Annotated in this window: 54 protein-coding genes (2 of these 54 cut by a window edge); 25 read left to right on the top strand and 29 right to left on the bottom strand. The window is 60.4% G+C overall.

Translation table 11 applies throughout. The features are described 5' to 3' along the window. Positions 1-547, bottom strand: the 5' portion of a protein-coding gene (locus H097_RS03800) for a hypothetical protein (RefSeq protein WP_032857461.1). The gene continues 533 nt to the left of window position 1, outside the view; the window shows 547 of its 1,080 coding nt (coding positions 1-547); its start codon is at positions 545-547; its stop codon lies beyond the left edge, outside the window. Between the two features lie 159 nt (positions 548-706). Between H097_RS03800 and H097_RS03795 the strand changes: the two genes are divergently transcribed. From H097_RS03795 to H097_RS03765, 7 genes are all read left to right on the top strand, one after another. Continuing rightward, on the top strand, positions 707-1,015 hold the full coding sequence (locus H097_RS03795; RefSeq protein ID WP_032857459.1) for a PepSY domain-containing protein: 309 nt from the start codon (positions 707-709) through the stop codon (positions 1,013-1,015). Then, positions 1,015-1,329 carry a PepSY domain-containing protein gene (locus tag H097_RS03790; protein ID WP_032857456.1) on the top strand — a complete coding sequence of 105 codons (315 nt, stop codon included), beginning with the start codon at positions 1,015-1,017 and terminating at the stop codon, positions 1,327-1,329. Before H097_RS03795 ends, H097_RS03790 begins: the two co-directional genes overlap by 1 nt. Then, positions 1,329-1,997, top strand: coding sequence for a response regulator transcription factor (locus tag H097_RS03785; protein ID WP_032857454.1), 669 nt, complete (start codon positions 1,329-1,331; stop codon positions 1,995-1,997). The genes H097_RS03790 and H097_RS03785 overlap by 1 nt, the downstream gene beginning before the upstream one ends. Continuing rightward, entirely contained in the window at positions 1,994-3,313 is a 1,320-nt protein-coding gene (locus H097_RS03780; RefSeq protein ID WP_032857451.1) for a sensor histidine kinase, read from the top strand. The genes H097_RS03785 and H097_RS03780 overlap by 4 nt, the downstream gene beginning before the upstream one ends. A gap of 207 nt (positions 3,314-3,520) precedes the next feature. Further along, entirely contained in the window at positions 3,521-4,474 is a 954-nt protein-coding gene (locus tag H097_RS03775) for a TAXI family TRAP transporter solute-binding subunit (protein WP_032857449.1), read from the top strand. A 129-nt stretch (positions 4,475-4,603) separates the two neighbouring features. Then, positions 4,604-6,631, top strand: coding sequence for a TRAP transporter permease (locus H097_RS03770; protein ID WP_032857447.1), 2,028 nt, complete (start codon positions 4,604-4,606; stop codon positions 6,629-6,631). Continuing rightward, on the top strand, positions 6,628-7,029 hold the full coding sequence (locus tag H097_RS03765; protein WP_032857444.1) for a DUF1850 domain-containing protein: 402 nt from the start codon (positions 6,628-6,630) through the stop codon (positions 7,027-7,029). Before H097_RS03770 ends, H097_RS03765 begins: the two co-directional genes overlap by 4 nt. Positions 7,030-7,036: 7 nt before the next feature. Here the strand turns inward: H097_RS03765 and H097_RS03760 are convergent, their stop codons facing one another. After that, positions 7,037-9,184 (bottom strand): methyl-accepting chemotaxis protein, encoded by a 2,148-nt coding sequence (locus H097_RS03760; protein ID WP_032857442.1) that lies wholly within the window; start codon positions 9,182-9,184, stop codon positions 7,037-7,039. A 344-nt stretch (positions 9,185-9,528) separates the two neighbouring features. On the opposite strand from H097_RS03760, the gene H097_RS03755 reads away from it, so the two are divergent. Both H097_RS03755 and H097_RS03750 read left to right on the top strand, forming a co-directional pair. After that, positions 9,529-10,848 (top strand): Na+/H+ antiporter NhaC family protein, encoded by a 1,320-nt coding sequence (locus H097_RS03755; RefSeq protein ID WP_162237631.1) that lies wholly within the window; start codon positions 9,529-9,531, stop codon positions 10,846-10,848. A 164-nt stretch (positions 10,849-11,012) separates the two neighbouring features. Further along, complete coding sequence (locus H097_RS03750) at positions 11,013-12,692, top strand: methyl-accepting chemotaxis protein (RefSeq protein ID WP_032857436.1); 1,680 nt, start codon at positions 11,013-11,015, stop codon at positions 12,690-12,692. 93 nt (positions 12,693-12,785) lie between these two features. Here H097_RS03750 and yegQ read toward each other — a convergent pair whose 3' ends face one another. Continuing rightward, the gene (gene yegQ, locus H097_RS03745) at positions 12,786-14,105 is read right to left on the bottom strand and encodes a tRNA 5-hydroxyuridine modification protein YegQ (protein WP_032857434.1); all 1,320 of its coding nucleotides are present in this window, start codon (positions 14,103-14,105) and stop codon (positions 12,786-12,788) included. A gap of 162 nt (positions 14,106-14,267) precedes the next feature. On the opposite strand from yegQ, the gene H097_RS03740 reads away from it, so the two are divergent. After that, complete coding sequence (locus tag H097_RS03740; RefSeq protein ID WP_032857433.1) at positions 14,268-15,329, top strand: AI-2E family transporter; 1,062 nt, start codon at positions 14,268-14,270, stop codon at positions 15,327-15,329. Here H097_RS03740 and H097_RS28385 read toward each other — a convergent pair. The 3 genes from H097_RS28385 to H097_RS03725 form a co-directional block, all read right to left on the bottom strand. Then, positions 15,326-15,493 carry a hypothetical protein gene (locus H097_RS28385; protein ID WP_032857432.1) on the bottom strand — a complete coding sequence of 56 codons (168 nt, stop codon included), beginning with the start codon at positions 15,491-15,493 and terminating at the stop codon, positions 15,326-15,328. The genes H097_RS03740 and H097_RS28385 overlap by 4 nt on opposite strands. A 109-nt stretch (positions 15,494-15,602) precedes the next feature. Beyond that, the gene (locus H097_RS03730) at positions 15,603-15,797 is read right to left on the bottom strand and encodes a hypothetical protein (protein ID WP_032857430.1); all 195 of its coding nucleotides are present in this window, start codon (positions 15,795-15,797) and stop codon (positions 15,603-15,605) included. Positions 15,798-16,026: 229 nt separating this feature from the next. Further along, on the bottom strand, positions 16,027-16,374 hold the full coding sequence (locus H097_RS03725) for a hypothetical protein (RefSeq protein WP_032857429.1): 348 nt from the start codon (positions 16,372-16,374) through the stop codon (positions 16,027-16,029). Between the two features lie 166 nt (positions 16,375-16,540). Between H097_RS03725 and H097_RS03720 the strand changes: the two genes are divergently transcribed. Further along, positions 16,541-17,359, top strand: a complete 819-nt coding sequence (locus tag H097_RS03720; RefSeq protein ID WP_032857428.1) for a shikimate 5-dehydrogenase — start codon at positions 16,541-16,543, stop codon at positions 17,357-17,359. Between the two features lie 118 nt (positions 17,360-17,477). Here the strand turns inward: H097_RS03720 and H097_RS03715 are convergent, their stop codons facing one another. Beyond that, the gene (locus tag H097_RS03715) at positions 17,478-18,125 is read right to left on the bottom strand and encodes a DUF480 domain-containing protein (RefSeq protein WP_032857427.1); all 648 of its coding nucleotides are present in this window, start codon (positions 18,123-18,125) and stop codon (positions 17,478-17,480) included. Positions 18,126-18,239: 114 nt separating this feature from the next. Here H097_RS03715 and H097_RS03710 point away from each other — a divergent pair, with 114 nt between their 5' ends. Beyond that, positions 18,240-18,749 carry a DUF1993 domain-containing protein gene (locus H097_RS03710; RefSeq protein ID WP_032857425.1) on the top strand — a complete coding sequence of 170 codons (510 nt, stop codon included), beginning with the start codon at positions 18,240-18,242 and terminating at the stop codon, positions 18,747-18,749. A gap of 150 nt (positions 18,750-18,899) precedes the next feature. Here the strand turns inward: H097_RS03710 and sstT are convergent, their stop codons facing one another. Further along, positions 18,900-20,123, bottom strand: coding sequence for a serine/threonine transporter SstT (gene sstT, locus H097_RS03705; protein ID WP_032857422.1), 1,224 nt, complete (start codon positions 20,121-20,123; stop codon positions 18,900-18,902). Positions 20,124-20,334: 211 nt separating this feature from the next. Here sstT and H097_RS03700 point away from each other — a divergent pair, with 211 nt between their 5' ends. After that, entirely contained in the window at positions 20,335-21,489 is a 1,155-nt protein-coding gene (locus H097_RS03700) for an MFS transporter (protein WP_032857421.1), read from the top strand. Here H097_RS03700 and nhaR read toward each other — a convergent pair. Then, positions 21,486-22,391 carry a transcriptional activator NhaR gene (gene nhaR, locus H097_RS03695; RefSeq protein WP_032857418.1) on the bottom strand — a complete coding sequence of 302 codons (906 nt, stop codon included), beginning with the start codon at positions 22,389-22,391 and terminating at the stop codon, positions 21,486-21,488. The genes H097_RS03700 and nhaR overlap by 4 nt on opposite strands. A 134-nt stretch (positions 22,392-22,525) precedes the next feature. On the opposite strand from nhaR, the gene H097_RS03690 reads away from it, so the two are divergent. The 4 genes from H097_RS03690 to mnmH all read left to right on the top strand — a co-directional run bounded on the left by H097_RS03690 (position 22,526) and on the right by mnmH (position 25,784). Further along, a complete protein-coding gene (locus H097_RS03690) occupies positions 22,526-22,777 on the top strand; it encodes a hypothetical protein (RefSeq protein ID WP_032857417.1) in 252 nt (83 codons plus the stop codon). Between the two features lie 28 nt (positions 22,778-22,805). Beyond that, positions 22,806-23,555 (top strand): TerC family protein, encoded by a 750-nt coding sequence (locus H097_RS03685; RefSeq protein ID WP_032857415.1) that lies wholly within the window; start codon positions 22,806-22,808, stop codon positions 23,553-23,555. Positions 23,556-23,649: 94 nt separating this feature from the next. Then, complete coding sequence (gene selD, locus H097_RS03680; protein WP_032857414.1) at positions 23,650-24,684, top strand: selenide, water dikinase SelD; 1,035 nt, start codon at positions 23,650-23,652, stop codon at positions 24,682-24,684. Further along, entirely contained in the window at positions 24,684-25,784 is a 1,101-nt protein-coding gene (mnmH, locus tag H097_RS03675) for a tRNA 2-selenouridine(34) synthase MnmH (protein WP_032857413.1), read from the top strand. Before selD ends, mnmH begins: the two co-directional genes overlap by 1 nt. A 67-nt stretch (positions 25,785-25,851) precedes the next feature. Here mnmH and lpxH read toward each other — a convergent pair whose 3' ends face one another. Next, positions 25,852-26,601 carry a UDP-2,3-diacylglucosamine diphosphatase gene (lpxH, locus tag H097_RS03670; RefSeq protein WP_032857411.1) on the bottom strand — a complete coding sequence of 250 codons (750 nt, stop codon included), beginning with the start codon at positions 26,599-26,601 and terminating at the stop codon, positions 25,852-25,854. Then, positions 26,598-27,101, bottom strand: a complete 504-nt coding sequence (locus tag H097_RS03665) for a peptidylprolyl isomerase (protein WP_032857410.1) — start codon at positions 27,099-27,101, stop codon at positions 26,598-26,600. Before H097_RS03665 ends, lpxH begins: the two co-directional genes overlap by 4 nt. Positions 27,102-27,349: 248 nt before the next feature. Here H097_RS03665 and H097_RS03660 point away from each other — a divergent pair, with 248 nt between their 5' ends. Both H097_RS03660 and cysS read left to right on the top strand, forming a co-directional pair. Continuing rightward, complete coding sequence (locus tag H097_RS03660) at positions 27,350-29,050, top strand: glutamine--tRNA ligase/YqeY domain fusion protein (RefSeq protein ID WP_032857408.1); 1,701 nt, start codon at positions 27,350-27,352, stop codon at positions 29,048-29,050. A 21-nt stretch (positions 29,051-29,071) separates the two neighbouring features. Next, entirely contained in the window at positions 29,072-30,454 is a 1,383-nt protein-coding gene (cysS, locus tag H097_RS03655; RefSeq protein WP_032857406.1) for a cysteine--tRNA ligase, read from the top strand. A 133-nt stretch (positions 30,455-30,587) separates the two neighbouring features. On the opposite strand, the gene H097_RS27490 is transcribed toward cysS, so the two are convergent. Both H097_RS27490 and H097_RS03650 read right to left on the bottom strand, forming a co-directional pair. After that, a complete protein-coding gene (locus H097_RS27490; RefSeq protein WP_082445517.1) occupies positions 30,588-30,947 on the bottom strand; it encodes a hypothetical protein in 360 nt (119 codons plus the stop codon). Between the two features lie 322 nt (positions 30,948-31,269). Next, positions 31,270-33,081: a sigma-54-dependent Fis family transcriptional regulator gene (locus H097_RS03650; RefSeq protein WP_032857404.1), complete on the bottom strand. Its 1,812-nt coding sequence runs from the start codon at positions 33,079-33,081 to the stop codon at positions 31,270-31,272. Positions 33,082-33,449: 368 nt separating this feature from the next. Between H097_RS03650 and H097_RS03645 the strand changes: the two genes are divergently transcribed. From H097_RS03645 to H097_RS03620, 6 genes are all read left to right on the top strand, one after another. Then, a complete protein-coding gene (locus H097_RS03645) occupies positions 33,450-34,544 on the top strand; it encodes an ABC transporter ATP-binding protein (protein WP_032857401.1) in 1,095 nt (364 codons plus the stop codon). Further along, complete coding sequence (locus H097_RS03640; RefSeq protein WP_032857399.1) at positions 34,544-35,641, top strand: ABC transporter ATP-binding protein; 1,098 nt, start codon at positions 34,544-34,546, stop codon at positions 35,639-35,641. The genes H097_RS03645 and H097_RS03640 overlap by 1 nt, the downstream gene beginning before the upstream one ends. Beyond that, entirely contained in the window at positions 35,638-36,504 is an 867-nt protein-coding gene (locus H097_RS03635; protein WP_032857398.1) for a sugar ABC transporter permease, read from the top strand. Before H097_RS03640 ends, H097_RS03635 begins: the two co-directional genes overlap by 4 nt. Positions 36,505-36,514: 10 nt before the next feature. Continuing rightward, positions 36,515-37,315 (top strand): carbohydrate ABC transporter permease, encoded by an 801-nt coding sequence (locus H097_RS03630; protein WP_032857395.1) that lies wholly within the window; start codon positions 36,515-36,517, stop codon positions 37,313-37,315. Between the two features lie 10 nt (positions 37,316-37,325). After that, complete coding sequence (locus H097_RS03625) at positions 37,326-37,598, top strand: DUF2160 domain-containing protein (RefSeq protein WP_029293327.1); 273 nt, start codon at positions 37,326-37,328, stop codon at positions 37,596-37,598. 166 nt (positions 37,599-37,764) lie between these two features. Further along, positions 37,765-39,507 (top strand): ABC transporter substrate-binding protein, encoded by a 1,743-nt coding sequence (locus H097_RS03620; RefSeq protein ID WP_032857394.1) that lies wholly within the window; start codon positions 37,765-37,767, stop codon positions 39,505-39,507. 86 nt (positions 39,508-39,593) lie between these two features. On the opposite strand, the gene H097_RS03615 is transcribed toward H097_RS03620, so the two are convergent. The 16 genes from H097_RS03615 to aceA form a co-directional block, all read right to left on the bottom strand. Next, a complete protein-coding gene (locus H097_RS03615; protein ID WP_032857393.1) occupies positions 39,594-39,908 on the bottom strand; it encodes a transcriptional regulator in 315 nt (104 codons plus the stop codon). Beyond that, positions 39,905-40,249, bottom strand: a complete 345-nt coding sequence (locus H097_RS03610; protein ID WP_032857392.1) for a toxin — start codon at positions 40,247-40,249, stop codon at positions 39,905-39,907. Before H097_RS03610 ends, H097_RS03615 begins: the two co-directional genes overlap by 4 nt. Before the next feature lie 238 nt (positions 40,250-40,487). Then, positions 40,488-41,951, bottom strand: coding sequence for an NADH-quinone oxidoreductase subunit NuoN (gene nuoN, locus H097_RS03605; RefSeq protein WP_029293335.1), 1,464 nt, complete (start codon positions 41,949-41,951; stop codon positions 40,488-40,490). 7 nt (positions 41,952-41,958) lie between these two features. After that, positions 41,959-43,491, bottom strand: a complete 1,533-nt coding sequence (gene nuoM, locus H097_RS03600; protein WP_029293337.1) for an NADH-quinone oxidoreductase subunit M — start codon at positions 43,489-43,491, stop codon at positions 41,959-41,961. Between the two features lie 39 nt (positions 43,492-43,530). After that, the gene (gene nuoL / locus H097_RS03595) at positions 43,531-45,384 is read right to left on the bottom strand and encodes an NADH-quinone oxidoreductase subunit L (protein WP_032857391.1); all 1,854 of its coding nucleotides are present in this window, start codon (positions 45,382-45,384) and stop codon (positions 43,531-43,533) included. Next, on the bottom strand, positions 45,381-45,689 hold the full coding sequence (gene nuoK, locus H097_RS03590; protein WP_003174727.1) for an NADH-quinone oxidoreductase subunit NuoK: 309 nt from the start codon (positions 45,687-45,689) through the stop codon (positions 45,381-45,383). Before nuoK ends, nuoL begins: the two co-directional genes overlap by 4 nt. Positions 45,690-45,691: 2 nt before the next feature. Further along, positions 45,692-46,195, bottom strand: coding sequence for an NADH-quinone oxidoreductase subunit J (nuoJ, locus tag H097_RS03585; RefSeq protein ID WP_017476146.1), 504 nt, complete (start codon positions 46,193-46,195; stop codon positions 45,692-45,694). Between the two features lie 9 nt (positions 46,196-46,204). Continuing rightward, positions 46,205-46,753, bottom strand: a complete 549-nt coding sequence (gene nuoI, locus H097_RS03580) for an NADH-quinone oxidoreductase subunit NuoI (RefSeq protein WP_003174725.1) — start codon at positions 46,751-46,753, stop codon at positions 46,205-46,207. A gap of 11 nt (positions 46,754-46,764) precedes the next feature. Then, on the bottom strand, positions 46,765-47,772 hold the full coding sequence (gene nuoH, locus H097_RS03575; RefSeq protein WP_017737147.1) for an NADH-quinone oxidoreductase subunit NuoH: 1,008 nt from the start codon (positions 47,770-47,772) through the stop codon (positions 46,765-46,767). Further along, complete coding sequence (gene nuoG / locus H097_RS03570) at positions 47,769-50,483, bottom strand: NADH-quinone oxidoreductase subunit NuoG (protein ID WP_032857387.1); 2,715 nt, start codon at positions 50,481-50,483, stop codon at positions 47,769-47,771. The genes nuoH and nuoG overlap by 4 nt, the downstream gene beginning before the upstream one ends. A 135-nt stretch (positions 50,484-50,618) precedes the next feature. Beyond that, positions 50,619-51,974: an NADH-quinone oxidoreductase subunit NuoF gene (gene nuoF / locus H097_RS03565; protein WP_032857385.1), complete on the bottom strand. Its 1,356-nt coding sequence runs from the start codon at positions 51,972-51,974 to the stop codon at positions 50,619-50,621. Further along, positions 51,971-52,468, bottom strand: coding sequence for an NADH-quinone oxidoreductase subunit NuoE (gene nuoE / locus H097_RS03560; protein ID WP_029293358.1), 498 nt, complete (start codon positions 52,466-52,468; stop codon positions 51,971-51,973). The genes nuoF and nuoE overlap by 4 nt, the downstream gene beginning before the upstream one ends. A 2-nt stretch (positions 52,469-52,470) precedes the next feature. Further along, positions 52,471-54,255 carry an NADH-quinone oxidoreductase subunit C/D gene (gene nuoC, locus H097_RS03555; protein WP_032857382.1) on the bottom strand — a complete coding sequence of 595 codons (1,785 nt, stop codon included), beginning with the start codon at positions 54,253-54,255 and terminating at the stop codon, positions 52,471-52,473. 72 nt (positions 54,256-54,327) lie between these two features. Next, positions 54,328-55,002: an NADH-quinone oxidoreductase subunit B gene (locus H097_RS03550; RefSeq protein WP_012724951.1), complete on the bottom strand. Its 675-nt coding sequence runs from the start codon at positions 55,000-55,002 to the stop codon at positions 54,328-54,330. 10 nt (positions 55,003-55,012) lie between these two features. Then, the gene (locus H097_RS03545) at positions 55,013-55,426 is read right to left on the bottom strand and encodes an NADH-quinone oxidoreductase subunit A (protein ID WP_003219575.1); all 414 of its coding nucleotides are present in this window, start codon (positions 55,424-55,426) and stop codon (positions 55,013-55,015) included. Between the two features lie 578 nt (positions 55,427-56,004). Further along, positions 56,005-56,746, bottom strand: the 3' portion of a protein-coding gene (gene aceA, locus H097_RS03540; protein ID WP_007946425.1) for an isocitrate lyase. The gene runs 584 nt beyond the window's last position; the window shows 742 of its 1,326 coding nt (coding positions 585-1,326); the start codon falls outside the window, past its right edge; its stop codon occupies positions 56,005-56,007.

Below are 56,746 nucleotides of genomic sequence, written 5' to 3'. Positions count from 1 at the left end.
GTCGCTCAAAATGCCGGGACAGTCGCGCACGGCCGCGCAGGTTGTCGGCGATCACCGAGGACAGTCCCAGGCCCAGGCGGCCACGGTGGTCGTCGGCCAGCAGGCCATGGCTTTTGACGACAACGATGTTCAGGCGATAGTGCGGGTTGGCCAGAAGCATCGCATCGCGGCCGGCCAGCAGGTCATCGAGCATGCGCTGGCAGCTCTGGCTGACCTCGGCCATGGTCACGCCCTTGGCAAAGCGTTGCTCGTTGTACAGGCGACCGAGATCGAGCAGACCCTGCACCGGGTCGGGCAGGCAGGCGCTGGCAAAGCGCCAGGAACCGATGGACGCACCAATCAGCGAGCGCTCGCGGGGCGCGCGCGCCAGCCAGTCACCGAACAGCGCCAAGTCCAGGCCCTGGATCCCCAATGCCTTGGGGCCACCGGCCGCGCCGGGCAGGATGCCCACGTCTTGAGGTTTGAGGCCTTGCTCGCGAATGCGTGAAAAGGCGCGCTGGCCAGCCTTGATCGTCAGGGCTGGGAACTTGATGTGGATGGCCGTCATACCGATCTCTGTGCAGGCGAGCGGGGCAGTATAGGAAATCTTCCCCAGGGCCTGGCAAGGGGTTGTGGGATAATTGCCATGATGGCAATTCAGTTTCAGTTAAGTTGCGATCCGTACTGTGGGGGCCGTAGGCAAAACATCCTGAAATGGAGAATCATCATGAAAATCCTCACGGCAACTATTGCCGCCAGTATCATCGCCCTCACCACCGGCCTGGCTCAGGCGCGGGACCTGGGGCCGGATGAAGCGCTGAAATTGCGTGACGCTGGTACCATCCAGTCTTTCGAGAAGCTCAATGCCGCTGCCCTGGCCAAACATCCTGGCGGCACCGTGCATGAGACCGAGCTGGAACAGGAGTACGGCAAGTATATTTACCAGGTTGACCTGCGCGATGCCCAAGGTGTGGAGTGGGATGTGGAATTGGACGCGGTCACCGGGCAAGTCCTCAAGGATCATCAGGATACGTAATGAAGGTAAATCTACGCACCGGCAGTCGACTGGCGCTGGTGCTCCTGGCCTTTTGCTCGGTGGTGGCTGCCCGGGACCTCAATCAGGACGAAGCCCTGGCGCTGCGCCAGCAAGGGGTGATCCTGCCCCTTGAACAACTGTTGCAGCAGGCCATGGCGCGGCATGCCGGCTCCCGGTTGCTGGAGGCCGAGCTTGAGAGTAAACACGGTAGTTACGTCTATGAAGTGGAGCTGGTGACCACCGACGGCGTGGTTCGGGAAATCAAACTGGACGCGACCACCGGCGTACTGCTTAAAGACGAGGAAGATGACTGATGCGCCTGCTTCTGGTGGAAGACCACGTGCCCCTGGCCGATGAGTTGATGGCCGGGCTCAAAACCCAGGGCTATGCGGTGGATTGGCTGGCGGACGGTCGCGATGCGGTGTATCAGGGGCGCAGCGAGCCTTACGACCTGATCATCCTTGACCTCGGCCTGCCCGGGTTGCCGGGGCTTGAGGTGCTGAGCCAATGGCGCGCCGCTGCCCTGGCGACCCCGGTATTGATCCTCACCGCCCGCGACTCCTGGGCCGAGCGCATCGAAGGGCTCAAGGCCGGGGCCGACGATTACTTGAGCAAGCCGTTTCACCCCGAGGAGTTGCACCTGCGCATCCAGGCCCTGTTGCGCCGTTCCCATGGCCAGGCCAACCAGCCGACGCTACAGGCGGCCGGCCTGCACCTGGATGAAGGCCGCCAGTGCGTGATACGCGACGGTGCCGAGGTGCAACTGACCGCTGCCGAGTTTCGCCTGCTGCGCTACTTCATGCTGCATCCCGAGCAGATCCTGTCGAAAAGCCATTTGGCCGAACATTTGTATGACGGTGAAACCGAACGTGACTCCAACGTCCTCGAAGTCCATGTCAACCACCTGCGGCGCAAGCTCGGCCGTAGCGTAATTGAAACCCGGCGCGGCCAGGGTTATCGCTTTGGCGCCAGCCCCACGTGAGGTCGATCCAGCGGCGGCTGAGCCTGGGGCTGATCAGCGTGATGGTGATCGTCGGCCTGGTGCTGGCGCAAACCAGCCTGTGGCTGTTCGAAATGGGCCTGCAGCGCTACCTGGAGGCTGGCCTGCGCAACGACAGCGAAAACCTGCTGGTGGCCCTGGTGCGCGGCCCAGGTGGTGTGCAACTGGATGAGCAACGCTTGTCGCCGGCCTATCAACGGCCGTTCTCCGGGCATTATTTTCGTATCGACTTCAGTGACAACCACTGGCGCTCCCGCTCACTGTGGGACCAGGAGCTGCCGCAACTGCCCCAGGCTGGCTTGAAGGGTAATCTGCAGTTGGGGCCCGAAGGCCAGCAATTATTGATATTGCGCTCGGACTACAAACGGTTTGGCCAGGCGATTTCGATCAGCGTGGCCCAGGACTACACACCTGTCAGGGAAAGTTTTCGCCTGATGCGCCAAGTTGGCCTGGTCCTCGGGTTGGCGGCGTTACTGCTGATCCTGGTTCTGCAGCGTGTCACTGTGCGCCGGGCGCTGCGGCCACTGGAAACCGCCCGCGAGCAGATTGCGCAGTTGCAGCAAGGCCAGCGCTCTCAACTGGATACCCAGGTGCCAGTGGAGCTGGAACCGCTGGTGGCGCAGATCAATCACCTGTTGGCCCATACCGAAGACAGCCTCAAGCGCTCACGCAATGCCTTGGGCAACCTCGGCCATGCCCTGAAAACCCCATTGGCGGTGTTACTGAGCGTGGCGTCCAGCGAGCAGCTCAAGGACCGGCCACAGTTGGCCAAGCTGCTTCGTGAACAATTGACGCAAGTGCAGCAGCGGCTCAACCGTGAACTCAACCGCGCGCGTCTGGCCGGTGAAACCCTGCCTGGTGCATTGTTCGACTGCGACAGTGAACTGCCGGGCCTGCTGGCGACCCTGAATATGATCCACGGCGAGCACCTGGACTTGAGCTACCACGTGCGCCCTGGCCTGCAATTGCCGTGGGACCGCGAAGACTTGCTGGAGCTGCTGGGCAATCTGCTGGACAACGCCTGTAAATGGGCGGATGCCGAAGTGCGCCTGAGCATTGAGCAGACTGCGCACAATTACCAATTGATCGTCGAGGATGACGGCCCGGGCATTCCCGAGAGTCAGCGTGACCAGGTTTTCAGCCGTGGTACCCGCCTGGACGAACAAACCCATGGCCACGGCCTGGGGTTGGGCATCGTGCGCGATATCGTCGAGGTGTGGGGGGGCGCGTTGCAGTTGCACGAGAGTGAACTGGGCGGCCTCAAGGTGCTGATCGAGTTGCCTCGACGCCCAACCTGATTGGCCGAAAGGCCATCAATGTGGGGAGCCGATTTGCAACAAGACTTTTCTTGCGGCGCCTGGGCGGGACAATTTCGCATATAACAACGACCTGGCTAGCCGTGCCAAGTAAGTTTCCCAGGCTTGCAGGCACGGCATCTGCCATTGCGCTCGTCAGTCAGATACTCGGCTGCTCGGCACCTAATAAGAAAGATAAAAGGTGAATCCATGCGAATGACCAAACGCTTCAGTCTGTTTGCTGCTGCCGCAGCCCTTGCCGCCAGTTCCTCGGCGCTCGCCGCCCCGACCTTTATCAACGTACTGACCGGTGGCACCAGTGGTGTGTATTACCCGATTGGCGTGGCCTTGTCGCAGTTATACAGCAACGGTATCGAGGGCTCGAAGACCTCGGTACAGGCCACCAAGGCGTCGGTGGAAAACCTCAACCTGCTGCAAGCCGGTCGCGGTGAGCTGGCCTTTGCCCTCGGCGACTCGGTAGCCGATGCCTGGAATGGCGTGGAAGACGCCGGCTTCAAGACGCCACTGAAAAAGCTGCGGGCGATTGCCGGTACCTATCCGAACTACATCCAGGTTGTCGCCAGCAAGGAGTCGGGCATCACCACCCTGGCCGACCTGAAAAACAAGCGCATTTCCGTCGGCGCGCCGAAGTCCGGTACCGAACTGAATGCCCGCGCCATCTTCAAGGCCGCCGGCCTGAGCTACGAAGACATGGGCAAGGTCGAGTTCCTGCCGTACGCCGAATCGGTCGAGCTGATCAAGAACCGTCAGTTGGACGCCACTTTGCAGTCTTCGGGCCTGGGCATGGCGGCGATCCGCGACCTGGCCGCGACTATGCCGATCACCTTCGTGGCCATTCCGGCGGATGTCACTGCGAAGATCGATAACGCGGCTTACCAGGCGGCCTCGATCCCGGCGGGCACCTACGACGGCCAGGACAGCGATGTTCCGACCGTGGCCATCACCAACCTGCTGGTCAGCCATGATGGCGTGTCCGATGACGTCGCCTACCAGATGACCAAACTCATGTTCAACAACCTCGACCGCCTGGGTAACGCTCACTCGGCCGCCAAGGACATCAAGCTCGAAGGCGCGGCCAAGGGCCTGCCGATCCCGCTGCACCCTGGCGCCGAGCGGTTCTACAAGGAAGCGGGCGCGCTGTAAGTGACGGGACAGTAGGGCGCTTTGCCCGCGTCAACCGCTCCGGCCATGTGCTGGCTCTGCGAACAAAACCGGCGCCCACCGCGCGCGGGTCTTGTTCGCACATCGACGTTGTAACCAGGGAGTGACCCCATGAGCGAGCAGGACCAAGGCCTCGCCGCCAATCCCGGCAGTTGGCCGAGAGCGCTGTTCTATGTCGCGCTACTGTTTTCCATCTTCCAGATCATCACTGCAGCCTTTCACCCGGTATCCAGCCAGATTCTGCGTGCCGTGCATGTGGGCTTTCTGCTGCTGGTGGTGTTTTTGTGTTTTCCGGCACGTGGCAAGGAGCAGCCCTGGCAGCCAATGGCCTGGCTACTGGGCCTTGCGGGGATGGCGACGGCGTTCTACCAGTGGTATTTCGAGGCCGACCTGATTCAACGCTCCGGCGACCTGACCCGTAGCGACATGGTCGCAGGCCTGGTGCTGATCGTGCTGGTATTCGAAGCCGCGCGACGGGTGATGGGCATTGCCTTGCCGCTGATCTGTGCGCTGTTTCTGGCCTATGGCCTGTTCGGCCAGTACCTGCCGGGCGAGTTGATGCACCGTGGCTATGCCATTGACCAGATCGTCAACCAACTGGCCTTTGGCACCGAAGGGCTGTACGGCACTCCGACCTACGTATCGGCCACGTATATCTTCCTGTTCATCCTGTTCGGCGCGTTTCTCGAACAGGCAGGGATGATCAGGCTGTTCACCGACTTCGCCATGGGCCTGTTCGGCCACAAGCTCGGTGGCCCGGCCAAGGTTTCGGTGGTGTCCTCCGCGCTGATGGGCACGATCACCGGTTCAGGTGTGGCCAACGTGGTCACCACCGGCCAGTTCACCATCCCGTTGATGAAGCGTTTCGGCTATAAGTCGGCGTTTGCCGGTGGCGTGGAGGCGACCGCGTCGATGGGCAGCCAGATCATGCCGCCGATCATGGGCGCTGTGGCCTTTATCATGGCCGAGACGATCAACGTGCCGTTTTTCGAGGTGGCCAAGGCCGCGCTGATTCCGGCCCTGTTGTACTTCGGCTCGGTATTCTGGATGGTTCACCTGGAAGCCAAGCGCTCCAACCTGTGTGGCTTGCCCAAGGATGAGTGCCCGAACCCCTGGGCGGCGGTGAAGCAGCGCTGGTACCTGCTGATTCCGCTGTTTGTGCTGATCTACCTGCTGTTCTCCGGGCGCACCCCGTTGTTCTCCGGCATGGTCGGCCTGGCCCTCACGTCCATTGTGATTCTTGGCTCGGCGATCATCCTGCGGGTGTCGTCCACGGCCATGCGCTTTGTCTTCTGGATCGTCCTGGGCGTGCTGTGCGCGGGCTTCTTCCGGCTGGGTATCGGCATGGTATTCGGGGTAGTGGCGCTGTTGGTGGCGGTGTGCTGGTTCATCAAGGGCGGCCGCGACACCCTGACAATCTGCCTGCATGCTCTGGTTGAAGGCGCACGCCATGCAGTACCGGTGGGGATCGCCTGCGCGCTGGTGGGGGTGATCATCGGGGTGGTGTCGCTGACCGGGGTGGCCTCGACCTTTGCCGGCTACATCCTCGCCATCGGCCAGGACAATCTGTTCCTCTCGCTGGTGCTCACCATGCTGACCTGCCTGGTGCTGGGCATGGGCATACCGACGATTCCCAACTACATCATCACCAGCTCGATTGCCGCCCCGGCACTGTTGGACCTGGGCGTGCCGCTGATTGTGTCGCATATGTTCGTGTTCTATTTCGGCATCATGGCCGACCTCACGCCGCCGGTGGCGCTGGCCTGTTTCGCGGCGGCACCGATTGCCCGGGAGAGCGGCCTGAAGATCAGCTTCTGGGCGGTGCGCATCGCCGTTGCCGGGTTTGTCGTGCCGTTTATGGCGGTGTACGAACCGGCACTGATGCTGCAGGGCGATAGCCTGCTGGCCACTTTTTATGTGGTGGCCAAGGCGTTACTGGCCATTGGCATCTGGGGCGCTGCGTTTACCGGTTACTTGCAGGCCAGGCTGAGCGGGTGGGAGCGCTTGCTGGGCTTTGCCGCCGGCGCCAGCCTGATTCTGGCAACGCCGTTAAGCGATGAAATCGGCTTTGCCCTGGCGGCATTGTTGATCGCGCAGCACTGCTGGCGTGCCCATCGTGCCCAGGCGGCGACGGTGTGATCGGCCTGTGTCTGGGCTTGGCGGGCACGGTGTGGGCACAGGTGCCCACGCCGGCCTTCACCCTGGCCTGGACGCATACGATTGAGCAAGTACGCTGGGAGGAGGATTACCGCGTGAGGCCCGAGGGGCTGGTGTTGGGCGAGGCGCGGGTCAAGGGTTCCGGGGCCGGTATGGAAATTCCGCACGGCGCCGAACTGCGCGAGGGCAGTTGGCATTACCAGCGTCAACTGCCCCCGCTGCAACCCCTGCGCCTGGGGCGAACACCCGAAGCCGGGGATTATCAACTGTGTTTCAACCAGCGTTGCCAGTCGATGAGCACCTGGCTCGGCCCGCCACAGGCGCGCCAGCCGGCGGTGGAGCTCTGGAGTTGTGAGCTGGCGCCGTACAGCGCCAGTTAAATCACCCTCAAACCCGGAACTGGTCCATCAAGCCTTGCTGTTGATTGGCCAGGCTGTTGAGCGTCTGGCTGACCCGCGCTGATTCATTGGCCTGGCCCGACAGCGACTCGGTCACGTCGCGAATGGTCGCCACGTTGCTGTTGATCTCCTCGGCCACCGCGCTTTGCTGCTCGGCGGCGCTGGCGATCTGCAGGTTCATGTCGCTGATCACCGTCACCGCATCGCCGATCTGGCGCAATGCCGTAACGGCCTGGCCCACCTGCTCGACACTGCCCTGGGCCTGGCGATGGCTGTTGTTCATGGAACCCACCACTTCCCGGGTGCCGCTCTGCAACTGCTCGATCACCTGGCGGGTTTCCTCCACCGACTCCTGGGTGCGTCGGGCGAGGTTGCGCACCTCATCCGCCACCACCGCAAAGCCACGGCCAGCCTCACCGGCGCGGGCCGCCTCAATGGCGGCGTTGAGCGCCAGCAAGTTGGTCTGCTCGGCAATCGCGCGGATCACTTCCAGGACGGAACCGATCTGTTCGCTATTGGCTGCCAGGCCTTCGACCTGGGTCATGGCCGTGCTCATATCTGCCGCCAGGGCGCCGATGCTGGCGGTGGTGCGGTCGATCACGGTCAGGCCTTCGCGGGTGGCCTGGTCGGCATCGCGGGCGGCCTGTGCGGCCTGTGCGGCGCTGCGGGCCACATCCTGGGCGGTGGCGCTCATTTCGTGGGAGGCGGTGGCTACCTGGTCGACCTGGCGGTATTGCTGGTCCATGCCGGCGCTGGTCTGGCTGGCAATGGCCGCTGATTGGTCGGCGGTGCTGCGCGCGTCCTGCACCGAACGTTTAACCTCGGCAATGATCGGTTGCAGTTTGTCGAGGAAGCGGTTGAACCAACTCGCCAGTTCACCGAGTTCGTCGCGCTTGTCGTAGGCCAGGCGTCGGGTCAGGTCGCCTTCGCCGCTGGCGATATCTTCCAGCATATGGGCCACACCGAGGATTGGCCGGGTGACGCTGCGGGCCATCAGCCACACCAGCAACAGGCCGACAATTGCGGCCAGCAAACCCAGGCCCAGTTCCAGCAGGGTGCCTTTGGTGTTGTCGGCATCCAGTTCGGCCTTGAGCGCTTCGGCGGGGCCGATCAGGACTTTTTCCGGGACATCCAGCAACACACCCCACGACTTGCCGTCGGGAATCGGCTGAAACGGTGCCAGCACCTTGAGCTGATGATCGGTGCGCAGGCTAAAGGTCTGGGTGCTGTTGGCCATGGCGCTGATCAATTGCGCACCGCTGGTGGTGTCGACGCTGTCCAGGCGCTGGCTGAGCTTGCTTGCATCCGGGCTGTAGCCAGCGAGCAAACCCACCGGGCTGATGATGCTGACACGGGTCTGGCCGTCATAGAGCTTGCGGCTGGCGTTCTGGCTGACGGCCTGCAAGCTGTTGAGGTTGATGTCCACCGACAGCGAGGCGATGACTTTGCCATTGACCGTGAGCGGGAACACGATGCTGGTCAGCAATACGTTTTGCCCGTCGATCACATAGAAGTACGGCTCGATCACACACGGTTTGAGCGTGGTACGCGGGCAGGTGAACCACGTGTTGGCCTTTTCGCCGCTGGGGCCGATGCTGGTGTCGGACATGTCGCTTTCCGGCAGCGCCATCGAAGTCAGTGTGCCGGGTGTCGGCTGTGACCAGTACAGGGCGAAGCGGCCTTTTTCGTTGCTGCCCAGCTCCTGTTGACCGGCGAACAGCTCATCCTTGCCATCCAGGGCATTGGCTTCGAAGACCAGGGACAGGCCCAGCAGGTCCGGGTTGGCTTGCAGGGCGGCCTTGACCTGGCGGGTCAGGTCTTCACGCAGGTCGAAGGCATCGAGGAAGCGTTTCTCGGCCTGTTCGCGCAAAAACAGCACCTGGCGCGAAAAGCCATGGCCGTACTGGTAGGCATCCATAAACTGCTGGCGAATGCCCAGGGCCTGGACTTCACCTTGGGCTTCGATGCGCGATTGGGCCGCGACGTTGAGCATCTCGGTGCTGGAGGCCTGGACGCGTTGCGAGCTCTGGTCCATCCGGTACAGCGAAAGGCCCACCAGCAGGGTCACGATGCCCAGCAGACAAAGGCCGGCGAGGAGGGTGATTTTCCATTGAATGGACAGCTGCCTGAGCGACATGGAGATCCTTAACCTTTCGTTACGACAGAGATGATCCGTTGTATCGGCCGCACGGTTTTTTTCTTTATTCATACGCTCAATTGAATTCTGTCTGCGACGTCGCGCTTTGACATGGCGCGCCTGCTGCTGCAAAGTGCGCGCCCTCTAATAAAACTCCTTTTCTGCTGGCGTCCACACTGCCGTTACCCCGGCGGGCGAGGCCCTGGCGTGTGTTTTTGGTAGGCGCGAGCTTGCTCGCGAAGATCGTGAACGATCATGCTGGTTTGCCGGTTGATCGCGGCGTTCTTGGGTTATTCGCGAGCAAGCTCGCTCCTGCATTACGTTTCTGTCTTGAGGTAACCATGATTAACGCAGTAATCGCCGCGGTCGGTACCATGCTGGTGCTCAGCCTGTCCCGCGTGCATGTGGTCATCGCGATCATCGTCGGCGCCCTGGTCGGCGGCTTGACCGGCGGTCTTGGGATCGACGCGACGCTCAGCGCATTCAACAGCGGTCTGGGCGGCGGTGCCACGGTGGCGCTGTCCTACGCATTGCTCGGCGCTTTCGCCGTGGCGATTGCCAAGTCCGGCCTGGCCCATGCCCTGGCGGACAAGGCCCTGCTGCTGGTGGGGCGCCAGGAGGCGAGCGGCGGCAATCACGTCAAATGGCTGCTGATCTGCCTGCTGGGGGCGGTGGCGATTGCCTCGCAGAACATCCTGCCGATCCATATCGCCTTTATCCCACTGCTGGTGCCGCCGCTGCTGTATGTGCTGACCAAGTTGCAGATTGACCGGCGCCTGATCGCCTGCGTCATGACCTTTGGCCTGATCACCCCGTACATGTTCCTGCCGGTAGGGTTTGGCAATATTTTCCTCAACCAGATCCTGCTGGCCAATGTCGCCAAGAGCGGCGTGGATATCAGCCAGGTCAACGTCACCCACGCCATGGGCATCCCGGCGTTGGGCATGGTGTTCGGCCTGTTGGTCGCGGTGTTTATCAGCTACCGCAAAAAGCGCGTCTACGACCTGGAGAAGATCGAACGGGTCGAACAAGTAGCGGTGCAATACAACCCGCTGACTCTGTTGGTGGCCGGGGTGGCCATTGCCTCGGCGTTTATCATCCAGTTGTGGCTGGACTCGATGATCGTCGGTGCCCTGGCCGGTTTCCTGATCTTCTCGGTATCGGGCATCGTGCGCTGGCGCGACACTGATGATCTGTTCACCGAAGGCATGAAGATGATGGCGATGATCGGCTTCATCATGATCGCCGCCTCGGGGTTTGCCGAAGTGCTCAAGGCCACCGGCCAGGTGCAGACCCTGGTGGAATCCTCCGCCGCCTTCATCGGCCACAGCCGTGGCGTGGGTGCGCTGTTGATGTTGCTGGTGGGCTTGCTGGTGACCATGGGCATTGGCTCGTCGTTCTCCACGGTGCCGATCCTCGCAGCGATTTTTGTGCCGTTGTGTGTGCAACTGGGCTTCAGCCCGCTGGCCATTGTGTGCATCGTCGGTACCGCCGGGGCCCTCGGTGACGCCGGTTCGCCAGCTTCGGACTCGACCCTGGGGCCGACCTCGGGTTTGAATATCGACGGCCAGCATCACCACATCTGGGACACCGTGGTCCCGACGTTCCTGCACTACAACCTGCCGTTGCTGGTGTTCGGCTGGTTTGCCGCTATGACTCTCTGACGTCTCCTTGTAGGAGCGAGCTTGCTCGCGAAGGACTCAAGGGCACCGCGTCCATCCGGGATGCCCGTGTGATTGTCGACGATTTTCGCGAGCAAGCTCGCTCCTACAGTTTTCTCTCACAGGGCCGTTAACCTCTTAACATTGCCCGAGAAGAGAGAAGATCCATGCGTCTGAGTCTGAAGGCCAAAGTCCTGTCCCTCGCCGTCCTGCCGGTGTTGTTGTTTGCCGTGGTCATCAGCCTGACCACGGTGTGGATCCTCAAGGAGCAGGCGCGCACCGAGGTGGCCGAAACCCGCCAGCGCCTGCTCAACAACGCCAAGGCCACCCTGCAAAGTTATGTAGAAGTGGCGATGACCACTATCAAACCGCTGTACGACGCCGCCACCCCTGGTGATACGCAGGCGCGGGCGCAAGTGGTCAAGCTGTTATCCAACACGACCTACGGCAAGGACGGCTACTTCTTCGGCTACGACTCGGAAACCATCCGCCTGTTCAAGGGCAATAGCCCGGACGGTGTAGGCAAAAGCTTCAAGGATAATCGCGACCCCAACGGCGTCTACGTCAACCGCGACCTGGTGAAGGTCGGCAAGGACGGCACCCATTACCTGCAATACAGTTCCACGCAACCGGGGCAAACCGAACTGGTGCCCAAGCTCGGCTACACCGAATACCTGCCCAAGTGGGACATGGTGATTGGTACGTCGGTCAACCTGGACGGTATCGATGCCCTGGTCAGCGAGGTCGAGGCCAAGGTCAACGAACGTATGGAAGGGGTGCTGTTGAGCATCATCGGGATCGCCGTGGTCCTGCTGTTGCTGATCGCTGCGGTGGGCATGGTGCTGGCCAATACCATCCTGCGGCCGTTGCACCTGATGAAGGCCAACCTCGATGACATCGCTGCCGGCGAAGGTGATTTGACCCGGCGCCTGGCGATCACCAGCCAGGATGAGCTGGGCGAGCTGGCAGGTTCGTTCAACCGGTTTGTCGACAAGATCCATGGTCTGGTGCGCCAGATCACCGACATGACGTCGCAACTGACCGGCCTGGTCAGCCAGGTGTCCGAGCAAGCCCAGCGTTCGGAACAGGCCATGGAGCGTCAGCGCCAGGAGACCGATCAGGTGGCGACGGCGATCAATGAAATGTCCTCTGCGGCCCATGAAGTGGCCCGCAGCGCCCAGGGCGCCGCGGTGGCGGCGCAACAGACTGACGTAGAAGGCCAGAGCGCCAAGCGCGTGGTGGATGGCAGCATTGCGCAGATTCATGCGTTGGTGAGTGACATCCGCAGCAGTGGCGTATCCCTCGATAGCCTGCAACAGGACGTGTCATCGATTGTCAGCGTGCTCGGGGTGATCCGTTCGATTGCCGAGCAGACCAACCTGCTGGCCCTCAACGCGGCCATTGAAGCGGCGCGTGCCGGTGAAGCCGGGCGTGGGTTTGCGGTGGTGGCCGATGAGGTGCGTGCGCTGGCCAGCCGCACCCAGCAAAGTACCCAGGAAATCCAGGGCATGATCGACCGCCTGCAAAAGGGTACCGAGGCCGCCGTGGAGTCCATGCGCCGTTCCAGCGATGCCGGTGAGGGCACCTCGGCCCAGGCCAACGAAGCCGGGGCGTCCCTCGATACCATGGCGCAACTGATCGGCACCATCAACACGATGAACGCGCAGATTGCCAGTGCCGCCGAAGAACAAACCGCCGTGGCCGAAGAGATCAACCGCAGCGTGCATCAGATTGCCGTAGCGGTGGACAGCGTGGCGGATGAGACCCAGCAGGGCGCACAGACCTCCCGCAGCTTGGCGGACCTGGGGCAGCGGTTGGGGCAGTTGGTGGGGCAGTTCAGGATCTGACTTGGGAATTGCGGTGCTTGTTCTGGCCTCTTCGTGAGCAAGCCCACATTTTGAATGTATTCGCAGTTCAGAATGTGGGCTTGCTAACAGTCGCTACACATCCCGCATCAACAACCCAAACCCGATATCCATTTCCAGCGGCACCGGCACATACACCGTATGCCCATCCCCCGGCGCCACCTCGATGGCTTCACCCTTGGCGTTGTGCATCAGCCCCAGGTCAAAATGGAAGTTCCCCGCCGGGGTCATCAATTCCAGATGATTGCCCACGGCAAAGCGGTTCTTCACCTTGACCTCGGCCAACTCCCCGCGCCGCTCGCCGGTCAATTCGCCGACAAACTGCTGGCGTTCGGAGACTGAGCTGCCGTTCTGGTAGTTCTGGTATTCGTCATGCACATGGCGGCGCAGGAAGCCTTCGGTGTAGCCGCGCTGGGCCAGGGATTCAAGATTGGTCATCAAGCCACGGTCGAACGCACGACCGGCCACCGCGTCATCGATGGCCTGGCGGTACACCTGGGTGGTGCGCGCCACATAGAAGTGGGATTTGGTGCGGCCTTCGATCTTCAGTGAATGCACGCCCATCTGTGTCAGGCGTTCGACATGCTGCACTGCCCGCAAGTCCTTGGCGTTCATGATGTAGGTGCCGTGCTCGTCCTCGAAGGCCGGCATCTGTTCGTCCGGGCGATTGGCTTCCTGAAGCAGGAACACCTGGTCGGTGGGCGCGCCGAGGCCCAGGGTCGGCTCGGGCTGATACTGCTGGACGATATCGCCCACGGTGTTTTCCTCGGCCGGTGTGGCCTGGTATTTCCAGCGGCAAGCGTTGGTGCAGGTGCCCTGGTTGGCGTCGCGCTTGTTCATATAGCCGGACAACAGGCAGCGCCCGGAGTAGGCCATGCACAGCGCGCCATGCACAAACACTTCCAGCTCCATGGCTGGTACCTGTTGGCGGATCTCGGCGATTTCTTCCAGGGACAGTTCCCGCGACAGGATGATCCGGCAGAGGCCTTGCTGTTGCCAGAACTCGACACTGGCCCAGTTCACCGTGTTGGCTTGCACCGATAGATGGATCGGCATCTGCGGGAAGTGCCGGCGCACGAGCATGATCAAGCCTGGGTCGGACATGATCAGCGCGTCCGGGCCCATGGCGATCACCGGTTCCAGGTCCTTGAGGAAGGTTTTTAGCTTGGCATTGTGCGGCGCGATATTGACCACCACATAAAAGCGCTTGCCCCGCGATTGCGCCTCGGCGATGCCCAGGGCCAGGTTGGCGTGGTCGAACTCGTTATTGCGCACCCGCAAGCTGTAGCGCGGTTGGCCGGCGTAGACCGCATCGGCACCGTAGGCAAAGGCGTAGCGCATGTTTTTCAGGGTGCCGGCAGGGGCGAGCAATTCGGGGGCAAGAACAGAGGGCATGGGGATTCAGGTCGCAAAAGGGCGGCAGGGTAGCCGAGCCGGACCTGGCGGTTATTGATCTGGGTCTACGCTGTAGAAATAAAGATGGCACTCGTGCGATGCGCGGTGGACTAAGCAACAGGGCGCGCTGGGCGCCTGGCGTTTTTCTGGCACGGATCGGACATGAACCAAACGAATCTGCAATTCAAAACCTTGCTGTTGCTGCTGGTCATGGTGACCGTCGCGTTTTTCTGGATCCTGCTGCCGTTCTATGGCGCGGTGTTCTGGGCGGTGATCCTCGGGATCATCTTTGCGCCCATGCAGCGGCGCCTGCAGCTCAAGTTTGGCTGGAATCGCAACCTGACGTCGCTCTGTACCTTGATGGTGTGCCTGGTGATCGCGATTTTGCCGGTGATCATCACCAGTGCCTTGCTGGTGCAGGAGGGCGCGACGCTGTACCGGAACGTCGAAAGCGGCAGGCTGGATATCGCCGGTTACATCGAACAGTTCAAGAACTTCCTGCCACCTTACTTCCAGCATCTGCTGGACCGCTTCGGCATGGGTAACCTGGAGGGGCTGCGCGAGAAGATCGTCAAGGCCGCGATGCAGGGCAGCCAGTTCTTCGCCAGCCAGGCGTTCAGCTTTGGCCAGGGCACCTTTGATTTCCTGGTGAGCTTTTTCATCATGCTGTACTTGCTGTTCTTCCTGCTACGCGACGGCCCCGAACTGGTGCGCAAAGTGCGTACGGCGGTGCCGCTGGCCGAGCCGCAGAAGCGTCGCTTGCAGCTCAAGTTCAACCGCGTGGTGCGGGCGACCGTCAAGGGCAACGTGCTGGTGGCGGTGACCCAGGGCGCGTTGGGCGGTTTGATTTTCTGGTTTCTGGAAATTCCCAGTGCATTGCTCTGGGCGGTGCTGATGGCGTTTCTGTCGCTGCTGCCGGCGGTGGGCGCGGGAATTGTCTGGGGGCCGGTAGCCGCGTACTTCCTGCTCAGTGGTTCAATCTGGCAAGGGGTGGTGCTGGCCTTGTTTGGGGTGTTTGTGATCGGCCTGGTGGACAACGTGCTGCGCCCGATCCTGGTGGGCAAGGACACCAAGATGCCGGATTACCTGATCCTGATCTCGACCCTGGGTGGCCTGTCGATCTTCGGCCTCAATGGTTTTGTCATCGGGCCATTGATTGCCGCGTTGTTCATGTCCAGCTGGGCGCTGTTTGTCGAAACCAAACGACAAGTGCGTTTGCCTTAAGCTTCAAGCTTGCGGCTTTGCGCTTGCGCAGCCGACAGTGAAGTCAGCGGGCCACTGATGGCTTCACCGTCGCGTACCAAGTACCAGCAGGCCAGCAAACCCAACTCCCGAAGAGGGACGGGGACGGCACTGCCGACGACGGACATGATCTGGATAGTGGGCATATCTACCTCCATTGCTGATGGAGGTAACCTTACGGCGGCCAGCGCTTGAGGGAAAATCACCCTGCTCGATAGTCAACATCATTGTTATCGAGACTGCGCCCGCAGGCGCTCAGTCCACGACCTGATCCAGCATGTTCAGCACTTCCTGCTCGTTGAGCAGGCCCTTGTGGACCAGGTTTTCGGCCAGCAACGAGAGAAACTTGGCACTGCGATGGCCTTCCAGGTGCTTGAGTTCGGTCAAGGCGCTATAGACTTTGCTCGACGTGCAGAGACCGGCGGTACGGTGCGGATTTTGTGTGGGCATGCTGGATCGTCCTTGTTGTTATAGCCTGTTAGGGATGGACAGTTTCGATAGTGAGAGTGCCGTGTGACACAAACATGACAGCGCAGGCCCCGATTGGGCAAGCGCACGTTGGCCTTGATAATGTCGGATTTAACAGCCAGCGTTGTCCTCATAGCGACCTTGGCAAGATTTATTCAGACCGGCAACCCATAAAAAAGCCCCGCCTGGCATGCGGGGCTTTTTGCGGTGCTTACCAACCGCGCCTGTAATAGCCGTGGGGTGGGCCGTAGTAGCCACGTGGTGGCCCGTAATACACGGGCGCCGGGCGGTAATACACCGGCTGCTGCACATACACCGGCGCTGGCTGGTAATAGACCGGCGGCGGGGCGGCGTACACCGGCTGGGGCTGGTAATACACCGGTTGCTGCTGCACATATACCGGCCGATCATGGCTGGCGATCACTGAGCCCACTACGGCTGCGCCGACAACCGCACCCAATACGGCCGGGCCACCCCAACCGCCGCCATGGGCGGAAGCTTGGCCGGCTACAGCGAGCGCACCGATCAGCAAGGCGATCCTGGGGATTTTACGCATCATGGTCTTTCCTCGGTTGGCCCCTGCGCTTGTGGTCTGCAATCAATAGACTCAAGGATTGTCGCGGGGATACTTTTAAGACAACGTATTTCAGGAAAACAGCACCGCCACTAGGTAAAGGTTGTGTAAGGTCTGTACCGGTTTGCTTACTTAATGAAGGAGTCATTGGATGTTGATGAACCCCAACAAAGATACCCAACTGTGCATGTCACTGTCGGCCCGCCCAGGTAATTTCGGCCTACGTTTTCATAACCATTTGTATGAGCAGTTGGGGCTCAATTTCTATTACAAGGCTTTCAGCAGCCAGGATTTAAACGGCGCCGTGGCCGGTATCCGCGCCCTGGGTATTCGCGGCTGCGGCGTGTCGATGCCGTTCAAGGAGGCCTGCATCGAGCTGGTCGATGAACTGGATGACTCGGCCCGTGCTATCGCTTCGATCAACACCATCGTCAACACCGCCGGCCATCTCAAGGCCTACAACACCGATTACATTGCCATTGAGCAGTTGCTGAAAAAGCATGCCGTGCCCAAGGATTCGACCTTCGCCCTGCACGGCAGTGGCGGCATGGCCAAGGCTGTGGCCAGTGCCTTGCGCGATGGTGGCTACGCCAATGGCCTGATCGTTGCCCGTAACGAAGCCGCCGGCCGGGCCCTGGCGCACAACCTGGGGTATACGTGGCAGGCGACATTGGGCGAGACGCGCCCGCAGATGCTGGTCAATGTGACGCCAATCGGCATGACCGGCGGCGCCCAGGCCGAGGATCTGGCGTTTGAGGCTGCTGCGATTGACTTGGCGGACACGGTGTTCGATGTGGTGGCGATTCCCGCCGACACACCGCTGATTGTGCGTGGCCGGGCCCAGGGCAAGCGGGTGATTACTGGCCTGGAAGTGATTGCGATCCAGGCGCTGGAGCAGTTCGTGCTGTACACCGGCATCCGACCGACGGATGAGCAGTTTCAGAAAGCGGTGGCGTTCGCCCGACAGTAATCGCTCTGAAAAAACACAGTTGATCCATGTGGGAGCTGGCTTGCCCTAATGCCAGTCAGTTAAGCGGATTCTGCTTTCTGTAGGAGCGAGCAAGCTCGCTCCTACAAGGGACAAGGTGTTATTCGAGACGCGACAGGCGCTCTTCCAGCGCCGCAATCCGCGCCTCCAGCTCTTCGATGCGCTCCACGGAAACTGCGCCTGCGCTGCTGCGCTCCGCCGGGTTACCACGAGCGGCGAGGATCGCCTCGATATCCGCCGGGTCGCCCAGGGAATGGGTGTAGCGATCTTCGCGCTGCCCGGCCTGCTTGGGCACCAACACCGCCAGGTCACGGGCGATCAGGCGTTCGAGTTGGTGTACCACCTGTTCGGCATCTTCAAAGTCATGCATGCGCCCGCTGCGGGTCAGCAGTTCATTGACCGTCTGTGGGCCGCGCAGAAACATCAGGCCAGTGAGGATCACCTGCGCCGGCACCAATTCCAGGGCCTTGTCCACGCGGTGTTCCCAGCGATCGGCGCGGCTGCCCATCACAAGCTTGGTAAAACCCCGTCCCTCCAGGGCGCGCAGGCTTTGGCCGACCTGGCCCTGGCTGAGGTTGGTCACAGGCTCCCGGCTGGTTTTCTGGTTGCAGGCCAGCACCAGGGCATTGAGGGTCAGCGGGTAGGTTTCCGGGTTGGTCGCCTGTTTTTCGATCAGGCTGCCCAGGACGCGGATTTCCGTGCTGTTGAGGCGCGGTTCGGAGGAAGTGGTGTCGTGCTCGGTGGTCATCGCGCTTTCCCTATGCTGTGAGCCCACTAGCCTAATCCCGAAAAAATAAAAGACAAGCGACGCGCATGGCTATAATCGCCGCTGTCCAACCCCGCCACTATTGTCGAGACTGTCATGACTATTTCCCTGTACGCCGCTTCCCTCCCAGTCTTCAAGCAAATGCTCAACGCCCTGAGCGACGTGCTGAACAAGGCCGAGGCCCACGCCACTGCCAAGAACATCGACCCCAATGCCTTGCTGCAGGCGCGCCTGTTCCCGGATATGTTCCCGCTGGTACGCCAGGTGCAGATCGCCGTGGACTTTGCCAAGGGCGTTTCCGCGCGCCTGGCCGAGATCGAAGTACCGAAATACGAAGACAGCGAAGTCACTTTCGCTGACCTGCAAGCGCTGATCGCCAAGGTCCTGGCCTTTATCGACACCATCACCCCGGCGCAGATCGACGGCAAGGAAGGTATCGAGATCGTCACCCGCCCAGGCACCCCGAAAGAAAAACGCTTCAGCGGCCAGTCCTACCTGCTGACCTACGGCCTGCCGCAGTTCTTCTTCCACGTCACCACCGCTTACGCTTTGCTGCGTCATAACGGTGTGGAAGTGGGCAAGCGCGACTACATGGGCGCGTTCTAAGTACTGAGTAACACCCCAAAACAAATGTGGGCGCTGACTTCTGTAGGAGCTGGCTTGCCTGCGATGCAGGCACCTCGGTCTATCAGTTGCACCGAGGTGATGCTATCGCAGGCAAGCCAGCTCCTACAGAAGTCAGCGCCCACTGTTGTGTCAGGCTGGGTTCTTGTCTTCCTGGCCCAGGCACGCCGCTGCGGTGAACAACACGTCAGTGGACGAGTTCAGCGCAGTCTCCGCCGAATCCTGCAACACCCCGATGATGAAGCCCACGGCTACCACTTGCATGGCGATTTCACTTGGGATGCCGAACAGGCTGCACGCCAGTGGAATCAACAGCAACGAGCCACCGGCCACGCCGGATGCGCCACAGGCACACACCGCAGCCACCACGCTGAGCAGCACGGCAGTCGGCAGGTCAACGGCAATGCCCAAGGTATGCACGGCCGCCAGGGTCAGCACGGTGATGGTGATGGCGGCGCCGGCCATGTTGATGGTTGCGCCCAACGGGATTGATACCGAATAGGTGTCTTCATGCAGGCCCAGGCGTTCACTCAACGCCAGGTTGACCGGGATATTGGCCGCCGAACTGCGGGTGAAGAATGCAGTGATACCGCTCTCGCGCAGGCACAGCAGCACCAGCGGGTAGGGGTTGCGACGCAGTTTCCAGAACACGATGGCCGGGTTGACCACCAGGGCCACGAACAGCATGCAGCCGATCAGTACCAGCAACAGGTGCGCATAGCCGAGCAACGCGTCGAAGCCAGAAGCGGCGAGGGTCGAGGCCACCAGGCCGAAAATGCCCAGCGGCGCAAAGCGAATCACTACGCGCACGATCAGCGTGACACCGTTGGACAGGTCGTCCAGCACCGTGCGCGTGGTTTGCCCGGCATGGCGAATTGCAATGCCCATGCCGATGGCCCAGGCCAGGATGCCGATGAAGTTGGCGTTCATCAGGGCGCTGACCGGGTTGTCCACCACGCTGAGCAGCAGGCTCTGCAGCACTTCACCGATACCGCCCGGCGCGCTGACGGCCACGTCATGGGTGGCCAGGACCAGGCTCGACGGGAACAGGGTGCTGGCAATCACCGCCACGACCGCTGCCGAAAAGGTACCCAGCAAGTACAGGAACAGGATCGGGCGGATATGGGTTTCCTGGCCATGCTTGTGGTTGGCAATCGAGGCCATCACCAGCACAAACACCAGGATCGGCGCGACGGCCTTGAGCGCCGAGACAAATACCTTGCCGATAAACGCGGTGGACAGGGCCGCGCTGGGCGACAGCAGGGCCAGTAGGATGCCAGCAACCAGGCCGATGATAATTTGGGTCACCAGGCTGACGCGCATGAGGCGTTGAAGCAGCGAAGGGGCAGCAGTCATAAAGAGTTGTCTCTAGTTTTTTTAATGTGTGCAGCGCTATGCAGGGCGCGAAGTCTAACATGCTGTAGGAAATATCCGGTTTGCTGCGGCATTCAGTCGCCAGCGCCGTGCGTGGTTTGGTCACATTCTGTTAAGATTCGCCATCCTCTTCTTATCTCTCTGTCAGCGGGCCCTTGGGCTAACGCTGGCGTCGCCGTTTCTGGAGTTGTTCATGTTGTTGCCCATCCTGCTGCTGTCGGCGGCCGGTTTTACGGTGTTGACCACCGAATTTGTGATCGTCGGCCTGTTGCCGTCCATCGCTCGCGACCTGGATGTGAGCGTGTCCCAGGCCGGTTTGCTGGTAACCCTGTTTGCCTTCACCGTGGCCGCGTTTGGGCCGTTTCTTACCGCGTATTTCGCGCGTTTCGAGCGCAAGCGCCTGTTTATCAGCATTCTGTTGATGTTCGGCGCGGCCAATACCCTGGCGGCCCTGGCGCCGAATATCTGGGTGATGGCCGTGGCACGGCTGATTCCGGCGCTGGGGTTGCCGGTGTTCTGGGCCCTGGCCAGTGAAACGGCGGTGGATATCGTCGGCCCGGACTACGCTGGCCGGGCGATTGCCAAGATCGGCTTTGGCATCGTCTGCGCCACCGTATTCGGGATTCCGGTCGGTACCCTGATCTCCGATATGTTCGGCTGGCGCACTGCTTTTGGCATTCTGGCGGTGGTGGCGGTGCTCAAGGCGTTGCTGCTGTGGGTGTATCTGCCGGCGACGAAGGTGAAGAAAGACGACGTAACCCTGCGCTCGCAGTTCAAGATCCTGCGCAACCCCTTGATGCAGGGCCACGTTTTACTGTCGATCCTGGTATTTAGCGGCATGTTCACCGCTTATACCTACCTGGCGGACATTCTTGAGCGTCTGGCCGGCTTCGACGGCACGCTGGTCGGATGGTGCCTGATGGGCTTTGGCGCCGTGGGCCTGATCGGCAACTCGTTGGGTGGGCGCATGGTCGACAAGCATCCGCTGATCGCGTCCATGGTGTTCTGCGGCTTTATGATCGCCGGCATGGTGGCACTGGTGCCGGCGATTCACTCCACCCTCGGCCTGGCAGCGGCCATGGGCATTTGGGGCGTGACCCAGGCGGCGCTGTTCCTGGTCAGCCATGTGCGGTTGATGAAGGCCGCGCCCCATGCCCCGGCATTCGCGGCGTCGCTGAACATTGCCGGGGCCAACCTGGGCATTGGCCTGGGGGCGATGGTCGGCGGGCGGGTGATCGACACTCTGGGGCTGGGCAGCCTGGGGTTCGCGGCATCCGGCTTTATCCTGCTGTCGATCCTGCTGGCCCTGTGGTTGATGACCGCCAAGACTCGGGTTGCCTGCGCCTAGACCGGCAGTGAGGTGAACAACTCGCGCCGCGCACCTTCGGTAATCGCCACGATGCCGGGGTGCTTGACCTTGCGCTCCACCGAGATCGCGTAGAACGACTCGGTGACGGCGTCCGTCTGACCAATCAGTGCCACGCCGTACTGGCGCAGCACTTCATCGGCAATCACGCTGGGGGCGATGAAAATCCCGCTGCCGGATTGACCAAAGGCCTGCATCAAGGCGCTATCGTCGAATTCGCCGATGATCCTGGGCTGGATCTGCTGTTCGGCGAACCAGCGCTGCAAACGGCTGCGCACCACGGTTTCCGCGCCGGGAATCAGCAGCGGTGCGCCGTGCAGGCACTGTGGGAAATCACCACTATGCTTATCAGCCAATGCCTGGGTAGCGAAAAAACTGATGCCACATTCCCCCAGTTTCTGGCTGTAGCCCTTGATGTCCAGGTGTGTCGGCATCGGGCTGTCGGAAATCACCAGGTCCAGGCGCTGGATCGCCAGGTCGGCCAACAGGCGTTCCAGTTTGTCTTCGCGGCAGGTAATGCGCAGCGGCTCGCTCAATTCCATGGTCGGCGCGATCAGTCGATAGACGATGGACTTGGGCACCACATCCGCCACGCCGACGCGAAACACGATCTGCTGTTCATTGGGCTGGGCGCGCAGCATTGCTTCCAGCTCATTGCCGGTCTGGAACATCTGCTCGGCATAGGGCAGGGCCCGGCGCCCGGCTTCGGTGAGTTCCAGTTGGCGCCCGACCCGTTGAAACAGGGCGATGCCGAATGTCTGTTCGAGCAGGCTGATTTGCCCGCTGATGGTCTGCGGGGTGAGGTTCAACTGCTCACAGGCGCGCACGATGCTGCCAGTCTTGGCCACCACCCAGAAGTAATGCAGTTGTCGGTAATTGAGCATGGCGGCCATCACTTCGTAAAAACCGAAGTATACGCGAGAAAAATACGAATTTTACTGAAGTGTTCACCTGCATAGAATGCCTCGCTATCGCGGGGCCACTACTTGGACCCAATGGTTCTAACGAGGAATACATCATGAAACTCAATTCTTTCGGCGCGGCATCGTTGCTTGCGCTTTCATTGGTGATGATCAGCGGCTGCGATCAGGTCGAAAAAAGCACGCAGCAGGTCCTGGACAAAGCCAGTGAATCGGCCAAGCAAGCGATCGACGACACCCAGAAGGCTGCCGAGCAGGCATTGAGTGAAGCGACACAAGGCTTGATCAGTCCAGAAAAAAAGGACGATCAGGAAACTAAAGAGTCTGAATCGAACACCAAAGAAACCTAATCTCCCAGCACAACGTCAGGACTGACCTATGGATTACCTTTTACAACTGGCCGCCAGCCCCACCGCCTGGGTGGCGCTGGCAACCCTGATCGTCATGGAAATCGTGCTGGGCATCGATAACCTGATCTTCATCTCGATCCTCACCAACAAATTGCCGGAGAAGCACCGGGCCAAGGCGCGGCGCATCGGTATCAGCATGGCGTTGGTCTTGCGCCTGGGTCTGTTGAGCACCATCGCGTTCATCGTGCAGTTGACTGCACCGGTGTTCGAAGTGTTCGGCCAGGCGTTCTCGTGGAAGGACATGATCCTGATCGCCGGCGGCCTGTTCCTGGTGTGGAAGGCCACCACCGAGATCCATCACAGCATGGACCCGGAACCCGAAGAGAAAACCAGCACTGGCAATGTCGTGGCCATCGGCTTCGCCGCCGCGATCGGGCAGATCCTGTTGCTCGACCTGGTGTTCTCCATCGACAGCATCATTACCGCCGTGGGCATGACCGAGCACTTGCCGATCATGATCATTGCGGTGGTGACCTCGGTGATCGTGATGCTGGTGGCGGCCGAACCCCTGGCCAAGTTCATCAACGACAACCCGACCGTGGTCATGCTGGCCCTGGGCTTTTTGATCATGATCGGCATGACGCTGATCGCCGAAGGCTTCGGTGCCCATGTGCCTAAAGGCTACGTGTACGCGGCCATGGCGTTCTCGGCTGCGATCGAGTGCCTGAACATTGCACGGCGCAATCGGCACAAGCGTTTGCTCGCTGCCCGTCAGTAACCGCTGAACCCCAAAGGCCGGCTGCGCTCTCAAGAGCCCAGCCGGCTTTTTGCTGTCTGGTAGACTCCCCGCACTTGATAGCTTGAGGTCCACCATGAACGAGCCGATTCGCCTGACCCAGTACAGCCACGGTGCCGGTTGCGGCTGCAAGATTTCGCCACAGGTGCTGGAAGTGATCCTCGCCGGCAGCGGCGCGCAGAACCTCGACCCCAAGCTCTGGGTAGGCAATGCCTCGCGGGACGATGCGGCGGTGTACGCCATCGATGAAGAGCGCGGCGTGGTCTCCACCACTGACTTTTTCATGCCTATCGTCGACGATCCCTTCGACTTTGGGCGCATTGCCGCCACCAACGCCATCAGTGATATCTACGCGATGGGTGGCGACCCGTTGATGGCCATTGCCATTCTCGGCTGGCCGGTCAATGTACTGGCCCCGGAAATCGCCCGGGAAGTGATTCGCGGTGGCCGCTCAGTGTGCGACGCGGCGGGTATTCCCCTGGCCGGCGGCCATTCCATCGACGCCCCGGAGCCAATCTTCGGCCTAGCCGTCACCGGTCTGGTGGACAAGCGCCATATGAAGCGCAACGACACGGCCACCGCCGGCTGCCGCTTGTACCTGACCAAACCCCTGGGCATCGGCATCCTCACCACGGCCGAGAAGAAGGGCAAACTGCGTGAAGCCGATATCGGCCTGGCGCGGGACTGGATGTGTACCCTCAACAAGCCTGGCAGCCGCTTTGGCAAGCTGGCTGGCGTGACCGCGATGACCGACGTCACCGGTTTCGGCCTGCTCGGCCATCTGGTGGAAATGGCCGACGGCAGCGGTTTGACTGCCCTGATCGAATACGAAAAAGTCCCACGCCTGCCGGGGGTCGAGTACTACCTGGAGCAGGGCTGTGTGCCCGGCGGCACTTTGCGCAATTTCGACAGCTATGCCAGCCAGTTGGGACGCATCCAGGAGTTGCACAAGCGCGTGCTGTGCGACCCGCAAACCAGCGGTGGCCTGTTGGTGGCCGTGACGCCGCAGGGCGAGGCCGAGTTCCTGGCGGTGGCCGCCGAGCTGGGGCTTAACCTTGCGCCTATCGGTCAGTTGGTTGAGCGACAGAGCAACGCGGTAGAGGTGTCTTGATGCCCATCGACATCACCGATTACCGCGATATTTTTCTCAACGACCGCCCGATGATGGATACCCGCGCCCCGGTTGAGTTCGTCAAGGGCGCGTTCCCCGGCGTGGTCAACCTGCCGTTGATGACCGACGACGAGCGGCAGCGGGTGGGTACTTGCTACAAGCAGCAGGGGCAGCAGGCGGCGATTGTGCTGGGGCATCAGTTGGTCAGTGGCGCGACCTTGCAAGAGCGGCTGGCGCGTTGGACCGCGTTTGCCCAGGCCAACCCTGATGGTTACCTGTATTGCTTCCGTGGCGGCTTGCGTTCGCACTTGGTGCAGAAGGTGCTCAAGGACGAGTCGGGTATCGACTATCCCCGGGTTGGCGGTGGCTACAAGGCCATGCGTACGTTCTTGCTGGAGACGGTGGAGCAGGCTGTCGAGCAGTGCGATTTCGTCCTGCTGGGTGGTCTGACCGGCAGCGGCAAGACTGAGGTGCTCCATCAGTTGCACAATGGTCTGGATCTGGAAGGCTACGCCAATCACCGGGGCTCCAGTTTTGGTAAACGGGCCACGGGCCAGCCGTCCAATATCGATTTCGAGAACCGCCTGGCGGTGGACGTGTTGAAAAAGCGCGCGCGGGGTATCGAGCAGTTTGTGCTTGAGGACGAAAGTCGCATGATCGGTAGCTGCGCCTTGCCGCTGAACCTGCATCGGGGCATGCAGGCGTACCCGATGGTGTGGCTGGAAGAAAGCCTGGAAAACCGCGTCGAGCGGGTCTTGCGCGACTATGTCATTGATCTGTGCGCACAGTTCAACGCCGAGTTTGGCGAAGCAGGTTTGAGCCTGTTCGCCGAACGTTTGACCCAGAGCCTGGCCAATATCCACAAACGCCTGGGTGGGGAGCGCTACCAGCATTTGCATGGACTGATGCAGGACGCCCTGGCCGAGCAAGCCCGCACGGGAGGTGTGGACTTGCACCGGGGCTGGATTGTCGGGCTGCGCGAGTACTACGACCCGATGTACGCCTTCCAGCGTGAGAAGAAAGGCGCGCGGATCGAGTTTGCCGGGGAGCAGGCTGCGGTGCTGGAGTATTTGCGCGAGCGCGGTGCCCGGCGCGGGTGATTGGGTGGTTTTTGGGCTCTCATCGCGAGCAAGCCCATTCCCCCATTTGATTCGTGTTGTTGGTAACTCAGGCGCCAGGCAACGCCAACTGCGGATTGACGAAGTCAAACGCCGCCAACTGGAAACCTTGCTCATCCACTTGCAACGCCCAACCTTGCTTGTCCCAGTCTCCCAGCACAATGCGCTTGGCCGCCTGCTCGCCAATCTGCAATTTGTGAATGGCCGGGCGGTGGGTGTGGCCGTGGACCAGGGTGCGCACGCCGAACTGCTGCATCACCCGTGGTACTTCCTCGGGCGTCACATCGACAATATCGTTGGCTTTCATCCGCGTTTGCGCACGGCTTTCACTGCGCAGTTTGCGCGCCAGTTTATGGCGGGTGCGCAAGGGCAGGTGGCGCAGGATAAACAGCACGATAGGGTTACGCAGGATGCGCCGCAGCTTCATATAGCCGAGGTCGCGGGTACACAGGCTGTCGCCGTGCATCAACAGCACGGGCTCGCCATGCAACTGCACGACAGTGGGGTCCTTGAGCAAGGTCACGCCTGCTGCTTTGCAGAATGCCTTGCCGATCAGGAAATCCCGGTTGCCATGCATCAAAAATAGCTGGGTGCCGCTGTCGCTCAGCTCACGCAGAGCCTCGCAAATGGAGCGCTGGAACGGGGTCATCGCATCGTCGCCAATCCAGGCTTCGAAAAAATCTCCCAGGATGTACAACGCTTGCGCACTACGGGCGCGGCCGTTGAGTAAACCCAGAAACGCCCGGGTAATATCCGGGCGCTCCTCTTCCAGATGTAAGTCTGAAATCAGCAATATCACGCAATGATCTCGGCTTTCTCGATGATCACGTCGTCTGCTGGTACGTCCTGGTGGCCGGATTTCATGGTGGTGGAAACACCCTTGATCTTGTCCACGACGTCGGTGCCTTCGGTGACTTTACCGAATACCGCGTAGCCCCAACCCTGCACGGTCTTGGCGCTGTGGTTGAGGAAGCTGTTATCAGCCACGTTGATGAAGAACTGCGCGGAGGCCGAATGCGGCTCCATGGTACGGGCCATGGCGACGGTGTACTTGTCGTTGGAAAGACCGTTGTCCGCTTCGTTCTGGATGCTGGCACGCTTGTCTTTCTTTTCTTTCATGCCGGGTTCGAAACCACCGCCCTGGATCATGAAGTTGCCGATGACACGGTGGAAAACAGTGTTTTCGTAGTGGCCGGCTTTGACGTACTCGATGAAGTTGGCGACGGTGGTCGGCGCTTTCTCGGCGTTCAGCTCGATGACGATGTCACCGTGGTTGGTGCTCAGTTTGACTTGAGTCATGTTCACTACTCTTTCAAGGAATTCGTGGGGTTGGGCGTATTCAACGCCTGCATCCGTTCAGCAATACACTGCCAAGGCGCGCAGTTTAGCGTGCCCTGCAGGAATTTCGAGGTGGTTTTTTACCGCCCATGCAATAAATGCAGCAGTTTTTGAGCCTGCTCTGTCAGCGGCTTGACAGCTTCGGCTATGATAAGCCCTTTGTTTTATCTGGCCCCAACCGGCCACGAACCTGTCTGTTCAAGGATCTTATGAGCAAGCCCACTGTCGACCCTACCTCGAATTCCAAGACCGGACCTGCCGTCCCGGTCAACTTCCTGCGCCCGATCATCCAGGCGGACCTGGATTCGGGCAAGCACACGCAGATCGTCACCCGCTTCCCGCCAGAGCCCAACGGCTACCTGCACATCGGTCACGCCAAGTCGATCTGTGTGAACTTCGGCCTGGCCCAGGAGTTCGGTGGCGTCACGCACCTGCGTTTCGACGACACCAACCCGGCCAAGGAAGACCAGGAATACATCGACGCCATCGAAAGCGACATCAAGTGGCTGGGCTTCGAATGGTCCGGTGAAGTGCGCTACGCCTCCAAGTACTTCGACCAGTTGTTCGACTGGGCCGTGGAACTGATCAAGGCCGGCAAGGCCTACGTCGACGACCTGACGCCTGCGCAGGCCAAGGAATACCGTGGCACCCTGACTGAGCCTGGCAAGAACAGCCCGTTCCGCGACCGTTCGGTAGAAGAGAACCTGGACTGGTTCACCCGCATGCGCGACGGTGAGTTCGCCGACGGTGCACGTGTGCTGCGCGCCAAGATCGACATGGCCTCGCCGAACATGAACCTGCGCGACCCGATCATGTACCGCATCCGCCACGCCCATCACCACCAGACCGGTGACAAGTGGTGCATCTACCCCAACTACGACTTCACCCACGGTCAGTCGGACGCCATCGAAGGCATCACTCACTCCATTTGCACCCTGGAGTTCGAAAGTCACCGTCCGCTGTACGAATGGTTCCTCGACAGCCTGCCAGTACCGGCGCATCCGCGTCAGTACGAATTCAGCCGCCTGAACCTGAACTACACCATCACCAGCAAGCGCAAGCTCAAGCAACTGGTCGATGAAAAGCACGTGTTTGGCTGGGACGACCCACGCATGTCGACGCTGTCGGGCTTCCGCCGCCGCGGCTACACCCCGGCGTCGATCCGTAACTTCTGCGACATGGTCGGCACCAACCGTTCCGACGGCGTGGTCGACTTCGGCATGCTGGAATTCAGCATTCGCCAGGACCTGGACCACAACGCCCCGCGCGCCATGTGCGTGCTGCGTCCGTTGAAAGTCGTGATCACCAACTACCCGGAAGGCCAGGTCGAGAACCTCGAACTGCCGCGTCATCCGCAGAAAGAAGAACTGGGTGTGCGCAAGTTGCCGTTCGCCCGTGAAATCTATATCGACCGTGATGACTTCATGGAAGAACCGCCAAAAGGCTACAAGCGCCTGGAGCCGAACGGCGAAGTGCGCCTGCGCGGCAGCTACGTGATCCGTGCTGACGAAGCGATCAAGGACGCCGATGGCAACATCGTCGAACTGCGTTGCTCCTACGATCCGGACACCCTGGGCAAGAACCCTGAAGGCCGCAAGGTCAAGGGCGTGGTGCACTGGGTGCCGGCGGCGGCCAGCGTCGAGTGCGAAGTGCGCCTGTACGATCGCCTGTTCCGTTCGGCCAACCCTGAGAAGGCCGAAGACAGCGCCAGTTTCCTTGACAACATCAACCCTGATTCCCTGCAAGTACTCACTGGTTGTCGTGCCGAGCCATCGTTGGGCGAAGCACAGCCGGAAGACCGTTTCCAGTTCGAGCGCGAAGGCTACTTCTGCGCGGATATCAAGGACTCGAAACCAGGCGCTCCGGTATTCAACCGTACCGTGACCTTGCGTGATTCGTGGGGTCAGTGATTCAGTCTTAAGGGATTCATCGTGCTAACGATCTACAACACGCTCAGCAAGACCAAAGAAGTCTTCAAGCCGCTGGATGGCAACAAGGTGCGCATGTACGTGTGCGGCATGACCGTGTACGACTACTGCCACATCGGCCACGGCCGCAGCATGGTTGCCTTTGACCTGGTGACCCGCTGGTTGCGTTTCAGCGGCTACGACTTGACGTATGTGCGCAACATTACCGACATCGACGACAAGATCATCAATCGCGCCAACGAAAACGGCGAGTCGTTCGATGCGCTGACCGAGCGCATGATTGCTGCCATGCACGAGGACGAGGCGCGCCTCAACATCCTCAAGCCGGACATGGAACCGCGTGCCACGGACCACATCCCTGGCATGCACGCGATGATCCAGACCTTGATCGACAAGGGCTACGCCTACGCCCCGGGCAATGGCGACGTGTACTACCGCGTCGCCAAGTTCATGGGCTACGGCAAGCTGTCGCGCAAGAAGATCGAAGACCTGCGCATCGGTGCACGCATCGAAGTCGACGAAGCCAAGCAGGATCCGCTGGACTTCGTGCTGTGGAAAGGCACCAAGCCGGGCGAGCCGAGCTGGGAGTCGCCGTGGGGCGCCGGGCGTCCGGGCTGGCACATCGAATGCTCGGTGATGTCTACTTGCTGCCTGGGCGAGACCTTCGACATTCATGGCGGCGGCAGCGACCTTGAGTTCCCGCACCACGAAAACGAAATCGCCCAGAGCGAAGCGGCCACCGGCAAGACCTACGCCAACGCGTGGATGCATTGCGGCATGATTCGCATCAATGGCGAGAAGATGTCCAAGTCCTTGAACAACTTCTTCACCATTCGCGACGTGCTGGAAAAGTACCACCCAGAGGTTGTGCGTTACCTGCTGGTATCGAGCCACTACCGCAGCGCCATCAACTACTCGGAAGACAACCTCAAGGACGCCAAGGGCGCCCTCGAACGTTTCTACCACGCGTTGAAAGGCCTGCCAGTCGTGGCGCCGGCCGGTGGCGAAGCATTTGTTGAACGCTTCACCAGCGTGATGAACGACGACTTCGGCACCCCCGAAGCCTGCGCCGTACTGTTTGAAATGGTCCGCGAGATCAACCGCCTGCGCGAGAGCGATCTGCATGCAGCAGCTGGTTTGGCAGCCCGTTTGAAAGAACTGGCCAGCGTACTGGGCGTTCTGCAAATGGAAGCCGACGACTTCCTGCAAGCCGGCGCGGAAGGGCGTGTGGATGCAGCTGAGGTCGACGCACTGATCCAGGCCCGCCTGAATGCCCGTGCCAACAAGGACTGGGCAGAATCCGACCGCATCCGCGACCAACTCACCGCCATGGGCGTGGTGTTGGAAGACGGGAAGGGTGGGACGACCTGGCGCTTGGCTGACTGACGGCTGATTGCTTCAAGCTGAATAAAAACGCCCCGACTGGTTCGGGGCGTTTTTATTTGTGCAGGTTTTGCCAATCAACACCGCTCAACTGTAGGCGCTGGCTTGCCAGCGATGGCGGACGGGCTATCGCAGACTAATCTGGATGGTGAGTGGGCCTTGTTCTTTCTTGCTCAGTTCCACATTGAACGACGGCGCTGCTCACCAATAGCTCAACTCCTTCCAGCATCCGACAAATTCCTAGCGCCACACGCCGTGCAGTGCCGTCTACTTCAAAAGCCAAATGGGTTGCCAATACTTGAGCCGATGCAAGGTCTTCCGAGGCGTTGATCAACAATACCTCTGCATTTAACCCTTCGCGCACGGTGAAAAGGCGGTGGTTTTCAGTAGGCCGCTTGGTTTCGGCAGGAGGGTTCAGATAGTAGTCAATCGCTCGTTGAGCAACTGCCTGAAGCGAGGTTGAGTCTAACGGCGGGTTTGGGCTGTGTTTGATCATGGCAAGGCTCCCAGAGTTATGGAACTGCTACCCATCGCTGCGAAACGATACCTGGGTGGCAGCTGTACGCAGGTTCGCAGACCGGGACTCTAGGAACCCGGCATACCCGAAGGTATCCCGCGCACAGCCGCCATGACATCAGGCATAAAAAAGCGCCCGTTATCTTGTGGTGGACGCTGTGCGTCTAGAGTTTAACCGGGCTGCGAAACCCGGTCGCTGAATTTGCAGCGACTGCCGAAGATTATTGGGGCATCTTCCGAGCAGCAACCCTAAAACGCTGTCGGATAAATCTGAGGCTGGCTGCCCGTAGGGGCGGTTACCGTTACGTAGCGGCGCGTAACCGCTTGTATAAGGTATTACGGCTAACCCCCAGCTCCCGCGCCAGGTGGGAGATATTTCCGCCGACCGCTGCCAGTCGCTGCTGAAGGTTTTGGCTATCGTCCAGATCGCCCATAACTGGCGGTGCGCTGGGCGAGGCTTGGCCCAGGTCGACAAAGAAATCATCGGGCAGATGCTCCGGGCGGATTGGTTGGTCTTCGGCCATGGCCAGCGCGACCTGCATCACACTGCTGACCTGGCGCAAGTTGCCTGGCCAAGGGTGTTGCTCGAATAACGCCAGCACTTCAGCACTGAGGCCGGCCCATTGCGTCGGTTCGCGATGCTGTTGCCATAGTTGCTTGAACAGCACCTGTTTATCGCTGCGCTCACGCAGGGGCGGCAGTTCCAGGGTCAGGCCGCCGATGCGGTAGTACAAATCCTCACGAAACCGTCCGATCTGCACCTGTTCACGCAGCGAACGGTTGGTGGCCGAGATAATGCGCAGGTCCACCGGGAACAGTTCGCTGCTGCCCACCGGTTGCACGCAGCGCTCTTGCAATACCCGCAGCAGCCGGGCCTGGGTCGGGAGGGGCATGTCACCGATTTCATCGAGAAACAGCGTGCCTTTGTCCGCCTTGCGGATCAGGCCGATGCTGCCTTTTTGGTTGGCACCGGTGAACGCGCCTTTTTCGTAGCCAAACAGCTCCGATTCCACCAACTCGGCAGGAATTGCCGCACAGTTGACTGCGATAAAAGCCTGTTGGCTGCGGGAGCTGGCCTGGTGCAGGGCTTTGACGAAGACTTCCTTGCCGACACCGGTTTCACCGTGGATCAGCAGCGGGATATCTTTTTCCAGCAGGCGTTCGGCTTGGCGCACGGCCTTTTCCACGCGGCTGTCGCCAAAGTGCAGGGTCTTCAGGCCAATGGTTACAGGGGCGGGCTCGCTAAAGATCCGGGCCTGTACCGGCGATTGTTTGGGCCGTTTGAGCAAGCACTGGAAACGGTTGCGCCCCGCAGCCTGTAGGGCAAAGGGCTGGCCTTCGGGCTGATTGAGCAACTCCAGCAGCGAGACCTTGAACAGGCTGTCGATCATCACCCGTGACAGGCTGATGCCCAGCAGGTTGTCGGCACGGCGGTTGGCTGAAAGCACCTGGCCACTATCATCGAAAATCAGCAGGCCGGCCCACTGGCTGTCGAGGTTGTTCAGGCCGGTGTTGAAAGTCAGTTGGAAGTGCTCGCCGCCAAACAGGTTGAGGATCAGCCGGTTTTCCACGGTCTGGCTCATCATCTTGACCATGCCCAGGGTGTGGGAGGGTGGCAGGTAGCTGTCACTGGAGACATCCAGCACCGCGATGATCTCGCGGTTGGCATCAAAGATCGGCGCCGCTGAGCCGGTCATGAAGCGGTTGGCCTTGAGGAAGTGTTCGTCATGCTCGATATGCACCGCCTGGGCGCAGGCCAGGGCGGTACCAATGGCATTGGTGCCGGTGGCGCGCTCCAGCCAACTGGCCCCGGCATTGAAGCCTCGTGCCAGCTTGGGCTCGATAAAGCGTTGGGTGCCCCAGGAGGTGAGGACCTGGCCGTGGTTGTCGGCGAGCATGATCAGGCAATTGGAGTTGCTGAGGATGTTCTCGTAATAGGGCAGGACTTCCTGGTGAGTGGTCTGCACCAGGGAATGTTGGCTTTCCAGCAATTGGCTGATGCCCTCGGCGGGCAGTTGGTCGAAGCTGGGGGCGCTTTGGTGATCGAGGCCAAAGGCACGGCAGCGGCGCCAGGAGTCCTGGATGATGGTGTCGTGGGGCAAGGATTCGGCCATGGAGACCTTCTTTTTATTGTTATTTGGGGCTTGCGCAATCTAACGGTGAAAAGCGATCAAATTGTGGGAGCGGGCTTGCTCGCGATAGCGGTGTATCAGTTGCAGGTCAGGTGCCTGAACCAGCGCTATCGCGAGCAAGCCCGCTCCCACATTTCGATCTGTGTCGTTGGTGAGGCTTATTCAGTGTTGTTCAGAACTGTTCATTGTCAACCCGCTGGTTGTTCAATTGTTCAGTTGCGAATGTTCATTTCTGTTCAGGGCTGAACGGCGGTTTTCCTCAACTTATTGAACCATAGGCGCTTTTTATTTCTGGCACGAAACTCGCTCTGGCCTTGGAAGAACAATTCCAATAATAAAAAGGTCGTGTCATGTCATTGACCCTGGAACATGTCACCCGCGTTGTCGAAGGCCAGACCTGGATCGATGATGCCAACCTGCGCTTCGAAGCAGGCTCCTTCAATGTCCTGCTCGGCCGTACGCTGTCCGGCAAGACCAGTCTGATGCGTCTGATGGCCGGCCTGGATAAGCCTGACAATGGGCGCATCCTGATGAACGGTGTGGACGTTACCCACAAGCCCGTGCGTTTGCGCAATGTGTCGATGGTCTACCAGCAGTTCATCAACTACCCGACCATGACCGTGTTCGAAAACATCGCCTCGCCCTTGCGCCAGGCCGGGGTGTCCAACGAACTGATCCAGAGCAAAGTGCTGGAAACCGCGCAGATGCTGCGTATCGACAAGTTCCTGCAACGCCATCCCCTGGAGCTGTCCGGTGGCCAGCAGCAACGAACGGCCATGGCCCGGGCGCTGGTCAAGGACGCCGAATTGATCCTGTTTGATGAGCCTCTGGTGAACCTGGACTACAAATTGCGCGAAGAGCTGCGTCAGGAAATGCGCGAGCTGTTCAAGGCGCGCAACACCATCGCCATCTACGCCACCACCGAGCCCAATGAAGCCCTGGCCCTGGGCGGCACCACCACGATCCTCCATGAAGGCCGGGTGATCCAGAGCGGCAAGGCCGCCGAGGTCTATCACCAGCCGCAAACGGTGCTGGCCGCCGAGTTGTTTTCCGAACCGCCAATCAACCTGATGCCGGGGCGGATTAGCGGCAACGAGGTGAGCTTCGCCAATGATGTGCACTTCCCATTGAATGTGGACCTGCGGCCGATTGGTGAAGGCGAGTTCCGTTTTGGCGTGCGCCCCAGTCATATCAGCCTGGTACCCAGCAATGACGATGACCTGGAACTGGCCGTGACCGTGGAAGTGGCGGAGATCAGTGGTTCGGAAACCTTTCTGCATGTACGCAGTGACCATTTCCTACTGGTGTTGCACCTGCCTGGGGTGCACGAATACGACGTCGATGCGCCGATCCGGATCTATATCCCCACCCATAAACTGTTTGTGTTCGATGGCCAGGGCTGCTTGGTCCAGGCGCCCGGGCGCCGTGTCGCGAGGGTTGCCTGATGGCCGAGATCCATTTGCAGAACCTGGCGCATAGCTACAGCCCTACGCCTGCCGGTCCCGAGGACTACGCCATTCGTGAAATGAACCACGTCTGGGAGCAGGGTGGCGCCTACGCGTTGCTCGGCCCGTCGGGCTGTGGCAAGTCGACGTTGCTCAATATCATCTCTGGCCTGCTTAGCCCTTCGGAAGGCCAGGTACTGTTCGACAGCAAGGTGGTGAATGACCTGACTCCGGAAAAACGCAATATCGCCCAGGTGTTCCAGTTCCCGGTGGTCTACGACACCATGACGGTGTTCGACAACCTGGCATTCCCCCTGCGTAACCAGGGCATGGCCGAGGCGAAAGTGCACAGCAAGGTGCAGGAAATTGCCGAGGTGCTCGACCTGCAGAACCTGTTGGGCAAAAAAGCCCGCAACCTCAGCGCCGATGAAAAGCAGAAGGTATCGATGGGCCGTGGGCTGGTGCGCGATGACGTCTCGGCGATCCTGTTTGATGAGCCGCTGACAGTGATCGATCCGCATCTGAAGTGGAAACTGCGGCGCAAGCTCAAGCAGATCCACGAGCAGTTCAACATCACCATGGTCTACGTCACCCACGATCAGTTGGAGGCCTCGACCTTTGCCGACAAGATTGCGGTGATGTACGGCGGGCAGATTGTGCAGTTCGGCACACCGCGGGAGTTGTTCGAGCGCCCCAGTCATACCTTTGTCGGCTATTTCATCGGTAGCCCTGGGATGAATCTGATTGAGGTGCAGGCTGACGCCGGTGGTGTGCGTTTTGCCGGTACTCACCTGGCGTTGTCCGAGCTGCAGCAACGTCAGATTTCGGAAAAAGCCTACAAGAAACTTCAGGTCGGGATTCGTCCAGAGTTTATCCATGTGTGGGACGAGCCCAATCCCGACGCGTTGCAGGCCGACGTCATGCATGTCGAAGACCTGGGCACCTACAAGATCATGACGCTCAACCTCGACGGTGCGCCGTTGAAAGTACGCCTGGCCGAAGACAAGCCGGTGCCCGAGGGGCGGGCCTCGATCAGTTTTCCGGCGCAATGGCTGATGGTGTATGCCGACGATTACCTGCTGGAGGTGCGGCCATGAACAAGGTGCAGAACAACAAGGCCTGGTGGCTGGTATTGCCGGTGTTCCTGCTGGTGGCGTTCAGCGCGGTGATCCCGATGATGACCGTGGTCAACTACTCGGTGCAGGACATCTTCGACCAGTCCAGCCGCTATTTCGTCGGGGCTGACTGGTACAAACAGGTGCTGCTTGACCCGCGCCTGCATGACTCGCTGCTGCGCCAGTTCATCTATTCGGCTTGTGTGCTGCTGATCGAAATCCCGCTGGGTATCGCGATCGCCCTGACCATGCCGACCAAGGGCCGCTGGTCGTCCCTGGTATTGATTGTGATGGCCATCCCGCTACTGATCCCGTGGAACGTGGTCGGCACCATCTGGCAGATTTTTGGACGTGCCGATATCGGCCTGTTGGGCTCGACCCTGAATGCCATGGGCATCAACTATAACTATGCCGCCAACACCATGGATGCCTGGGTCACGGTACTGGTGATGGACGTCTGGCATTGGACGTCCCTGGTGGCGCTGCTGTGCTACTCGGGGCTGCGAGCAATCCCGGATGTGTACTACCAGGCTGCGCGGATTGATCGGGCATCGGCCTGGGCCGTATTCCGACATATCCAATTGCCGAAGATGAAGAGCGTTCTGTTGATCGCGGTGATGCTGCGTTTCATGGACAGTTTCATGATCTACACCGAGCCGTTTGTGCTGACCGGCGGTGGACCGGGTAATGCCACTACCTTCTTGAGTCAGACCTTGACCCAGATGGCGATAGGACAATTCGACCTGGGCCCGGCTGCTGCGTTTTCCCTGGTGTATTTCCTGATCATCCTGTTGGTGTCCTGGCTGTTCTACACCGCCATGACCCACTCCGACGCCAACCGCTGAGGCCGCCAACATGAGCAAGCGCAAGGTCATCCCACTGCTGATCTACATCCTGTTCCTGCTGGTGCCGATCTACTGGCTGTTGAACATGTCCTTCAAGAGCAACACCGAAATCCTCGGAGGGCTGACGCTGTTTCCCCAGGACTTCACCTTCGCCAACTACAAGGTGATTTTCACCGACCCCAGTTGGTACACCGGCTACCTCAACTCGTTGTATTACGTAAGCCTGAACACGGTTATTTCCCTGACAGTGGCGCTGCCGGCGGCCTACGCGTTTTCACGCTATCGCTTCCTGGGCGACAAACACCTGTTCTTCTGGTTGCTGACCAACCGCATGGCGCCGCCGGCGGTGTTTCTGCTGCCGTTTTTCCAGCTGTATTCGTCGATTGGCCTGTTCGACACCCATATCGCGGTAGCTCTGGCTCACTGCCTGTTCAACGTACCGCTGGCGGTGTGGATTCTGGAGGGATTCATGTCGGGGGTGCCCAAAGAGATCGACGAAACTGCCTACATCGACGGTTACAGCTTTCCGAAGTTCTTCGTGAAGATATTTATCCCATTGATTGGCTCTGGGATCGGGGTCACAGCGTTTTTCTGCTTCATGTTTTCCTGGGTCGAACTGCTGCTGGCGCGCACGCTGACCTCGGTGAACGCCAAGCCGATTGCCGCCGTGATGACGCGTACGGTATCGGCCTCCGGCATTGATTGGGGCGTGCTCGCGGCGGCCGGGGTGTTGACCATTTTGCCGGGCATGCTGGTGATCTGGTTTGTTCGCAACCATGTGGCCAAGGGCTTTGCCCTGGGTCGGGTCTGAGGAAACGATGATGGAATGGATGGCCTGGACCACCCCGACGGCACTGTTTTTTGCGGCGATTGCCCTGCTGTTGGCGGGCATGACCACGTGGGAGCTGCGTTCGCCGAGTATTCCCCGGCGCGGTTTGTTACCGATCAGCACGACGCGTGGTGATCGCTTGTTTATCGGTCTTCTCGGGAGCGCCTACCTGCACCTGCTGGTGATTGGCGTAACCGGCTGGAGCATCTGGGTGGCGTCCGCGCTGTCTGTGGTGTGGCTGTTGTCTGTGATGCGCTGGGGCTGAGGTGGTCCCCATACCCCTGTAGGAGCGAGCTTGCTCGCGAAAGTCGTCAACGATAACGCAGGTTGTCTGGATTAACGCGGTGTCTTGGGGTTTTTCGCGAGCAAGCTCGCTCCTACATGGGTCGGGGCATCTGTCGGTCCCGTCTGAAATCAACCAGGAGGTCTCTATGTTCGATAAAAACAATAAGCTGCGACATAGCATTTCATTGGCCGCCGTCTTGGCCCTCAGCGGCTTGAGTGCTGCGGCCTGGGCTGATGCCTATGAAGATGCCGCGAAAAAATGGATCGGCAGCGAGTTCAAACCGTCCACCCTGACGCAAGCCCAGCAGCTTGAAGAGTTGAAGTGGTTTATCAAGGCGGCCGAGCCGTTTCGTGGGATGAAGATCAATGTGGTGTCGGAAACCCTCACCACCCACGAGTACGAATCCAAGGTACTGGCCAAGGCCTTCAGTGAAATCACCGGGATCAAGCTGACCCACGACCTGCTGCAGGAAGGCGATGTGGTGGAGAAACTGCAAACCCAGATGCAGTCCGACAAGAATATCTATGACGGCTGGGTCAATGACTCCGACTTGATCGGTACGCACTTTCGTTATGGCAAGACCGAGTCCATCACCGACCTGATGGCCAATGAAGGCAAGGACTTCACCTCGCCGACCCTGGACCTCAAGGACTTTATCGGCATCTCGTTTACCACCGCACCAGACGGCAAGATCTATCAGTTGCCCGACCAGCAGTTCGCCAACCTCTATTGGTTCCGCGCTGACTGGTTCGAGCGTGCTGACCTGAAAGCCAAGTTCAAGGAAAAGTACGGTTATGAACTGGGCGTACCGGTGAACTGGTCAGCCTATGAAGACATCGCCAAGTTCTTCAGCGAAGACGTCAAGGAAATCGACGGCAAGCGCGTCTACGGGCATATGGACTACGGCAAGAAAGACCCGTCCCTGGGCTGGCGCTTTACCGATGCCTGGTTCTCCATGGCGGGTGGCGGCGACAAGGGCCTGCCCAATGGCTTGCCGGTGGACGAGTGGGGGATCCGGGTCGAGGACTGCCATCCGGTGGGTTCCAGCGTGACTCGCGGCGGCGACACCAACGGTCCGGCCGCGGTGTTTGCCACGCAGAAGTATGTCGACTGGATGCGCGCCTATGCGCCACCGGAAGCGGCGGGCATGACCTTCTCCGAGTCTGGGCCGGTGCCGTCCCAGGGCAATATCGCCCAGCAGATCTTCTGGTATACCGCTTTTACCGCCGACATGACCAAACCCGGGCTGCCGGTGATGAATACCGACGGTACGCCGAAGTGGCGCATGGCACCGTCGCCACGCGGGCCGTATTGGGAGGAGGGGATGAAGCTGGGGTATCAGGACGTGGGTTCCTGGACGTTCCTCAAGTCCACGCCTGAGAAGCAAAAACTCGCGGCTTGGCTCTATGCGCAGTTCGTGACGTCGAAAACCGTCTCCCTGAAAAAAACCATCGTCGGCCTGACGCCAATCCGCGAATCCGACATCAACTCCCAGGCCATGACCGACCTGGCCCCCAAACTCGGCGGCCTGGTGGAGTTCTACCGCAGCCCGGCGCGGGTGCAGTGGACACCGACCGGTACCAACGTGCCGGACTATCCACGCCTGGCCCAACTGTGGTGGAGCCACATTTCGGAAGCCGCCAGCGGCGAGAAAACCCCGCAACAGGCACTGGATGGCCTGGCCAAGGACCAGGACGCGATCATGACGCGCCTGGAGCGCTCCAAGGTGCAGCCGATCTGCGGACCGAAGATGAACCCCGAGCGCGACGCCCAGTATTGGTTCGACCAGCCGGGCGCACCGAAGCCGAAACTGGCGAACGAGAAACCCAAGGGTGAAACCGTGAACTATGCCGATTTGCTCAAGTCGTGGGAGGCGGCACGCAAGTGAGGTAGGGCGGATAGTAAAACGGCACCGTGAGGTGCCGTTTTTGTTGATGTGTGAAAGACCGCTTCAGCAGTCTTTAAGGCAGACAATTAGCTTAGCAATGCCAATCGTTCCACCGTATCCGGAAACTTTGATACCAGGCGAATCAGTATGGCCGCCTGGGCATTAGGTCGCGCGCGGCCTTGCTCCCAGTTTTCCAGGGTGCGTGTATTGGTGCGTAGGTACATGGCAAATACAGCACGGGAAAGATTGAGTTGTTGTCGTACTGCAATGACGTCTTCAGCGGTGAGAGGGGCCAGTTTGTTTTGCTGCACGGTATGAGTACGTAGTGTGACCTTGCCTTGGCGCTCATTGGCCAATGCATCGAAGCCTTCGACCAGTTCGGAAAAAATGTCACGGTTCATGTGAATCCTCTCGCTTTGATTTCCCTGTCCAGCATGTGTTTGAGGGCTTTTTTGTGTTGTGGGCTCAAGTCGCTCTGCTCGTGCTTGCCGTACAGCGTGAACAGCCAAAATTGAGTGCCGCCTGACCACCAGTAGTAGATGACGCGTAATCCACCTCGCTTGCCTTTGTTTCGTCGTTCATCGACGAAGCGCAGCTTGCGTAACCCACCGGTGCCTTCCATCACGGCTCCCGCTTCGGGGTTCTTCATTAGCTCTTGTTGAAAGCCGTGAAACAGTTCGTCAGTCAGGTAGTCCTTGCGGTACCGCTCAAAGGGCGGCAGTTCGATAAATAGAGCATCCATGTTCTGTACGTAGCCTGCGTATAGTTTGGTGGCCCATGTGCCAGGGGTCAAGTGACCCTGGTGTGGGATTCTTCCTAAAGCGCACACACCATACGAGCGGCTCTGGCAGGTAGATGCCAGACACAGAGGCATTTCAGTAAGGAATATTCCTTGAACTGGGCAGGGAGCTTGAACCTTTCCCAGAAACGCAAAACGGCACCCAAAGGTGCCGTTCTGTTTACTGCTTGAGCCTAAGCGATCAACCCGCCATCACCGCATGCTGCACCAGGGTGAGCAACGGTTGTGGGTACACACCCAGGAAGAATGCCAGCAGGGCGATAGCCAGCAGCATCACGCCGCCGGCTTTCTGTTCCCAGTGCAGCTCGGCATCCACACGGCGCAGGTTTGGCTCGATCAGGTACAGGGTGACCATCACGCGCAGGTAGTAGAACACGCCGATGGCACTGCCCAGCACCAGGGAGGCAACCAGCCACCATTCGTGGGCTTCGACACCGGTCGCGACGATGTAGAACTTGCCGATAAAGCCTGCGGTCAGCGGGATGCCGGCCAGGGACAGCATCATCACGGTCAGCACGGCAGTCAGGTACGGACGGCGCCAGAACAGGCCGCGATACTCGTACAGGGCGTCGGCGTCACGGCCTTTGTACGGCGAGGACATCAGGGTGATCACACCGAAAGCGCCAAGGCTGGTGATCACGTAGGTGACCAGATACACGCCGATGGCTTCCACGGCCAGGCCTTTGCTCGCCACCAGGGCGATCAGCAGGTAGCCGAAGTGGGCGATGGACGAGTAACCCAGCAGACGCTTGAGGTTGTTCTGGGTCAGGGCCAGCAGGTTACCGAACAGGATCGACGCGATGGCGATCACGGTCAGCACGTCGCTCAGCACGCCCGTGTTGGCGGCAGGGGAGATCTGGAACAGACGCACCATCACCGCAAACACTGCAACCTTCGAGGCGGTTGCCAGGAACGCGGCCACCGGCGCCGGGGCGCCTTCGTACACGTCTGGGGTCCACAGGTGGAAGGGTACCAGCGACAGCTTGAACGCCAGGCCGATCAGCATCATGGCCAGGCCCAGTTGGGCGATGGGCGCAGGCATGCTGGTGGTGGCCAGGGCGTGGCCGATACCGCTGAAGCTCAGGCTGCCGGCTTCGGCGTAGAGCAGGGCCATACCGAACAACAGGAACGCGGAACCGGCGGCCGACAGCACCATGTACTTGATGCCGGCTTCCAGGGAGCGCTTGTTGAAGAAGGCGTACGCCACCAGGCCGTAGGTCGGGATCGACAGCAGTTCCAGGCCGATGAACAAACCGGCCAGGTGCTGCGCGCTGACCAGCACGATACCTCCGGCCGCAGCCAGCAGGATCAGCAGGTACAGCTCTTCGCGGTTGCCCGGGTAGCCGGTGCCGCCTTCGCCGAGGTAGGCGTGGGCGAGGGTGACGCAGGCCAGTGTCGCAACGAGGATCAACGCGGTGTACAGCAGCGCGAAGTCATCGATCATGACCAGCGGGGTCACCGCCAGCGGGGCGACCTTGAGGGCCGGGATAATCGACAGCAGGGCCAGGTTCAGGCCTGCGGTGGACAGCAGGAACGTCTGCGAGTGATTGCGGCGCCAGGCGATCGCCAGCATCACCACCACAATGGTGAGGCTGGTAATCAGCAGCGGCGCAAGCGCGATAAAGTGTTGGATCGTGAATTCCATAGCGCTCTTACCGGGCCGAAGCGAGTTGAGTGAAGGCGGTGCTCAACCACTGCTGCACGCCATGCATCGTGGCGGCAGAGGTGTCGAGGAACGGTTGCGGATACACGCCGATGTACACCAGCAGTACCGCAAGGCCGAGCACCATGATCAGTTCGCGAGCATCCATCCCTTTGAGGACGGCGTCCGACTTGGTCGGGCCGAAGTAGGCGCGGTGGATCATGATCAGCGAGTAGACCGAACCGAACACCAGGCCGGAAGTGGCAATCGCGGTGATCCATGGCGCACTGACGAAGCTGCCCATCAGGATCAGGAACTCACCGACAAAGTTACCCGTACCCGGCAAGCCCAGGGACGCGGCGGCAAAGAACAGGCTGATCGCCGGCAGGTAGGCGATACGCGACCAGATGCCGCCCATCTCACGCATGTCACGGGTGTGCAGGCGCTCGTACAACTGGCCACTGAGGATAAACAGTGCGGCGGCTGAAACACCGTGGGCCAACATCTGGATCACTGCGCCTTGCAACGCCAGCTGGCTGCCGGAGTAGATGCCGATCAGTACGAAACCCATGTGGGAAACGGACGAGAAGGCAATCAGACGCTTGATGTCGGTTTGCGCGAAGGCCAGGAATGCGCCGTAGAAGATCCCGATCAGACCCAGGGTCATGGCGATCGGCGCAAACTCGGCCGAAGCATTCGGGAACAGCGGCAGGGCGAAACGCAGCAGGCCGTAGGCCGCCGTCTTCAACAGGATACCGGCCAGGTCCACGGAACCTGCGGTTGGCGCCTGTGCGTGAGCGTCAGGCAGCCAGGAGTGGAACGGCACCACCGGCAGCTTCACCGCGAAGGCGATGAAGAAACCGAGCATGAGAATGTACTCGGTAGTCATCGACATCTTGGTTTTCAACAGGTCGGCGTAGTTGAAGGTAATCACGCCGGTGTTGTTGAAGTTGACCAGGACCAGGCCCAGGATCGCCACCAACATGATCAGGCCGGAAGCCTGGGTGAAGATGAAGAACTTGGTTGCCGCGTAGATCCGGGTTTTCTTGCCGTCCGAAGAACTGTGACCCCAGAGCGCGATGAGGAAGTACATCGGCACCAGCATCATTTCCCAGAAGAAGAAGAACATGAACAGGTCGAGGGCGAGGAACACGCCAACCACGCCGCCCAGGATCCACATCAGGTTCAGGTGGAAGAAGCCCACGTGACGCTCGATTTCTTTCCAGGAGCAAAGTACCGAGAGGATACCCAGCAGGCCGGTCAGCAGGATCATCAACAGCGACAGGCCGTCGAGGGCCAGGTGCACGTTGATGCCGAAGCGCTCGATCCAGACGTGCTTGAATTCAAGCGCGAAGGTTGGATCGACACCCGGTGCCGGAGCAAATGAATAGTCGCCATGGGCCCACAGCCAGAGGCCGAGTGCGAGTTCCAGGGACATGGTCAGCAACGCAATCCAGCGGGGCAGGGTGGCGCCGAAGCGTTCACCCATCCAGCAGAGCAGGCCGCCGATAAAGGGGATCAGGATTAGCCAGGGCAGAATCATGACGGGCTCGTTTCCTTTCGCAAGTTCGCAAAGTTCATATCAGACCGCTACCACTACGATGGCGCCGATCACCAGCACGGCACCGGCCGCCATGGAAGCTGCATACCAACGCAATTGGCCTGTCTCGGTGCGGCTCAGGGCGGTGTGGCCGGCCTTGGCAGCACGCGGGATCAAACCAATGGTCTGGTCGAGCGGGTCTTTGCGCAGTACATGGCTGATCGCAAGGTAAGGCTTGACGAACAGTTTGTCGTAGATCCAGTCGAAGCCCCAGGCGGCGAACCACCAGGCCGAAAGGAAGCGGCCAATGCCGCTGTTGGCCACGGCAGTCACGAAGCGACGCTTACCGAGGAACAGCAGGGCCGCCAGCAAGATACCGGCGATGGCAATAGCGCCCGAGGCGATTTCCAGGCTGTGCTTGGCATCGCCGCCGGCATGCCCGACGCTTTGTGGCAGTACGCCAGCCAGTGGCGGGGTGATCATGGCGCCGACGAAGGTCGACAGGATGATCAGCACCGACAGTGGCAGCCAGTGGGAGATGCCGTGGCCTGCGTGCGCTTCAGTCTTGGCTTCACCGTGGAAGGTGATGAAGATCAGGCGGAAGGTGTACAGCGAGGTCATGAACGCACCCACCAGACCGGCGTACAGCAGGCCTTGGTTGCCGCTGGCAAAGGCTTCCCAGAGGATTTCGTCTTTCGAGTAGAAACCTGCGGTCACCAGTGGCAGGGCTGCAAGCGCGGCACCACCGACGATGAAGCTGGCGTAGGCCAACGGCAGTTTCTTCCACAGGCCGCCCATCTTGAAGATGTTCTGCTCGTGGTGGCAGGCAACGATCACCGCACCGGACGCCAGGAACAGCAGGGCCTTGAAGAAGGCGTGGGTCATCAGGTGGAAGATCGCGCCGTCCCAGGCGCCGACGCCCAGGGCCAGGAACATGTAGCCGATCTGGCTCATGGTCGAGTAGGCGAGGATCCGCTTGATGTCGGTCTGCACCAGCGCGGCGAAGCCGGCCAGGACCAGGGTCACGCCACCTACCAGGCCCACCAGATGCAGAATCTCCGGCGCCAGGGTGAACAGGCCGTGGGTACGGGCGATCAGGTAGACACCGGCGGTCACCATGGTAGCGGCGTGGATCAGTGCCGACACCGGGGTAGGACCGGCCATGGCGTCTGCCAGCCAGGTTTGCAGGGGCAGTTGTGCCGATTTACCGACAGCGCCACCCAGCAGCATCAGGGTTGCCAGGGTGATCCAGAAGTCGCCGACCTGGAATTTCTGCGGTGCCAGCACCAGCAGTTCCTGGATATTCAGCGTGCCCACCTGTTGGAACAGGATGAACAAGCCGATGGCCATGAACACGTCGCCGATCCGGGTCACGACAAAGGCCTTGAGTGCCGCATTACCGTTGTTGCGGTTGCTGTAGTAGAAACCGATCAACAGGTACGAGCACAGGCCCACGCCTTCCCAGCCGAAGTACAGGAACAACAGGTTATCGCCCAGCACCAGGAACAGCATGCTGGCGATAAACAGGTTGGTGTAGGCGAAGAAGCGCGAGTAGCCGGCTTCACCGCGCATGTACCAGGACGCGAACAGGTGGATCAGGAAGCCCACGCCCACCACCACGCCGAGCATGGTGATCGATAGGCCATCGACGTAGAGGGCGAAGTCAGGCTTGAAGCCCTCGACCGCCATCCACTGCCACAGCACCAGGGTGTAGTGACCGGCTTCGGGCGGTGCAACGTTGAATTGCCAGATGACGTAGGCGGCAACAATCGCCGACAGGCCAATGGAACCCACGCCGACCAGGGCCGAGAGGTTTTCCGACCAGCGTCCACGGGAGAACGACAGCAGCAGGAAACCGATCAGGGGGAATACGAAAGTCAGAAAGATCATGTTCATCCGCGCATCTCACTGGCAGCGTCGATATCAAGCGTGTGGAAGCGACGATACAGTTGCAGCAGGATCGCCAGGCCAATACTGGCCTCGGCGGCTGCCAGGCTGATCACCAGGATGAACATCACTTGTCCATCCGGCTGGCCCCAACGCGCACCCGCCACGATGAAGGCCAGTGCAGCAGCGTTCATCATGATTTCCAGGCTCATCAACACAAACAGGATGTTACGGCGAACCATCAGGCCGACCAGGCCAAGGCAGAACAGGATGCCGGCAACCGCCAGACCATGCTCCAAAGGGATAGCAGGCATCGTCATTGCTCCTTGGCTTCGTTGCGGCCCAAGTGGAAGGCAGTGATGGCTGCAGCGAGCAGCAGCATCGAAGCCAGTTCGACCACCAGCAGGTACGGGCCGAACAGGCTGATGCCCACGGCCTTGGCGTCTACGGTGGTGTGGCCGATGGCCTGGCCGCTCTGGTGAGCGAACAGTACATACAGCAGTTCAGCCAGCAGCAGGGCTGCCAGGATCACCGGGCCAAGCCAGATGCCGGGCTTGAGCCAGACGCGTTCCTGGGCGACCGAAGCGGGCCCCAGGTTGAGCATCATCACCACAAACACGAACAGCACCATGATGGCGCCAGCGTAGGCGATCACTTCCAGGACACCGGCAAACGGTGCGCCGAGGCTGAAAAAGGTCATGGCCACGGCGATCAGCGAAATGATCAGGTAGAGCAGGGCGTGCACGGGGTTGGTGTTGGTGATCACGCGAAGCGTGGACACCACTGCAATACCCGATGCGAAATAGAAAGCGAATTCCATCTTTCTTCCTTAAGGCAGCAAGCTCTTCACGTTGATCGGCTCGGCTTCGTTTTGTGCGGCGCCCTTCGGCTTACCGGCAACGGCCATACCTGCAACACGATAGAAGTTGTAATCAGGGTTTTTACCGGGACCGGAGATCAGCAGATCTTCTTTCTCGTACACCAGGTCCTGACGTTTGAACTCGGCCATCTCGAAATCCGGTGTCAGCTGGATCGCGGTGGTCGGGCAAGCTTCCTCGCACAGGCCGCAGAAAATGCAGCGCGAGAAGTTGATGCGGAAGAAGTCCGGGTACCAGCGACCGTCTTCGGTTTCAGCTTTCTGCAGGGAAATACAGCCCACCGGGCACGCCACGGCGCACAGGTTGCAGGCTACACAACGCTCTTCGCCGTCGGGGTCGCGGGTCAGCACGATACGGCCGCGATAGCGCGGCGGCAGGTACACCGCTTCTTCCGGGTATTGCAGGGTGTCGCGTTTGCGAAAGCCATGGCCGAAAACCATCACCAGGCTTCGCAACTGGGTACCGGTACCCTTAACGATGTCGCCAATATATTTGAACATGGGTCAAATCCTCACTGAACCGCGCCCGCTGGCGTGTTCAACAACACAACGGCAGCAGTCACCAGCAAATTGATCAGGGTCAGCGGCAGGCAGAAGCGCCAGCTGAAATCCATCACCTGGTCGTATCGTGGGCGCGGAATGGAAGCGCGCAGCAGGATAAACAACATGATGAAGAACGCGGTCTTGAGGAAGAACCAGAAGAACGCCAACTGCGGCAGGATGCCGAACGGACCGTGCCAGCCGCCGAAGAACAGCGTGACCAGCAGGGCCGAGATCAAGATGATGCCGATGTACTCACCGACGAAGAACATGCCCCATTTCATGCCGGCGTATTCAATGTGGTAGCCGTCGGCCAGTTCCTGTTCCGCTTCCGGTTGGTCGAAGGGGTGACGGTGAGTCACGGCCACGCCAGCGATGAAGAAGGTACAGAAGCCAAAGAACTGCGGGATGATGAACCACAGGTTCTGCGCCTGGTACTCGACGATGTCGCGCATGTTGAACGAGCCAACCTGCACCACGATGCCCATCAGCGCCAGGCCCATGAACACTTCGTAGGACACAGTCTGGGCCGAGGCCCGCAAGCTGCCCAGCAGGGCGAACTTGTTGTTACTGGCCCAACCGGCGAACAGCACCGCGTAGACCGACAAACCGGCCATGGCGAAGAAGAACAGCAAGCCGATGTTCAGGTCCGCCACGCCCCAGGTCGGGGTGATCGGGATGATTGCGAAGGCAATCAGCAAGGCGCTCATGGCCACGACCGGTGCCAGGGTGAAGATCACCTTGTCGGCAAACGGTGGGGTCCAGTCTTCCTTGAAGAACATTTTCAGCATGTCGGCAGCGATCTGGAACATGCCGAACGGGCCTACGCGGTTCGGACCATAACGGTCCTGCCACCAGCCCAGCAGGCGACGTTCGACGAAGCTGAGCAGGGCGCCCGCGACCACCACGGCCAGCAGGATCACGATGGCCTTGACCACCGAGATGATCACGTCGATCACTTCAGGAGTGAACCAAGTCATTGCGCTGCCTCCTGCAGACCGTCAACGGTGTGGCCGAAGATCGCCGGCGGAATGCCGGCGATGCCTTTTGGCAGGGCAACCAGGCCAGCACCCAACTCGTCGTTGATGCGCAGCGGCAGACGCAGGGTCTGGCCGGCTACGTTCAAGCTGAGCAGGGCACCGTCGTTGACGCCCAGGCGGTCGGCTTCGGACTTGGCCAGCGCCACGTAGGCCGCCGGGATGCGCTCTTGCACCGGCGCGGCCTTGGAAGAGTTCTCTTCGCTGCCGAACAGGTGGAAGAACGGCACAACCTGCCAGGTGCCCTGGGCCGGGTTGAACGGACGCGGCACACCAGCGAACCAGTTCAGCGAGTCACCGGTGCTTTCGATCAGGCGGGTGCCCGGGTCGCCAGCGCGGATATGACCACCGACTTCGTCCTGGAACTTGTTCCAGGCCTGCGGCGAGTTCCAGCCCGGCGACCAGGCGAAAGGCACCTGCTGACGTGGCTCGACCGAACCCGAGTAACCTTCCATGGAGAAGGCGAACGCGGTGTCGTTGTCTTGTGGGGCACGCGGTTCGTGCACGCTGATGTCAGCGCGCATGGCGGTACGCCCGGAGTAACGCAGCGGTTCACGGGCCAGTTTCATGCCCTTGATGCGGAACGCGGCGGACGGTGCGGCATCGACGATACGCGCCAGTTGCGGTGCGCTGGAGGCGGTGGCGGCGGTGACGTGGTCGAGTTGGGTCCAGTCGATCGGCTGGTTCAACAGGGTTGCGCGCAGGGCATGCAGCCAGCGCCAGCCTTCGTGAACCAGGATGCTGGCGTCCATGTACTTCGGATCGAACACCTGGAAGAAGCGCTGGGCGCGGCCTTCCTGGCTGACCAGGGTACCGTCGCCTTCGGCGAAGGTGGCGGCTGGCAGCACCAGGTGGGCACGGTCGCTGGTGGCGGTCTTCTGGTGGTCGGCGACGATCAGCACTTTGGCGGCGTTCAGTGCAGCGTCAACCTTGGCGGCATCGGTGCGGGTGTACAGATCGTTTTCCAGCACCACAATGGCGTCGGCATTGCCGTCGATCACCGCTTGCAGGGCTGCGTCCACGGACTCGCCGCCGAGCATGGCCAGGCCAAGGCTGTTGGCTTCCGGTACAACCAGGCTGATGGAGCCGTTCTTGTCGCGCAGCTTGAGGGCCTTGGCGATGTTGGCTGCGGCCTCGATCAGCGCCTTGGAACCCAACGAGGTACCGGCAATGATCAAAGGACGCTTGGCCGCCAGCAGGGCGTCGGCGATGCGCTGGGCCAGGGCCACGGCTTCTGCGTCCAGGCCTTCGACGGCAGGCGCGCTGGCGTCAAGGGCGTGGGCCACGGCGAAACCGATGCGGGCCAGGTCGTCTGGCGCTGCGTGCACGCACTCTTCGGCGATATCGTCGAGCTTGGTTTCAGCCAGGCTTGCGATAAACAGCGGGTTCAGCGCGTGCTGGCCGATGTTTTTCACGGCGGCGTCAAGCCACGGCTGGACGCGCATGGCGTCGGCCATTTCTTCGGCCTTGCCTTTGACCGACTGACGCAGGGACAGTGCCACACGGGCGGCGGTCTGGGTCAGGTCTTCACCGAGGACGAAGATCGCATCGTGGTCTTCGATGTCGCGCATGTTCGGCACGGGCAGCGGGCTGTCGTTCAGCACCTGCAGGACCAGGCGGATGCGCTCCAGTTCAGCGGCTTCGATACCGCTGTAGAAGTGCTCGGCACCGACCAGTTCGCGCAACGCGTAGTTGCTTTCGAGGCTGGCTCGCGGCGAACCGATACCGACGATGTTACGGCCGCGCAGCAGGTCGGCGGCTTTATCCAGCGCGTCGTCCAGGCTCAGCTTGGCACCATCGGGCAGCAGTGGCTGACGCGGACGGTCTTCGCGGTTGACGTAGCCATAGCCGAAACGGCCACGGTCGCACAGGAAGTACTGGTTGACCGAACCGTTGAAGCGGTTTTCGATGCGACGCAGTTCCCCGTAGCGCTCGCCCGGGGAAATGTTGCAACCGCTGGAGCAGCCATGGCAGATGCTCGGGGCGAACTGCATGTCCCACTTGCGGTTGTAGCGCTCGGAGTGGGTCTTGTCGGTGAACACACCGGTCGGGCAGACCTCGGTGAGGTTGCCGGAGAATTCGCTTTCGAGCACGCCGTCTTCAACGCGACCGAAGTACACGTTGTCGTGGGCACCGAAGACGCCCAGGTCGGTGCCGCCGGCGTAGTCTTTATAGAAACGCACGCAGCGGTAGCAGGCGATGCAGCGGTTCATTTCGTGGGAAATGAACGGGCCCAGTTCCTGGTTCTGGTGGGTACGCTTGGTGAAGCGATAACGGCGCTCGTTGTGGCCGGTCATCACCGTCATGTCTTGCAGGTGGCAGTGACCGCCTTCCTCACAGACCGGGCAGTCGTGGGGGTGGTTGGTCATCAGCCATTCGACAACGCTGGCGCGGAACGCCTTGGACTCTTCATCTTCGATGGAGATCCAGGTGTTGTCGGTGGCTGGGGTCATGCAGGACATGACGATACGACCACGGGTGTCGTTCTCGTCGGTGTACTGCTTGACCGCACACTGGCGACAGGCACCGACGCTACCAAGCGCGGGGTGCCAGCAGAAATAAGGGATGTCGAGGCCTAGTGACAGACACGCCTGTAACAGGTTGTCTGCCCCATCGACTTCGAGCGCTTTGCCGTCTACGTGGATAGTGGCCATGGTTCAAAGTTCTTCGTTGGCCCGTTGTCAGCGGGCGTGGCTAATGGAATCTTGTTATTCATGTGCATCAACACAGCCTTCAAGGCGTCAGCACATGACAAAGCGAAGGGCACGGACCCTTCGCTTATTGAAGCGTTACGCGCCGACTACGATCGGCTTTGCCAGAGGCGGGACGGCGGCGCTTTTGGGCGCGATGCCGGCTTCGAACTCCGAGCGGAAGTACTTGATTGCGCTGCCCAGTGGCTCCACGGCACCCGGTGCGTGAGCACAGAAGGTCTTGCCAGGGCCGAGGAAACCGACCAGGCCCAGCAGGGTCTCGATATCCCCCGGCTGGCCTTCGCCTTTCTCGATGGCCATCAGGAGCTTGACGCTCCATGGCAGGCCATCGCGGCACGGGGTGCAGAAACCACAGGATTCACGGGCGAAGAACTGCTCCATGTTGCGCAGCAACGACACCATGTTCACGGTATTGTCCACCGCCATCGCCAGGCCGGTACCCATCCGGGTGCCTACCTTGCCGATGCCGCCGGCATACATTTGTGCGTCGAGGTGTTCAGGGAGCAGGAAGCCGGTACCGGCGCCGCCTGGCTGCCAGGCTTTCAGGGTGTAGCCGTCGCGCATGCCGCCGGCGTAGTCCTCAAACAGCTCGCGGGCGGTCACGCCGAATGGCAGCTCCCACAGGCCTGGGTTCTTGACCTTGCCGGAGAAGCCCATGAGCTTGGTGCCCATGTCTTCGCTGCCTTCGCGGGCCAGGGATTTGTACCAGTCCACGCCGTCGGCGATGATCGCCGGCACGTTGCACAGGGTCTCGACGTTGTTCACGCAGGTCGGCTTGCCCCACACGCCCACGGCGGCAGGGAAGGGCGGCTTGGAGCGCGGGTTGGCACGGCGGCCTTCAAGGGAGTTGATCAGGGCGGTTTCTTCACCGCAGATATAACGCCCGGCGCCGGTGTGCACGAACAGCTCGAAGTCAAAACCCGAACCGAGGATGTTCTTGCCCAACAGGCCTGCGGCCTTGGCTTCTTCCACGGCACGGTTCAGGTGCTTGGCGGCGGTGGTGTATTCGCCACGCAGGAAGATATAGCCACGGTAGGTTTTCAGCGCGCGGGCACTGATCAGCATGCCCTCGATCAGCAGATGGGGCAGTTGCTCCATCAGCATGCGGTCTTTCCAGGTGTTGGGCTCCATTTCATCCGCGTTGCACAGCAAGTAGCGGATGTTGATGGATTCGTCCTTGGGCATCAGGCCCCACTTCACACCCGTGGGGAAGCCAGCACCGCCGCGACCCTTGAGGCCGGCATCCTTCACGGTCTGGACGATATCGTCCTGGGCCATGTCGGAAAAAGCCTTGCGCGCTGCGGCATAACCGTTCTTGGCCTGGTACTCGTCAAGCCATACTGCCTCGCCGTCGTCACGCAGGCGCCAGGTCAGCGGGTGGGTTTCGGCCGAACGCTTGATCAGGTTGGCCGGGCCAAAGGAAGTCAGGGTCATGGGTAGCCCTCAAGCAATTGGGTGACGCCAGAGGCCTGGACGTCGCCGAATGTGTCGTCGTCGATCATCAACGCCGGCGCCTTGTCGCAGTTACCCAGGCAGCACACCGGCAGCAGGGTGAAACGCCCGTCTGCAGTGGTCTGGCCGAGGCCGATGCCCAGCTTGCTCTGGATCGCGTCGACCACCGACTCGTGGCCGCCGATGTAGCAGACCATGCTGTCGCACACGCGAATAATGTGGCGGCCGACCGGCTGGCGGAAGATCTGGCTGTAGAACGTGGCCACGCCTTCAACGTCGCTGGCCGGGATGCCGAGGATCTCGCCAATGGCGTAGAGGGCGCCGTCGGGCACCCAGCCACGTTCCTTCTGGACGATCTTCAAGGCTTCGATCGACGCTGCGCGCGGATCTTCGTAGTGATGCAGCTCGTGCTCGATGGCCGAGCGCTCGGTTTCACTCAAGGTGAAACGGTCTGTCTGGATAAGCGTGCTGTTCATGCTTAGCGGTCCACGTCGGCCATAACGAAATCGATACTACCCAGGTACGCAATCAAGTCCGCGACCATCTCGCCTTTGATCACCGAAGGGATCTGCTGCAAGTGCGGGAAGCTTGGGGTGCGAATCCGGGTGCGGTAGCTCATGGTGCCGCCATCGCTCGTCAGGTAATAACTGTTGATACCCTTGGTCGCTTCGATCATCTGGAAGGACTCGTTGGCCGGCATCACCGGGCCCCACGAGACTTGCAGGAAGTGCGTGATCAGGGTTTCGATGTGTTGCAGGGTGCGCTCTTTAGGCGGCGGCGTGGTCAGCGGGTGATCCGCCTTGTACGGGCCTGCCGGCATGTTGCGCATGCACTGCTCGATGATCTTCAGGCTCTGGCGCATTTCTTCGACGCGCACGATGCAACGGTCGTAGGCATCGCCATTGGCCGCCAGCGGGACTTCGAACTCGAAGTTCTCGTAGCCGGAGTACGGACGCGCCTTGCGCAGGTCGAAATCGCAACCCGTCGAACGCAAGCCCGCACCGGTGACGCCCCATTCCAGGGCCTCTTTGGTGTTGTAGGCAGCGACGCCGATGGTCCGACCCTTGAGGATGCTGTTGTCCAGGGCGGCTTTCTGGTACTCGTCCAGACGCTTGGGCATCCAGTCGATGAACTCCTTGACCAGGCGCTCCCAGCCGTTCGGCAGGTCGTGGGCCACACCGCCGATGCGGTACCAGGCCGGGTGCAGGCGGAAGCCCGTGATGGCTTCGATGACCTTGTACGCACGCTGACGGTCGGTGAAGGTGAAGAACACCGGGGTCATGGCGCCGACGTCCTGGATATAGGTACCCAGGAACAGCAGGTGGCTGGTGATCCGGAAGAACTCGGCCATCATGATGCGGATGGTGTCGACGCGGTCCGGGACCTTGATGCCGGCCAGCTTCTCGACCGAGAGCACGTACGGCAGGTTGTTCATCACGCCGCCGAGGTAGTCGATACGGTCGGTGTACGGGATGAAACTGTGCCAGGACTGGCGCTCGGCCATCTTCTCGGCACCACGGTGGTGGTAGCCAATGTCGGGCACGCAGTCGACGATTTCCTCGCCGTCCAGCTGCAGGATGATACGGAATGCGCCGTGGGCCGAAGGGTGGTTCGGGCCCAGGTTGAGGAACATGTAGTCCTCGTTGGTGCCGGAACGCTTCATGCCCCAGTCTTCCGGGCGGAAGCGTGCGGCTTCTTCTTCAAGCTGCTGCTTGGCCAGGTTCAGGCTGAACGGGTCGAATTCGGTGGCGCGCGCCGGGAAGTCCTTGCGCAGCGGGTGACCTTCCCAGGTCGGCGGCATCATGATGCGCGTCAGGTGCGGGTGGCCCGGGAAGTCGATACCGAACATGTCCCAGACTTCACGCTCGTACCAGCTGGCGTTCGGCCAGATGCCGGTCACGGTCGGGATGCTCAAGTCGCTTTCCGAGAGGGCAACCTTGATCATCACGTCGCTGTTACGTTCCAGCGACATCAGGTGATAGAACACGGTGAAGTCGGCGCCGCTCGGCAGCCCCTGGCGCTTGGTACGCAGACGCTCGTCCACGCCATGCAGGTCATAGAGCATGACGTACGGCTTGGGCAGGTTGCGCAGGAAGGTCAGGACTTCGACGAGTTTGGCACGCGCCACCCACAGCACCGGCATACCGGTGCGCGTGGCCTGGGCGGTGAAGGCGTCAGGGCCAAAACGGTTATTGAGTTCGACGACCACATCCTGGTCGTCTGCCTTATAAGGCGGGATGTACAGAGCACTGCCTGTAGTCATGGTTTTTTATCGCTTTCGGTCAACGTAAAGAATGAAGCCAGGTTTTCGTTCTATAAAAGAAGCGGTGCTGGATCAGACTTCGTCGGGGCTGCGCAGGTTGGTGACTGCGATTCGCTGTTCGCGGCGCTGTTCCTTTTGCGACGGCATCTCGGCGCGGTACACGCCTTGATCGCCGACGACCCAGGAAAGCGGGCGACGCTCCTTGCCAATCGATTCCTGCAGCAGCATCAAGCCTTGCAGGAATGCTTCAGGGCGGGGCGGGCAGCCAGGCACGTAGACGTCCACGGGCAGGAACTTGTCCACCCCCTGAACCACGGAGTAGATGTCGTACATGCCACCGGAGTTGGCGCACGAACCCATGGAGATCACCCACTTTGGTTCGAGCATTTGCTCGTAGAGACGCTGGATGATCGGCGCCATCTTGATAAAGCAGGTGCCGGCGATAACCATGAAATCCGCCTGGCGCGGCGATGCCCGGATAACTTCGGCGCCAAAGCGCGCGATGTCATGGGGCGCCGTGAAGGCGGTGGTCATTTCCACGTAGCAGCACGAAAGGCCGAAGTTGTACGGCCACAGGGAATTTTTGCGCCCCCAGTTGACCGCGCCACTCAGCACGTCTTCCAGCTTGCCCATGTAGATGTTTTTGTGGACTTGGTCTTCTAACGGATCGGAGACGGTTTCCCGTTCGCCGATGGGGTACTGATCGTTAGGAGCATCCGGGTCGATCCTGGTGAGATTGTATTGCATCGCCAAAGCCTCATTGTTTCAGCTTCGCTTGCCGCTTGCGACGAGCTTCCGGAGCCCAGTCAAGGGCGCCCACTCGAAATAGGTAGACAAGGCCTGCCAACAGAATTGCTATGAAAACGAGAGCTTCGACGAATCCGGTCCAGCCGCTTTCGCGAACAGACACAGACCAGGCAAAGAGAAAGAGGGCTTCGATATCGAAGATCACGAACAGCATCGCGACCAGATAGAATTTGGCTGAGAGCCGCAAGCGGGCGCCACCTGTAGGTAGCATGCCGGACTCGAACGGTTCGTTTTTGCTGCGGCCCCAGGCTTTTGACCCGAGGAGGCTGGAAACACCGAGCATGAAGGCGCAAAGGCCGACAACACCGAGAAGGAAAATGGCAAAGCCCCAGTTGTGGGCCATGAGTCCTGTCGCTTCGGTCATGCTGGAAATCCTTAACAGAGAGCAAAGGTCTCTGAGCTCGAAAAAGTAACGACGCAGTGACGATATGTCGCAGCGCAATCAATCGCGGTGATTTTATGGCTAAACACCTAGCAAGTAAAATTCCTGTAGCTAATTTATTCGCTGAATTAAGGACATAGTGCACCTTTATGGGGCTGTAGCCCAGATGGTACGGGCATTCGCATTAATTTAACCAAGCTGTGTTTTGTTTAGGGTGTAACGAAGTTTTAATGCTCTAAATGATAATGAATATTGTTTGCAAGAGTTTTAAGCGGGTGTTGGGCGCGTCGCGGGGGAAGTTGTTGTTACTTGCCCGTTTGGCGCAAGTTGCTAGCGCGCAACTTTTAACCGATTTTTCCTAAGTGAATACCGCTCTGGATCAAGGTTTTGCGCAAAACATCAGGTTGGTCGCATTTTTATTGTGGGAGATTCTGATCTTCGCTGGGGCAGGAGGGTTTTCTCGGGGCAAAAAAAACGCCCCGAACCAGTCGGGGCGTCAGATTGTGCGGCACTGCGGTTAGCTTTCTATCGGGCCCGCAATGGCCGTGTGCTCAGGTCACTTAGTGAAACTGTTCTTCTTCGGTCGAGCCGGTCAGCGCGGTCACGGACGAGGAGCCGCCCTGGATTACGGTGGTCATGTCGTCGAAGTAGCCAGTGCCCACTTCCTGCTGGTGCGCCACGAAGGTGTAACCTTTGGACGCGTCGGCAAATTCCTGCTCTTGCAGCTTCACGTAGGCAGTCATGTCGTTGCGGGCGTAGTCGTGCGCCAGGTTGAACATGCTGTGCCACATGTTGTGAATGCCGGCCAGGGTGATGAACTGGTGCTTGTAGCCCATGGCGGACAGTTCGCGCTGGAACTTGGCGATGGTCGCGTCGTCCAGGTTCTTCTTCCAGTTGAAAGAAGGCGAGCAGTTGTAGGACAGCAGTTGGTCCGGGTATTCCTTTTTGATCGCTTCAGCGAAGCGACGGGCTTCGTCCAGGTCTGGCTTGGCGGTTTCGCACCAGATCAGGTCGGCGTACGGTGCGTAGGCCAGGCCACGGGCGATCGCCTGGTCGAGACCGGCGCGTACTTTGTAGAAGCCTTCCTGAGTGCGTTCGCCAGTCACGAACGGCTGGTCGTACGGGTCGCAGTCCGACGTCAGCAGATCAGCTGCGTTGGCGTCGGTACGGGCCAGGATGATGGTCGGGGTGCCGGCAACGTCAGCAGCCAGGCGGGCAGCGGTCAGCTTCTGTACGGCTTCCTGGGTCGGGACCAGTACCTTGCCGCCCATGTGGCCGCATTTTTTCACGGAAGCCAGTTGG

The sequence above is a fragment of the Pseudomonas sp. FH4 genome, from assembly GCF_000510915.2.
GTDB lineage: Bacteria > Pseudomonadota > Gammaproteobacteria > Pseudomonadales > Pseudomonadaceae > Aquipseudomonas > Aquipseudomonas brenneri.
This window is presented reverse-complemented; position numbering and strand designations above follow the sequence as displayed.

What these genes read in the sequence shown, in the direction of transcription:
- H097_RS03795 (WP_032857459.1), top strand. Translation starts at nt 707, where the DNA reads ATGAAAATCCTCACGGCAACTATTGCCGCCAGTATCATCGCCCTCACC.
- H097_RS03790 (WP_032857456.1), top strand. Translation starts at nt 1,015, where the DNA reads ATGAAGGTAAATCTACGCACCGGCAGTCGACTGGCGCTGGTGCTCCTG.
- H097_RS03785 (WP_032857454.1), top strand. Translation starts at nt 1,329, where the DNA reads ATGCGCCTGCTTCTGGTGGAAGACCACGTGCCCCTGGCCGATGAGTTG.
- H097_RS03775 (WP_032857449.1), top strand. Translation starts at nt 3,521, where the DNA reads ATGCGAATGACCAAACGCTTCAGTCTGTTTGCTGCTGCCGCAGCCCTT.
- H097_RS03770 (WP_032857447.1), top strand. Translation starts at nt 4,604, where the DNA reads ATGAGCGAGCAGGACCAAGGCCTCGCCGCCAATCCCGGCAGTTGGCCG.
- H097_RS03760 (WP_032857442.1), bottom strand. Translation starts at nt 9,184, where the DNA reads ATGTCGCTCAGGCAGCTGTCCATTCAATGGAAAATCACCCTCCTCGCC.
- H097_RS03750 (WP_032857436.1), top strand. Translation starts at nt 11,013, where the DNA reads ATGCGTCTGAGTCTGAAGGCCAAAGTCCTGTCCCTCGCCGTCCTGCCG.
- yegQ (WP_032857434.1), bottom strand. Translation starts at nt 14,105, where the DNA reads ATGCCCTCTGTTCTTGCCCCCGAATTGCTCGCCCCTGCCGGCACCCTG.
- H097_RS03740 (WP_032857433.1), top strand. Translation starts at nt 14,268, where the DNA reads ATGAACCAAACGAATCTGCAATTCAAAACCTTGCTGTTGCTGCTGGTC.
- H097_RS28385 (WP_032857432.1), bottom strand. Translation starts at nt 15,493, where the DNA reads ATGCCCACTATCCAGATCATGTCCGTCGTCGGCAGTGCCGTCCCCGTC.
- H097_RS03730 (WP_032857430.1), bottom strand. Translation starts at nt 15,797, where the DNA reads ATGCCCACACAAAATCCGCACCGTACCGCCGGTCTCTGCACGTCGAGC.
- H097_RS03725 (WP_032857429.1), bottom strand. Translation starts at nt 16,374, where the DNA reads ATGATGCGTAAAATCCCCAGGATCGCCTTGCTGATCGGTGCGCTCGCT.
- H097_RS03720 (WP_032857428.1), top strand. Translation starts at nt 16,541, where the DNA reads ATGTTGATGAACCCCAACAAAGATACCCAACTGTGCATGTCACTGTCG.
- H097_RS03715 (WP_032857427.1), bottom strand. Translation starts at nt 18,125, where the DNA reads ATGACCACCGAGCACGACACCACTTCCTCCGAACCGCGCCTCAACAGC.
- H097_RS03710 (WP_032857425.1), top strand. Translation starts at nt 18,240, where the DNA reads ATGACTATTTCCCTGTACGCCGCTTCCCTCCCAGTCTTCAAGCAAATG.
- sstT (WP_032857422.1), bottom strand. Translation starts at nt 20,123, where the DNA reads ATGACTGCTGCCCCTTCGCTGCTTCAACGCCTCATGCGCGTCAGCCTG.
- H097_RS03700 (WP_032857421.1), top strand. Translation starts at nt 20,335, where the DNA reads ATGTTGTTGCCCATCCTGCTGCTGTCGGCGGCCGGTTTTACGGTGTTG.
- nhaR (WP_032857418.1), bottom strand. Translation starts at nt 22,391, where the DNA reads ATGCTCAATTACCGACAACTGCATTACTTCTGGGTGGTGGCCAAGACT.
- H097_RS03690 (WP_032857417.1), top strand. Translation starts at nt 22,526, where the DNA reads ATGAAACTCAATTCTTTCGGCGCGGCATCGTTGCTTGCGCTTTCATTG.
- H097_RS03685 (WP_032857415.1), top strand. Translation starts at nt 22,806, where the DNA reads ATGGATTACCTTTTACAACTGGCCGCCAGCCCCACCGCCTGGGTGGCG.
- selD (WP_032857414.1), top strand. Translation starts at nt 23,650, where the DNA reads ATGAACGAGCCGATTCGCCTGACCCAGTACAGCCACGGTGCCGGTTGC.
- mnmH (WP_032857413.1), top strand. Translation starts at nt 24,684, where the DNA reads ATGCCCATCGACATCACCGATTACCGCGATATTTTTCTCAACGACCGC.
- H097_RS03665 (WP_032857410.1), bottom strand. Translation starts at nt 27,101, where the DNA reads ATGACTCAAGTCAAACTGAGCACCAACCACGGTGACATCGTCATCGAG.
- H097_RS03660 (WP_032857408.1), top strand. Translation starts at nt 27,350, where the DNA reads ATGAGCAAGCCCACTGTCGACCCTACCTCGAATTCCAAGACCGGACCT.
- H097_RS27490 (WP_082445517.1), bottom strand. Translation starts at nt 30,947, where the DNA reads ATGATCAAACACAGCCCAAACCCGCCGTTAGACTCAACCTCGCTTCAG.
- H097_RS03650 (WP_032857404.1), bottom strand. Translation starts at nt 33,081, where the DNA reads ATGGCCGAATCCTTGCCCCACGACACCATCATCCAGGACTCCTGGCGC.
- H097_RS03645 (WP_032857401.1), top strand. Translation starts at nt 33,450, where the DNA reads ATGTCATTGACCCTGGAACATGTCACCCGCGTTGTCGAAGGCCAGACC.
- H097_RS03640 (WP_032857399.1), top strand. Translation starts at nt 34,544, where the DNA reads ATGGCCGAGATCCATTTGCAGAACCTGGCGCATAGCTACAGCCCTACG.
- H097_RS03635 (WP_032857398.1), top strand. Translation starts at nt 35,638, where the DNA reads ATGAACAAGGTGCAGAACAACAAGGCCTGGTGGCTGGTATTGCCGGTG.
- H097_RS03630 (WP_032857395.1), top strand. Translation starts at nt 36,515, where the DNA reads ATGAGCAAGCGCAAGGTCATCCCACTGCTGATCTACATCCTGTTCCTG.
- H097_RS03625 (WP_029293327.1), top strand. Translation starts at nt 37,326, where the DNA reads ATGGAATGGATGGCCTGGACCACCCCGACGGCACTGTTTTTTGCGGCG.
- H097_RS03620 (WP_032857394.1), top strand. Translation starts at nt 37,765, where the DNA reads ATGTTCGATAAAAACAATAAGCTGCGACATAGCATTTCATTGGCCGCC.
- H097_RS03615 (WP_032857393.1), bottom strand. Translation starts at nt 39,908, where the DNA reads ATGAACCGTGACATTTTTTCCGAACTGGTCGAAGGCTTCGATGCATTG.
- H097_RS03610 (WP_032857392.1), bottom strand. Translation starts at nt 40,249, where the DNA reads ATGGATGCTCTATTTATCGAACTGCCGCCCTTTGAGCGGTACCGCAAG.
- nuoN (WP_029293335.1), bottom strand. Translation starts at nt 41,951, where the DNA reads ATGGAATTCACGATCCAACACTTTATCGCGCTTGCGCCGCTGCTGATT.
- nuoM (WP_029293337.1), bottom strand. Translation starts at nt 43,491, where the DNA reads ATGATTCTGCCCTGGCTAATCCTGATCCCCTTTATCGGCGGCCTGCTC.
- nuoL (WP_032857391.1), bottom strand. Translation starts at nt 45,384, where the DNA reads ATGAACATGATCTTTCTGACTTTCGTATTCCCCCTGATCGGTTTCCTG.
- nuoK (WP_003174727.1), bottom strand. Translation starts at nt 45,689, where the DNA reads ATGCCTGCTATCCCTTTGGAGCATGGTCTGGCGGTTGCCGGCATCCTG.
- nuoJ (WP_017476146.1), bottom strand. Translation starts at nt 46,195, where the DNA reads ATGGAATTCGCTTTCTATTTCGCATCGGGTATTGCAGTGGTGTCCACG.
- nuoI (WP_003174725.1), bottom strand. Translation starts at nt 46,753, where the DNA reads ATGTTCAAATATATTGGCGACATCGTTAAGGGTACCGGTACCCAGTTG.
- nuoH (WP_017737147.1), bottom strand. Translation starts at nt 47,772, where the DNA reads ATGACTTGGTTCACTCCTGAAGTGATCGACGTGATCATCTCGGTGGTC.
- nuoG (WP_032857387.1), bottom strand. Translation starts at nt 50,483, where the DNA reads ATGGCCACTATCCACGTAGACGGCAAAGCGCTCGAAGTCGATGGGGCA.
- nuoF (WP_032857385.1), bottom strand. Translation starts at nt 51,974, where the DNA reads ATGACCCTGACTTCCTTTGGCCCGGCCAACCTGATCAAGCGTTCGGCC.
- nuoE (WP_029293358.1), bottom strand. Translation starts at nt 52,468, where the DNA reads ATGAACAGCACGCTTATCCAGACAGACCGTTTCACCTTGAGTGAAACC.
- nuoC (WP_032857382.1), bottom strand. Translation starts at nt 54,255, where the DNA reads ATGACTACAGGCAGTGCTCTGTACATCCCGCCTTATAAGGCAGACGAC.
- H097_RS03550 (WP_012724951.1), bottom strand. Translation starts at nt 55,002, where the DNA reads ATGCAATACAATCTCACCAGGATCGACCCGGATGCTCCTAACGATCAG.
- H097_RS03545 (WP_003219575.1), bottom strand. Translation starts at nt 55,426, where the DNA reads ATGACCGAAGCGACAGGACTCATGGCCCACAACTGGGGCTTTGCCATT.